This window comes from Pseudomonas sp. CG7, from assembly GCF_023701885.1.
Classification (GTDB): Bacteria; Pseudomonadota; Gammaproteobacteria; order Pseudomonadales; family Pseudomonadaceae; genus Aquipseudomonas; species Aquipseudomonas zanjanensis.
On record NZ_JABAEE010000035.1, the window covers coordinates 1 to 55527 of the forward strand.

Below are 55527 nucleotides of genomic sequence, written 5' to 3' on the forward strand. Positions count from 1 at the left end.
GTTCTGGGCGGGTTCGTCGACGGAGCGTTGTGGCAGCCGCCTGGAGAACCAGGTGTAGGTATCCCGGGTCTGGCTGAGTGAAAGGGCCTGGGGATTTTCGCTGACCCAGCGTGCGCCGGACCAGCCCAGGCCGATGGCTGCCAGGCAAGAGGCAATCGTGATCCAGGCGCGGCGTTGGAACAGCGAGTGGCCGTTGCGCAAGGGTGTTTCGACCCAATGGTAGGACGCCGCGGCAAGCGCCATGACGATCAGTGGGTAGGCCAACTGTACCGCCAGTTGCTCCAGGCCCGTGGTCCAGCGCAGGAACACCAGCACCGGCCAGTGCCACAGGTACAACGAGTAGGACAGTTTGCCAACATAGACGACGGGCGCCGATTGCAGCAGGCGCCGGGGCAGGAAGTGATCGTGGGTTTTCTGGACCAGGGCGGTGAGGATCAGCACAGTGCCGCAAACCGTCAGCAGCGCCCAAGGGAAGGGAAACTGGTTTTTATTGGCGAGGAACAGTCCGCCAGTGACCAGCGCGAAGCCCGCGAGCAGCACGACCCGGCTTGCGGCCGTTGAATGCAGCGTGAAACGCCCCGTAGCCATCAACTGGAAAAGCGTCGCGCCGGCGGCCAGTTCCCAGAACCGACTGGGTAACAGGTAGAACGCCTCGAGCGGATTTCCCCGGGTCTGCAGGGCGCTGAACGCCAGCGATGCCAGTGCCAGCAGGGGCAGCAAGGCCCAGGCGAGCCGGCTGTATTGCCGGTAGCGCAACCAGATGAAATAGAGGAATGGAAGGAGCAGGTAGAACTGCTCTTCCACCGCCAAGGTCCAGGTATGGGTATAGGGGTTGAGCAGGGTGGACGGGGCGAAGTAGGTGTCGGTGTTCCAGGCCAGCACAAAATTGCTCAGGCCGAAGAAGGCGGCCAGCCCGGTACGGTCATTCTGCTGGCTGAGCCAGGCTTGGGGCACGAACATCGCCGAAAGCAGGCTACAAACCAGAAGAACCAAGAGCAGCGCGGGCACGATACGCAGGAACCGGCGGCGATAAAAATCCATCAGGAAGGCGGGAAAGCTGCGGTGGGCATGAGCGGACAGCGACTGGCTGATCACGTAGCCGGAAATGACGAAAAAGATGTCGACGCCGGTAAATCCACCGGGCAGTACGTTCAGGAAGTCCGCGTGGAAAACGATCACGCTCAGGACCGCGACGGCGCGCAGGCCGTCGATGGCGGGGTTATTCGGCGTTGGATGGAGGTTGGACACAGGCTCCTCACACGCGTTATTCGATCAGGTCTAGCGCAAGGCAACGAATATAGGAGGCTTGGACGAGTGCTTGAACCCTGGAGTTGTTTCCGGATTGTTCCGGGCTTGCCGCCTGGCGGCTGGGCTGACCAGCAAGTCCATTTCATGACGAATGGCTTGGGTCGCCCAGACTGATCGGGCTAGAATGCCAGCCCCTAAAAATGATGGCGGCATCCGGCATGCGCATTCAGTTGAACGGCGACCCCCTTGAACTGCCCGACGGTGAAACCGTTGCGGCCCTGCTGACCCGTCTGGAACTCACCGGACGCCGCGTCGCGGTGGAACTCAATCTGGATATCGTCCCGCGCAGCCAGCATGCCGAAACCACGTTGAACGATGGCGACAGCGTCGAAGTGGTCCATGCCATCGGCGGCGGCTAGTCGCCTCGATTTCGCAGCCTTTCGCAAGAACCTCACCCCAACAGAGGATTTCCCATGAGCATCGTTCGTAGCGACAAGCCCTTCGTCCTGGCCGGTCGTACCTACCAGTCGCGCTTGCTGGTAGGCACCGGCAAATACCGCGACATGGAAGAAACCCGCCTGGCCATCGAGGCCTCGGGCGCCGAGATCGTGACCGTCGCCGTGCGCCGGACCACCATCGGCCAGAACCCGGGCGAACCGAACCTGCTGGATATCCTGCCGCCGGATCGCTACACCATCCTGCCGAACACCGCCGGCTGCTTCGACGCCATCGAGGCCGTGCGCACCTGCCGCCTGGCCCGTGAGCTGCTCGACGGCCACAACCTGGTGAAGCTGGAAGTGCTGGCGGACCAGAAGACCTTGTTCCCCAACGTGATCGAAACCCTCAAGGCCGCCGAGACCCTGGTCAAGGAAGGTTTCGACGTGATGGTCTACACCAGCGACGACCCGATCATCGCCCGTCAACTGGCGGAAATCGGCTGCATCGCGGTCATGCCACTGGCTGGCCTGATCGGCACTGGCCTGGGGATCTGCAACCCGTACAACCTGCAGATCATCCTGGAAGAAGCCAAGATCCCGGTGTTGGTGGATGCCGGTGTCGGTACCGCCTCCGACGCCACCATTGCCATGGAACTGGGTTGCGAAGCGGTGCTGATGAACTCGGCCATCGCCCACGCCCAGCAGCCGATCCTGATGGCCGAAGCCATGAAACACGCCATCGTCGCCGGTCGCCTGGCGTACCTGGCCGGGCGCATGCCGAAAAAACTTTACGCCAGCGCCTCCTCGCCGCTGGATGGTCTGATCAAGTAAGAGCCATTGATGACTGAATCGAACGACACGCCGGTCCTGCCGGAAGAAGGCGAAGAGCGCCAGCACCGCCGCATCAAGAGTTTCGTGATGCGCGCCGGGCGCATGACTGAAGGCCAGCAGCGTGGCCTGGAGCAAGGCGCGCCACTGTTTGTCCTGCCCCTGGCCGATGCGCCGGTGGATTTTGACCAGGTCTTCGGCCGCTCGGCCCCGCGCTCGCTGGAAATCGGCTTTGGCATGGGCCACTCGTTGTTGGAGATGGCCGCCGCTTCACCTGAGCAGGATTTCATTGGTGTGGAAGTCCACCGTCCAGGCGTCGGTGCGCTGCTCAATGGCGTGCTGACCCAAGGGTTGACCAACCTGCGGGTCTACGATTGCGACGCCATCGAAGTGCTCAACCGCTGCGTGGCCGATAACAGTCTCGATCGGCTGATGCTGTTCTTCCCGGATCCCTGGCACAAAAGCCGTCACCATAAGCGCCGGATCGTCCAGGCGTCGTTCGCTGAGCTGGTGCGTAGCAAGTTGAAGGTCGGCGGGGTGCTGCACATGGCCACCGACTGGGAGCCCTACGCCGAGTACATGCTGGAAGTGATGAACGTCGCCCCGGGTTATCGCAACCTGGCTGAAGACGGCAAGTGCGTGCCGCGTCCGGCCGAACGGCCGATCACCAAGTTCGAGCGCCGTGGCGAACGGCTTGGGCATGGGGTGTGGGATTTGAAGTTCGAGAAATTGGCGTAAACACCAAAAGACCCATGGTGAAATGGGATCCCCTGTGGGAGCGAGCTTGCTCGCGATGAGGGCATGACATTCAACATCAATGTTGACTGTTACACCGCCATCGCGAGCAAGCTCGCTCCCACAGTTGTTTTTGGTTGCGGCTGGATCAGCGGCGGGCAGCCACCACTCCGATCAACACCAGCACCACCAACAACACCGGCGCCAGGCTGTAGTTGTTGAACTGGCTCAAGCCCCTGACGATCCATGGTGTGGCATAGATCAGCGCCGCGCCGCTGCCGATCATGCACAGCAGGGCGATCAAGGGCACGCGCAAGGCGCCGGCGATGCTGCCCAGGCGCTGTTCGACCCAGCCCTTGATGTCGGCACCAAACAGCACCAGCAAACAGCCTACCAATGCCAGGGAGATTTCCGACAGGTTGCTGCGGCTCCAGCGGGACACGGTGGCCAGCAGGTCGAGTACCAGATCCATTCGATTTCCTTGTGTTGATCAGCTCAGAAATGTCTGCAGCAAGTCATTGAGAAACAGCTGTCCGCGCTCGGTGGCCGCCAGACGTGTCGGTTCGACCTGCAACAACCCGCTTTGTTCGGCCTCGCGCCGGCCTTCGGCCAGGCTTTCAAGTGGCAGCCCGGTGCGCTCCGGGTACAGCCGCGCTTCCACGCCTGCGGTCAGGCGCAGGGCGTTCATCAGGAACTCGAACGGCAGTTCTTCGTTGGCCAGGGTTTTCTCGCCGGCCTGGAAGCTTTTGGCCGGGTTGAGGTAGTCCTTGGGCAGGCGGGTCTTCCAGGTGCGCACGATGCGCCCGTCCGGATGGCTGAGCTTGCCGTGGGCGCCGGCACCGATGCCGATGAAGTCGCCGAAACTCCAGTAATTGAGGTTATGCCGCGCCGCCCGACCGGGCTGGGCGTAGGCCGAGACTTCGTATTGGGCGTAGCCGTGTTCGGCCAGCAAGGCCTGCCCGGCTTCCTGGATGTCCCACAGCGTGTCGTCTTCGGGCAAGGGCGGCGGCTGGTTCCAGAACACTGTGTTCGGCTCCAGCGTCAATTGGTACCAGGACAGGTGGGTCGGCTTCAAGGCGATGGCCTGGCGCAGGTCGCTCAAGGCGTCGTCGAGGGACTGGTCGGGCAGCCCATGCATCAGGTCCAGGGTGAAATTGTCGAACCCGGCCTGGCGGGCCATGCCGGCGGCGCGCACCGCCTCGTCACCGTTATGGATCCGGCCCAGGGCCTCGAGCTTGGCCTGCTGGAAGCTCTGGCTGCCAATGGAGAGACGATTGCTGCCCAGCGCCCGGTAAGCGACGAACTTTTCCTGCTCGAACGTGCCGGGATTGGCTTCCAGGGTGTTTTCAATGACCTGGGCGACCGGTATCCGCGCCTCGACACCCTTGAGCAACCGGCCTAGGGCCGGGGCACTGAACAGGCTCGGGGTGCCGCCACCGAATAAGATCGAGCTCAGCGGGCGACCGTAAACCGCGTGCAGGTCCTGGTCGAGGTCGGCCAGCAGGGCGTCGACATACTCTTCTTCCGGCAACTGCGGTCTGGCGGTGTGGGAGTTGAAGTCGCAATACGGGCATTTACGCACGCACCACGGGATGTGGACGTACAACGCCAGGGGCGGCAGCACCGGCAGCGGCGCCCGAGGCGTTTGGACACCGCCATGAATCAGCGGTGCGGGAGTGTCATCGATCATTGCAGGCCCAGGCGTTGACGCAGCAGGGCCATGGCGCGGGCGCGGTGGCTCAGTTGGTTTTTTTCCACCGGCCCCAGCTCGGCGCTGGAGCAATTGCGCTCCGGCACCCAGAACAACGGGTCGTAGCCAAAACCGTGCTCGCCGCTGGCCTCGGTGAGAATGCGCCCGTGCCACAGGCCCTCGCAGAGGATCGGCAACGGATCGTCGGCGTGGCGGACCAGGGCCAGCACACAGACGAACTGCGCGCCGCGCTCGGCTTCGGGCACGTCCTTGAGGGCGTCGAGCAGCTTGGCGTTGTTCGCCGCGTCACCTTTGCCGTCAGCGTAACGGGCCGAGTAAATGCCCGGCGCACCGCCGAGGAAATCCACGGCCAGCCCGGAATCGTCGGCCAGCGCCGGCAGACCGGAGATACGCGCGGCATTGCGGGCCTTGAGGATGGCGTTCTCGACGAACGACAGGCCAGTCTCCTCCGGTTCCACCTGGCTGAATTCGCCGATGGAGCGCAACTGCACCGACCCGCCGAGCATGGCCTGCAGTTCCTTGAGTTTGCCGGCGTTGTGGCTGGCCAGCACGAGTTGGGTAAGGTTGATCATTGGCCCGGGAACAGTTCCTGGTTGAAGTTGAGGGTGTTGATCTTGTCGCCGGTCTGCACCTTGATCTCGAAGATGCGGTTTTCCTGCTGGGGCACCGGATACTGGGCGATGTAGTAGATCGCGCCTTGCTCGATCACCTGCTTGAATTGCAGCTGGATGCTCTGGCTGGTGAGGTCTTTCACCGTGCCGCTGACTTGGGCCATCAAGGGCTTGCCATCCTTGATCACCGACACATTGATCACGCCCTGGTTCTTGCTGCGGATCAGCTCGGCGCCCTTGGCGATCTCGGGAGTCAAGAAGGTGGAGTTGAACGTGTTGTAGTGCACGGTGACGTCACCGAACACTTCCTTGCGCTCGGCCTTGATGGCGTCGGCGGCCATGGCGCCAACGCTCAGGCAAGCGGTGATCAAAAACAACGCTAGACGTTTCATGTCGTGCTCCTGGTGAGGCCGGGGCTCACACCGCGACCTGATGATCGGCCAGGCCTGGGCTGCTGACCCGATAGATGCCTATTTCCCCTAACAGATTAGGCCATAGCTTGCTGGCCCACCCGTGGCGGTGCTGCTGGTCCACGGCCAGGCGGTCGATGACCTTGGCTTCACGTTCGTGGCACAGCGCTTCGAAATCCTTGAAGGTGCAGAAGTGGATGTTCGGCGTGTTGTACCAGGTGTAGGGCAGGAAATCCGAGACCGGCATGCGGCCCTTGCTCGCCAGGTACCAGCGGCAGCGCCAGTGGCCGAAGTTGGGGAAGGTGATGATGCACTGGCGTCCGACCCGCAGCATTTCGTCGAGGATCTTGTCCGGGTAGTGCACCGCTTGCAGGGCCTGGGTCATGACCACGATGTCGAAGCTGTTGCTGGCGAAGTTGCCCAGGCCCTTGTCCAGGTCCTGCTCGATGACGTTGATGCCCTTGGCGACGCACTCGGCAATGTTGTCCGGGTCGTTTTCCAGGCCGTAGCCGGTGACTTGCTTGTTGTCCCGCAGCCAGGTCAGCAGTTCGCCATTGCCGCAGCCCAGGTCGAGCACGCGGCTGCCGGCGGGGATCCATTCCTGGATGATGTCCAGATCGGCTCTCATGGCGTCCTCACAGCGTTATACGGTTCATGTAGTTGCCGAACGCCTGCAGGTAGCGCGGGATCGGGATCAAAAAGGCGTCGTGGCCCTGGGGTGCGTCGATTTCCAGGTAGCAGACGTCCTTGCGCGCGGCCATCAGCGCGTCCACCAGCTCCCGCGAGCGCGCCGGGGAGAAGCGCCAGTCGGTGGTGAACGACATCACACAGAACTTGGCGGTGGCATTGGCGAAGGTTTTCGCCAGGTTATCGTCGAAGTTGGCCGCCGGATCGAAGTAGTCCAGCGCCTTGGTCATCAACAGGTAGGTGTTGGCGTCGAACCGCCCGGAGAACTCTTCGCCCTGGTAGCGCAGGTAGCTCTCGACCTGGAACTCGACGCTGTGGAAGTCGTAGTTGAGCTTCTCGCTCTTGAGACCACGGCCGAATTTCTCGCCCATGGAGTCGTCGGACAGGTAGGTGATGTGCCCGACCATGCGCGCCAGCATCAGCCCGCGCTTGGGGATCACACCGTGTTCCTGGAACGAACCGCCGTGGAATTCCGGGTCGGTGAGGATCGCCTGGCGCGCCACTTCGTTGAAGGCGATGTTCTGCGCCGACAGCTTGGGCGCCGAGGCGATTGCCAGGCAGTGGCGCACGCGGTCCGGATAGGTGATGGTCCATTGCAGGGCCTGCATGCCGCCCAGGCTGCCGCCGATCACTGCCGCCCACTGGCCGATGCCGAGGCGGTCGGCCAGGCGCGCCTGGCTGTGGACCCAATCTTCCACGGTCAGCACCGGGAAATCGGCGCCGAAGGGCGTGCCGGTGTCCGGGTTGAGGCGGCTGGGGCCGGTGGAGCCGTTGCAGCCGCCGAGGTTGTTCAGGCTGACCACGAAGAACCTGCTGGTGTCGATGGGCTTGCCCGGGCCAATGCAACTGTCCCACCAGCCGGGCTTGCGGTCGTCGATGCTGTGGTAGCCGGCGGCATGGTGATGCCCCGACAAGGCGTGGCAAATCAACACGGCATTGCTCGCCGTGGCGTTGAGGGTGCCGTAGGTTTCGTAGATCAGGTCATAGGCTGGCAACGAACGGCCGCAGGCCAGGGCCAGGGGCTCGCTGAAATGCGCCGTTTGCGGCGTCACCAGACCAACGGAATCGGGGGGAAAGGCAGCTGGCATCGACCCTGCTCGCGTTGAAATGAGGCGTAAGTCTAAAGACCGCTGGGGTTAGCGGCAAGCAAAGGCGCAACCGGGGAATCAACGGTGGCGAGGGGATTTATCTGTGGCGAGGGGATTTATCCCCGCTGGGCTGCGGAGCAGCCCCAAAGCCGACAATTCGGTCAGCCTGATACACCGCATGTTCAGGTTTCAGGGCCGCTTCGCGGCCCAGCGGGGCGGTGCGACGTTTCGCTAAATCCCCTCGCCACAGGTAATCCCCTAACCAAAGGTTGAATCCCTTGGCTTTAGGGAGCAGTGCAGGTCAGATCAGCAACCGCAGGATCTCCGGCATCATGGTCATCGCCGCCAGGTTATTGATCACCAGCATGTCGATCAGCTTGAGCACCATAAACGCCAGGATCGGCGAGATGTCCAGGCCCCCGAGGTTCGGCACGATGCGACGGAACGGTGCCAGGGCCGGTTCGCAGATCTGGTTCACCAGTTCGGCACCCGGGTTATGGCTGCCCGGCGCGACCCACGACAGGATCACGCTGATGATCATGGCGAAGAAGAAAATCTTCAGGAACAGCGCGGTCACGCCAATGATCGACCAGATCAGCAGTTGCAGCGGGTTGCCGGTGGTGCCGTAGGTCAGCAGCAAGGTCAGGGCCATCAGTGCCAATTGCACCAGGATCGCCAGGACCAGCGACGACATGTCCAGGCCGAACAGGCTCGGGATGATCCGGCGCAGCGGCTTGAGCAGCGGCTGGGTGGCCTTGACGATGAACTGGCACAGGGGGTTGTAGAAGTTGGCGCGCACCAGTTGCAGCACGAAGCGCAGCAGCACGATCAGCAGGTACAGGCTGCCGAGGGTTTGCAGCACGTAGACCGCTGCAGTGTTCAATCCAATCATGAATGGCTCCTTATTGGCCCAGTTGTTCGGCCATTTCGGCCGAGCGGTGCGCGGCGGCGCCGAGTGCTTTTTCCACCAGGGCTTCGAAGCCCCCGGCCTGGAACGATTTGATGGCCGCTTCGGTGGTGCCGGCCGGCGAAGTCACGCGGCGGCGCAGCTCGGCCGCATCGACGTCGCTGGAAACCGCCATGTGCGCGGCACCGAGGGCGGTCTGCAAGGTCAGCTGGGCGGCGGTTTCCCGGCTCAGGCCCAGCTTCTCGCCAGCGGCGGTCATGGCTTCGATCAGCAGGAAGAAGTACGCCGGGCCCGAGCCGGAGACGGCGGTGACGGCGTCCAATTGCTGTTCGGTGTCCAGCCACAGGGCCAGGCCCACCGCCGACAGCAGCGTTTCGGCCTGCTGGCGTTGCTCGGCGCTCACCTGTTCGGTGGCGAACAGGCCGCTGACACCCTGGCGCAGCAGCGCCGGGGTGTTGGGCATGCAACGTACGATCGGCTGCTCGCCGAGCCAGTTGTTCATGCTGGCGCAGGTGATACCCGCTGCAATCGACACCACCAGTTGATGGGGCTTGAGGCTTGTGCGCAGGGCTTCACAGACGGTTTTCATCGCTTGCGGCTTGACCGCCAGCACGATGACGTCCGCGCCGTCGATGGCCTGGGCGTTGTCGGCAAAGGTCTCGATGCCGTGCTCGGCGCTGACTCGGGTGCGGGTGTCTTCACCTGGATCGCTGGCGCGGATCAGAGAAGCGTCCAGACCCTTGGCCCGCAGGCCGCCGATCAGGCTGGCGGCCATGTTGCCGGCGCCGATGAAAGCAATACGCGTGTTGCTCATGACAGGTCCTTATAAAGAGATGAGTCGGCCATGGTTCAGGAGTGACCGTAGTCGCGGGCGCCAAACAGGGCAGTGCCGATGCGCACCCAGGTGGCGCCTTGGGCGATGGCCGACTCAAGGTCGTGGCTCATGCCCATGGAAAGTGTGTCCAGCGGCAGGGCCAGGCTGGCTTGCAGGCGTTGAACGGCTGCGAAGGCCGCATCCTGGGCGGTGCGGTCATCGGTGGGTTCGGGAATTGCCATCAGCCCACGCAGCTTCAGGCGCGGCAATGCGCTGATGGCACTCGCTAGGGCGGGCAGGTCCGCCGGGGTGCAGCCGGATTTGCTGGCTTCACCGCTGACATTGACCTGGATGCAGATGTTCAGCGGCGGCAATTCGGCCGGACGCTGCTCGGACAGGCGCTGTGCAATTTTCAAGCGATCCACGGAATGCACCCAATCGAAGTGTTCGGCGATAGCACGCGTCTTGTTCGATTGAATGGGGCCGATGAAGTGCCAGATCAAGGGCAGGTCGATCAATTCGACCTGTTTGCCCAAGGCCTCTTGCAGGTAGTTTTCGCCGAAGTCCCGCAGGCCGGCGGCATAGGCTTCACGCAGGGCCTGGGCGGGCTTGGTCTTGCTCACGGCCAGCAGTTGGACGCTGCCTTCGGCACGTTGGGCGGTCTGCTCCGCAGTGCGGATACGCGAACTAACCTGAGCAATGTTGTCTGCTATCGTGGACATAAAGGAGCGCCAGCGGTGAGGTTCGCGGCATTCTACTGGAATTGAGGAGCGCTATGGATATCACTGAACTGCTGGCCTTCAGCGCCAAACAGGGGGCGTCGGACCTGCACCTGTCCGCCGGGCTGCCGCCGATGATCCGCGTGGATGGTGACGTACGGCGGATCAACCTGCCGGCGCTGGACCACAAGCAGGTCCATGAATTGATCTACGACATCATGAACGACCGGCAGCGGGTGGATTACGAAAAGTTTCTGGAAACCGACTTTTCCTTCGACGTGCCGGGCGTCGCGCGGTTTCGGGTCAACGCCTTCAACCAGAATCGCGGCGCGGGGGCGGTGTTCCGGACCATTCCATCGAAAGTCCTGACCATGGAAGACCTGGGGATGGGCGATGTGTTTCGCAAAATCACCGAGGCGCCTCGCGGGCTGGTGCTGGTGACCGGGCCGACCGGCTCAGGCAAGTCCACTACCCTGGCGGCGATGATCGACCACCTCAACAGCCACAAGCACCATCACATCCTCACCATCGAAGACCCTATCGAATTCGTTCACGAACCGCGCAAATGCCTGATCAACCAGCGCGAGGTGCACCGCGACACCCAAGGCTTCTCCACGGCCCTGCGTTCAGCCTTGCGGGAGGACCCGGACGTGATCCTGGTGGGCGAGATGCGCGACCTGGAAACCATCCGCCTGGCGCTGACCGCCGCCGAAACCGGGCACCTGGTGTTCGGCACCCTGCACACCACGTCGGCGGCCAAGACCATCGACCGGGTGGTGGACGTGTTCCCCGGCGACGAGAAGTCCATGGTTCGCTCGATGTTGTCGGAGTCGTTGCAAGCGGTGATTTCCCAGACGCTGATCAAGAAGATCGGCGGCGGCCGGGTCGCGGCCCATGAAATCATGCTGGGGACCTCGGCCATTCGGAACCTGATCCGGGAAGACAAGGTGGCGCAGATGTACTCGTCCATCCAAACCGGCGGCTCGCTGGGGATGCAGACGCTGGACATGTGTTTGAAAGATTTGGTGAACAAGGGGCTGATCAGCCGCGAACATGCCCGGGAGCGGGCGCGTACGCCGGATAATTTCTAGGGTAGGAGGCAGTACCGCTTTTGTGGCGAGGGAGCTTGCTCCCGCTGGGTTGCGACCGTAGGAGCTATGTAGGAGCTGTCGAGTGAAACGAGGCTGCGATCTTTCCCCAGACACTTGAATCTCAAGCGAAAGATCAAAAGATCGCAGGCTTCGCCAGCTCCTACAGAGCCCAGCGGGAGCAAGCTCCCTCGCCACAAGGGCCATGCGAGCTCTTCAGCTCAGCGCTGAACCACGCGCATCGCGCCCGGTTCTTTCGGCAGCACTCGCTTGGCGACCACGTAATGGGTGTTCCAGTACGGCTTGTTCAGCGTGTCGATGGTCACCGACTTGCCACGGCGCGGGGCGTGGATGAAACGGTCGTTGCCCAGGTAGATGGCCACGTGGTTGACGCGGCGGCTCTTGAGCTTGAAGAAAATCAGGTCGCCGGGCTTGAGGTCCTTGCGCTCGACTTTCTCGCCATGACCGGCAGCCATGGCGTTGGAGGTGCGCGGCAGGTCGAACGTGGCGTCGTTGAACGCGTATTTCACCAAGCCACTGCAATCGAAACCTTTACTTGGGCTGCTGCCGCCCCAACGATAAGGTGTGCCGAGGACATTCACGGCGCGGCTCAGCACGTTGCTGGTCGTCTTGGTCGCCATGGGTGGCACCAGGCGACTGTGAGCGGTGCTCACGCGCTGGACGCCCTGCCTGTTCTTGCTCGAAGGCGCAGAAACATGGGATTTCGGGGTGTAGCCGTTGACGTTGGGAAGACGTTGCTCACGATTGGTGGCGTGGGCGGCCAGTGGCAATAATAGGCAAATGGTTAGCCATGTCTTGAAAAATGGACGCATTAGGCAGGGCTCATAAAGGTTAGCGCGCAACTTTATAACAGCTTTTTTTGCCATTCCGAGGCCGTTTGTCGATCCGAAACCCAGCGTAAACCCTGCACCACTGCGGCGATTTGACTTGATTGTCCGACAGAAGCCCGGTACCACGGGCGTTTCCTCGGTCCGAGTCGTTCAGGACCGCTTGTCGGCGAGACACAAAAAAGTCACAAAAAGTCAGAACAAATTTTTCTATCGAGGCAAAAGAGGCATTCATGAACAGCTATCAGCAGGACGCAATCCGCGATACCCACAGCAAAGTCATCGGGTATCTGCTGTGGATTTTCGGTTTTACCGGCGCTCACCGTTTCTATTACGGCAAGCCGGTCACGGGCACGATCTGGTTTTTCACCTTCGGCCTGCTGGGCATCGGTTGGTTGATCGACCTGTTCCTGATCCCGGCCATGGACCGCGAAGCGGACCTGCGTTTCACCCCCGGGCCCATCGAGTACAGCGTGGCTTGGATTCTGCTGACGTTCCTAGGGGTGCTGGGCGTACACCGGATGTATCAGGGCAAGTGGCTCAGCGGGATCCTCTACCTGCTCACCGGTGGGGTGTTTTTCCTTGGGGTGCTGTATGACTTCTGGACGCTGAACGATCAGGTGTCGATTCGGAATGCGCAGAAGCGTGGGGCTTTCCATTAAGACCGAGTCGCCTGCATCGCGAGCAAGCTCGCTCCCACATTGGATCGGAGGTGTTCACATATCCTGTGTTCACCGAAGATCCCCTGTGGGAGCGAGCTTGAACGCGATAGGAGCGGCGCGGTTTTTCAGGCCTGGTGAGTGATGCGCCCATCCATCAGCGTATAACGCACCACACCCGGCAGGCTGTGGCCGAGGAACGGGCAGTTGTCGCCCTTGGAACGCCAGGCTTCGCCGGCCACGGTGGAGGCGGCGGGGTCGAACAGCACCAGGTCCGCCGCGGCGCCCACCGCGAGTTTCCCCGCCGGCAGTTGCAGCGCCTGGGCCGGGCCGGCACTCAGGCGCGCCAGCAAGGTCGGCAAATCCAGCAACTCGTCTTCCACCAGCGTCAGGGCCAGCGGCAGCAGCAGTTCGACGCTGCTGATGCCCGGTTCGGTGGCGCCGAACGGAGCCAGCTTGGCATCGCGCTCGTGGGGTTGGTGATGGCTGGAGATGGCCGAGATCACCCCGGATTTCACCGCCTCGCGCAGGCCATCGCGGTCGGCGCGGGTGCGCAGCGGCGGCTGGACGTGGTACACGCTGTTGAAGTCGATCAGCGCTTCGTCGGTGAGGATCAACTGGTACAGCGCGACGTCGGCGGTCACCGGCAAGCCGCGGGCCTGGGCCTGAGCGATCAATGCGGCGCCGCGGGCACTGGTCAGTTGGCTGAAGTGGGCGCGCACGCCGCTTTGTTCCACCAACAGCAGGTCCCGAGCCAGGGCCACGGTCTCGGCGGTTTCCGGGATGCCCGGCAGGCCGAGGAAGCTGGCGGTCGGGCCTTCATGGGCGAGGCCACCTTCGGCCAGGTCGTGATCCTGGGAGTTGAAGATCACCGTCAGGCCGAAAGTCGCCGCGTATTCCAGGGCACGGCACAGGGTACGGGTGTTGCGGAAACTGTTCAGGCCATTGCCGAACGCCACGCACCCGGCGTCACGCAGGGCGATGAGCTCGGCCAGTTGCTCACCTTCCAGGCCTTTGCTCAGGGCCCCGATCGGGAAGACCTTGGTGTTGCCGGCTTCACGGGCGCGGTCGAGGATCAGTTCGGCCACGGCCGAGGTGTCCAGCACCGGTTTGGTCTGCGGCGGGCAGCACAGGCTGGTCACGCCACCGGCAGCGGCAGCGCGGGTTTCGCTGATGATGCTGCCTTTGCGGCTGTAGCCCGGTTCGCGCAGGGCAACGTTGAGGTCCACCAGGCCGGGCGCGGCCACCAGGCCTTGGGCGTCGAGGATTTCGGCGGCGACGAAACCTGTCGGCGCCGTGCCAAGGGCGACGATCTTGCAGGCATCGATATGAATGTCAGTCACTTGATCCAGGCCGCTGGCTGGATCGATCACGCGTGCGCCGAGAATGCTGAGCTTCACTGGGCGTTCTCCTGGTCGAATTGGCGCTGGGCCGTTTGTCCGCTCATGGCCATGGACAGCACGGCCATGCGGATGGCGATGCCGTAGGTCACCTGGTTGAGAATCACCGAGTGCGGCCCGTCGGCCACCGCCGACTCGATCTCCACGCCGCGGTTGATCGGCCCCGGGTGCATGACGATGGCGTCCGGCTTGGCCCCGGCCAGGCGCGCCGTGGTCAGGCCGAACAGGCGGTAGAACTCGCCTTCGCTGGGCAGCAGGCCGCCGGTCATGCGCTCGCGTTGCAGGCGCAGCATGATCACCACGTCCACATCCTTCAGGCCTTCGGTCATGTCGGTGTAGACCTTCACGCCGTATTGCTCGACGCCGATGGGCAGCAGGGTTTTCGGCGCGATCACGCGGATGTCCGGGCAACCGAGGGTCTTGAGGGCCAGCATGTTCGAGCGGGCCACCCGCGAGTGCAGGATGTCGCCGACGATCGCTACGGACAGGTTCTCGAAGCTGCCCTTGTGCCGACGGATGGTCAGCATGTCGAGCATGCCCTGGGTCGGGTGGGCGTGACGGCCGTCGCCGCCGTTGATGATCGCCACTTGCGGGCACACATGTTCGGCAATGAAGTGCGCCGCGCCGGAGTCGCCGTGGCGCACGACGAACATGTCGGCGGCCATGGCCTCGAGGTTGCGCAGGGTGTCGAGCAGGGTTTCGCCCTTGCTCGCCGAGGACGTGGACACGTTGAGGGTGATCACGTCCGCCGACAACCGCTGGGCCGCCAGTTCGAAGGTGGTGCGGGTGCGGGTGGAGTTTTCGAAGAACACGTTGCACACGGTCTTGCCGCGCAGCAACGGGACTTTTTTCACCGCCCGGGCGCCGACTTCGAGGAACGAGTCGGCGGTGTCGAGGATTTCCGTCAGCAGCTCGCGGCGCAGGCCGTCGAGGGACAGGAAGTGGCGCAGCTGGCCCTGATCGTTGAGCTGCAGCGGGCGCTTGGTTTCGAGAGGCGTCATCGCGATGGACTCTTACAAGGGCAGTTAAAGGGCAAGGTCTTGCAGTTCGAGTTGCAGCGGCGACGGCCCGGAGAGCTTGACCCGCTCGTGGGCGGCCAGCGTCAGCGTCGCGCCGACCACGTTCGGTCGGATCGGCAGCTCGGCGGCGTCCAGGTCCAGCAGGCACACCAACGTCACGCTGGCCGGGCGACCGTAGTCGAACAGTTCGTTCATGGCGGCGCGGATGGTCCGGCCGCTCATCAGCACGTCGTCGATCAGCACCAGGTGCTGGCCTTCGATCTCGAACGGCAGCGCCGAGGGGCGTACCTGCGGGTGCAGGCCGTTCTGGCTGAAGTCGTCACGGTAGAAGGACACATCGAGGGTGCCCAGCGGCGACTGGCTGCCCAGTGCTTGGAGCAAGGCCTGGGCGACCCAGACGCCACCGGTGCGAATGCCGATGTAGCGCGGTTCGCTGATGCCGCGTTGTTCCAGGTGTGCCGTGAGACGAATCGCCATCTGGCTGATCAGTTCGGCAGGATTGGGCAGGCTCATGCTGGCTCCTTCAGTTTCCGGGTCGGTGTTCGTGACTCGGTTTATCGCTAAAAGAAAGCGCCTTGGCGGCGCTTTCAAAAAATCAGGTTTCGAACAGGGCGGCGTTGGCGTCGAGCCCGCCTTGCAGCAGCAGGGCGGCGGCGATGGCGTCCACCGGGTTGTCGCGCTAACTGCCTTTCTGTCCGCCGCGCACCAGGCGCTCGCCCTTGGCCTCGAAGGTGGTCAGGCGCTCGTCATGGGTATAGAAGGGCAGGTTGTAGCGGCCGTTGAGCCGGCGGGCGAATTTTTCGGCCCGCAGGCACATGTCGCTGGGCGTGCCGTCCATGTTCAGGGGCAGGCCGACCACCACGGCATCGGGTTTCCACTCCTTGATCAGCGCTTCGACCTGGTTCCAGTCCGGCACGCCATTCTGCGCCTTCAAGGTGCACAACTCGCGGGCCTGGCCGGTAATGACCTGGCCGACCGCTACGCCGATCTGTTTGGTGCCGTAATCGAAGCCCAGCAGCAAGCGCAGGGCCATCAGGCGTGTCCTGCCTGGCTGGTGAGCAGGCTGAGGTTGACCCCCAACCGGCTGGCCGCCGCTTCCAGACGCAGTTCGCTGCTGGTGTTGAACAGGATGTCGGCGTCGAACGGGCAGGTCAGCCAGGCGTTATCCGCCAGTTCGGCTTCCAGTTGCCCGGGTTCCCAGCCGGCATAGCCGAGGGCGATCAGGCTTTTCGCCGGGCCGACGCCATCGGCGATGGCGAACAGCACGTCCTGGGAGGTGGACAGCGATAAACCGTCCAGGTCCACCGTCGCCTGGAATTTGGGGCCCGACGGATGGAGCACGAAACCGCGATCGGTCTGCACCGGGCCGCCGATAAAAATCGGCACGTGCTGGCACAAGAGTGGCGGTTCCACCTCGGGCCGCAACTGCTCGAGAATGTCCGCCAGGTTCAGCTCTTGCGGCCGATTGACCACCAGCCCCATGGCCCCATTGGCCGTGTGCTCGACGATATAGGTCAAGGTGTGGGCAAAGTTCGGATCGGCCATGTGCGGCATGGCAATCAGGAAGTGATGCTTGAGGTAGGTGGGGCTGACGTTTTTCATAGGCGCTAGTGTGGCGGCGCAGGGGCGAACTGACAAGCTGGGGATGTGCAGGAAATGCCTGAGAATGACCCAGATCTCCCCTGTGGGAATGAGTACAAATGGCCCGTTCACCAACGAAACCCTGTGGGAGCGAGCTTGCTCGCGATGGCGGACTGTCGGCCGACATCTATGTTGAATGATCCATGGCTATCGCGAGCAAGCTCGCTCCCACAAGGGATCTGCGGCGGGTTCAGGCATCGATCAGGCTCAGTTACTGGAAAGCCGGTCGCCCCGGGCGAACTTCCAGGTGCGGATGATTTCCAGCCGGTCGATGTCCGACAGGTCCCCGGTAAACGGTGCGAACGGTGCGGCCAGGCGCACGATCCGCTGGGCTGCCTGGTCCAGCAGCGGTTGGCCGGAGGATTCGAGCACCAGCACTTCATACAGCGAGCCGTCGCGGTTGATCGAGACCATGAGCCGCAGGTTGCCGTAGATCTGTTTGCGCCGGGCCTCGTCGGGGTAGTTGAGGTTGCCGATGCGCTCGACCTTCTTGCGCCACTCGTCCTTGTACCAGGCCCCCTTGTCGCGCATGGTCGAGGCGGCGCTCAGGCGGTGGATGCGCGGGCGCTTGGCGTAGAGCTGTTGCTCCTGGGCCAGTTCGGCTTCCAGGCTGGCGATGTCGCTGGACAGTTGGGAGCTGTCGAAGGTGGGCACCGGGGCCTGGGGCTTGGGATCGGGCTTGACCTCTTCCTTGACCGGGGCTTTTTTCGGCTTCGGCGCCACGGTGGTCACGGCTGCCTTGGGCGCCGTTTCCCGTACTTCGGGCTTGGCCGCCGGTGGCGGGGTGACTTTCTGTACCGTGCTGTCCTGGAACGGCGCGATTTCGGTGGTCTTGGGGGTCGCCTTTTTTTCCAGGGTGCCGCTGCCTTGCTGGTTTTCCTGGGCAAGGAAATCGGCCTTCTCGGGCTTGGCCTCGCTCTTGAAGGTGGCCAGAGTAATTTCCAGGGTCTGGCTGATCTGCTTGGGCTCGACCGTGGCAAACCCGACGCCCAGCAGCAGCGCCAGGTGGATCAACGCCGCCAGGAACAGGGTAAAACCGAGGCGATCAGCCGGGCGCACGCCACGATGGGCGAGCTCTTGGGGCAGATCGGACGGGAGTGTCATGACAAGGAAACCAACATCGCGTTTTTTTCAGGCCGGGCATGATAACGCAATGTGGGTTTCCTTCAGCAGATCTGGATCAACGAGCCTTGAGCTTCTGATCGATGGCATCCATCAACATGCCGCCGATGTCCGTTCCAAAGGCGTTGTCGATCTCGCGAATGCAGGTCGGGCTGGTGACGTTGATTTCCGTCAGGTGCTCGCCGATCACGTCCAGGCCCACGAACAGCAGGCCTTTTTCACGCAGGGTCGGGCCGACCTGGGCGGCGATCCAGCGGTCCTTCTCGGTCAGCGGTCGCGCCTCGCCACGGCCACCGGCCGCCAGGTTGCCGCGGGTTTCGCCGGCTGCCGGACTGCGCGCCAGGCAATAGTCCACCGGTTCGCCGTCAAGCATCAGGATGCGCTTGTCGCCATCGACGATGGCCGGCAGGTAGCCCTGGATCATGATCTGTTGCTGGCCGTGCAAGGTCAGGGTTTCCAGGATCACCGACAGGTTCGGGTGGCCGGCGGTGTGCCGGAAGATCGAGGAACCGCCCATGCCGTCCAGGGGCTTGAGGATCACGTCGCCGTGATGGTCGGCAAATGCGCGCAACACGTCCGGGCGACGGCTGACGAGGGTCGGCGGCGTGCATTGCGGGAACAGCGTGGCGGACAGCGTTTCGTTGCAGTCGCGCAGGCTCTGGGGCTTGTTGACCACCAGCACGCCGGCATTTTCAGCCTGTTCCAGCAGGTAGGTGGAGTACACGAACTCCATGTCGAACGGCGGATCCTTGCGCATCAGGATCACGTCCAGGTCGCTGAGCAGCGCGTCGCTCTCGGTGCCCAGCTCAAACCACTTCTCGGGGTTGGCGAAGACTTTCAGCGGTTTCATCCGCGCTCGCGCCTGGCCTTCGGCCTGGTAGAGGTCGCGCTGCTCCATGTAGAACAGCTCCCAGCCGCGCTTCTGAGCGGCCAGCAGCATGGCCAGCGAGCTATCCTTTTTATAGGAAATGCTGGCGATAGGGTCCATGACAATGCCGACGCGTACGCTCATGGCTTGGTTCCTCGAAATATGATGGGCACATAATGGCGTGAAAAAGTGGCGTCAGAGTGGCGCCCGGAAGATTGGCGGTCAAGGAAAAACCACCGCGCCGAGCGGCCGATAGATCGGCGATGGAGACTGTGCTAAAAAGGCTGCCATGTGACGTGCGGGCCTTGAACATCAAGGGTTTGCGCTGTCGTTCACGCTTACGCGTTAAAAATCGGTCCGCAGTGGCAATGGCAGAGCATCTCACGCAGCAGCAACCCAGCGCCTTGAAGGTCATGGTCATAGACGACTCGAAGACCATCCGCCGCACCGCCGAAACCTTGCTGCGCAACGTGGGCTGCGAGGTGATCACGGCCATCGACGGTTTCGATGCCCTGGCCAAGATCGCCGACCATCATCCGGGCATCATTTTTGTCGACATCATGATGCCGCGCCTCGATGGCTACCAGACCTGTGCCCTGATCAAGAACAACAGCGCGTTCAAGGCCACGCCGGTGATCATGCTGTCGTCCCGGGACGGGTTGTTCGACAAGGCCAAGGGGCGCATCGTCGGTTCCGATCAGTTTTTGACCAAGCCGTTCAGCAAGGAAGAACTGCTGGGGGCGATACAGGCCCATGTCCCGGGCTTTGCCGCTGTCCAGCCGCACCAGGCACATTAATGACACTCGGCCAACGGGCCCGGGGTCAACAAGAAAAATGGGGAACACCATGGCACGAGTTCTGATCGTCGATGATTCGCCGACTGAAATGTACAAACTGACCGGCATGCTGGAAAAGCACGGCCATGAGGTTCTGAAGGCCGAGAACGGCGCCGATGGCGTGGCCCTGGCCCGCCAGGAAAAACCCGATGCGGTGCTGATGGACATCGTCATGCCCGGCCTCAATGGTTTCCAGGCCACGCGCCAGTTGACCAAGGACCCGGACACCGGCCATATCCCCGTGATCATCATCACCACCAAGGATCAGGACACCGACAAGGTCTGGGGGACGCGCCAGGGCGCGAAGGACTACCAGACCAAGCCGGTGGACGAAGAAACCCTGATCGCGACCCTGAACAAAGTATTGGCGGGTTGACGGCGCGGCCATGAGCCAGTCCCTGACGGCCTTCGAACTGCTGCTGCAGATCGACCGGCGTTGCCGGCTGCTGGGGGCGGACCTGCCCTCCCAGCCGACCCACCGCGCCGGTTGGAGCGGCATCGGCTTTCGCCTGGGCGAGCACTGGTACGTGGCGCCGATGGGCGAAGTCAGCGAAGTGCTGCACGAGCCACGTCATACGCCTTTGCCCGGGGTCAAGCCGTGGGTGCGTGGCGTGGCCAACCTGCGTGGGCGCTTGTTGCCGTTGATGGACTTGTGCGGGTTTTTCGGCCACGAACTGTCCACCGTGCGCAAGCAGCGGCGCGTGCTGGTGGTGGACCACGACGAGGTGTTCGCCGGGTTGCTGGTGGACGAAGTCCTGGGGCTGCAGCACTTTGCCCAGGACAGCCTGGAATCGACGCTGGTGGACGACCACGACGGCCCGGAAGCGGCCTTCGTCAAGGGCCGGTTTGGCGGCGAGCGAGAGTGGCAGGTGTTCAGCCCGTTTGCCCTGGCGCGGTCGCCGGGGTTCATGGATGTGGCGATTTGACAAGCCGTAGTGCGGCCCCTGTGGGAGCGCGCGTGCTCGCGATAGCAGCGGGACAGCTTGCATCAATGTTGATTGTGCTGGCGCCATCGCGAGCAAGCTCGCTCCCACATTGGGACGGCGGCGGGTTGGGGGCTTGGGCAGGCGAAAATCGATGATCAAAGCAAAAACAGGCAAGCCACTGGAAGCGTCGCGCAGTCGTTCGCAGATCATCGTGCTGTTCGTCGCGCTGATCGGCTTCATCATGCTGCTGTTCGCCAACTTCGCTTATCTCAACACTCAATCCACCTATGACAAACAGTACATCGGCCATGCCGGTGAGCTGCGGGTGCTGTCCCAGCGCATCGCCAAGAACGCCACCGAGGCGGCCGCCGGCAAGCCCGCGGCGTTCAAGCTGCTGAGCGATGCGCGCAATGATTTCGCCCAGCGCTGGGGCTACCTGAAGCAGGGCGATCCGGTGACCGGCCTGCCGCCTGCGCCCGCCACCCTGCGCCCGCAGATGCGCGCCGTGCAGCTGGATTGGGAGCGCCTGCTCAAGAACACCGATGCCATCCTCTCCAGCGAGCAGACCGTGCTGTCGCTGCACCAAGTAGCGGCCACCCTGGCCGAAACCGTGCCGCAGTTGCAGGTCGAGTACGAAAAAGTCGTCGAGATCCTGCTGCAACGCGGCGCGCCGGCTGCCCAGGTGGCCATGGCCCAGCGCCAATCGCTGCTGGCCGAGCGGATTCTCGGCGCGGTGAATACCGTGCTGGCGGGGGACGAAAATGCCAGCCAGGCGGCCGATACTTTTGGTCGCGACGCAGCGCGTTTTGGCCAGGTGCTCAATGGCATGTTGCAAGGCGATCCGGCCTTGAAGATCTCCCAGGTCCAGGACCGCGATGCCCGGGCACGCCTGAGTGAAATCAGCGAGCTGTTCGAGTTTGTCTCCGGCTCGGTGGATGAAATCCTCGAGACCTCGCCGGAGCTGTTCAAGGTCCGCGAGTCGGCCGGCAACATCTTCAACCTGTCGCAGACCCTGCTCGACGAGGCTTCGCACCTGGCCACGGCCTTCGAAAACCTGGCCGGCGGGCGCTCCGTCAACACCATTGGCGGTTATGTGCTGGGGCTGATGGCGCTGATGTCGATCATCCTGATCGGGCTGGTGATGGTCCGCGAGACCAACCGTCAGCTCCACGAAACCGCGGAAAAGAACGAGCGCAACCAGAACGCGATCATGCGGCTGCTGGATGAAATCGAAGACCTGGCCGACGGCGACCTGACCGTCACGGCCTCGGTCACCGAGGACTTCACCGGCACCATCGCCGACTCCATCAACTACTCGGTGGACCAACTGCGCGACCTGGTGGCGACCATCAACCTCACGGCCGGCCAGGTTGCCGCCGCCGTGCAGGAAACCCAGGCCACGGCGATGCACCTGGCCCAGGCTTCCGAACACCAGGCCCAGCAAATTTCCGAAGCTTCGACTTCAATTAATGAAATGGCCCAATCCATCGACCAAGTGTCAGCCAATGCCGCCGAATCGTCGGCGGTGGCCGAGCGCTCGGTGGAAATCGCCAACAAGGGCAACGAGGTGGTGCACAACACCATTCATGGCATGGACAACATTCGCGAACAGATCCAGGACACCGCCAAGCGCATCAAGCGCCTAGGGGAGTCGTCCCAGGAAATCGGCGACATTGTCAGCCTGATCGACGACATCGCCGACCAGACCAACATCCTCGCCCTCAACGCCGCCATCCAGGCGTCCATGGCCGGCGATGCCGGGCGCGGGTTCGCGGTGGTGGCCGATGAAGTGCAGCGCCTGGCCGAGCGTTCTTCGGCGGCGACCCGGCAAATCGAGACCCTGGTGCGAGCGATCCAGGCCGACACCAACGAAGCGGTGATTTCCATGGAGCAGACCACCACCGAAGTGGTGCGCGGCGCGCGACTGGCCCAGGATGCCGGCGTCGCCCTGGAAGAAATCGAAGGCGTGTCCAAGACCCTGGCGGCGCTGATCCAGAGCATCTCCAACGCGGCGCAGCAACAGACCACCTCGGCGGGGCAGATTTCCTTGACCATGAACGTGATCCAGCAGATCACCACGCAGACTTCGTCGGGCTCCACCGCCACTGCCGAAAGCATCGGCAACCTGGCGAAAATGGCCAGCCAACTGCGCCGTTCGGTGTCGGGGTTTACCTTGCCGGCGACGCCTGTGGCGGATGAGGACAAGGTGTGACTGGCCGGATCTGCATATTGAGAAGGGGCATGTGGCGAGGAAGCTTTTGTGGCGAGGGCGCTTTCTCCCGCTGGGGGGCGCAGCCGCCCCAAAGATTTTGTGAGCGCTGCGCACTCAAGCGGGAGCAAGCTCCCTCGCCACAGGGTTTTATTTTTGCCCTCGGCATATGACTGTTGATTTGGAGTGGTTATGGGTGATCGGCACGACTACGTGGCCCTGGAATGGGTCAAGGGCGAGATTGCCGAAACGCTGAAGCAGGCTCATCTGGCCCTCAACCGCCTGGTGGACGATCCCCAGGCGGCGGATGCCCTCGGGCAGTGCCTGGCCTGCATTCACCAGGTCCACGGCGGCCTGCAGATGGTCGAGTTCTATGGCGCGGCGCTGCTGGCCGAGGAGATGGAGCAGCTGTGCGCCGCCCTCGAGGACAACCGCGTCACCCATCGCGACGAAGCCATCAGCCTGTTGAGCCAGGCCCTGGGGCAGTTGCCGATCTACCTTGAGCGCGTACAAGGTGCCCGCCGTGACCTGCCGTTGGTGGTACTGCCCTTGCTCAACGACCTGCGCAGTGCCCGGGGCGAGAGCCTGCTGTCGGAAACCAGCCTGTTCAGCCCTGAACTGCCCGATATTGCGCCGCTTGACGACGAGGCCTTGCAGCGCCTTGAGCCCGCCGACCTGCCAAACACCTTGCGCAAATGGCGCCAGACCCTGCAAATGGCCCTGGTGGGCCTGCTGCGCGAACAGGACGACGCGACCCACCTCGGTTACCTGGCCAAGGTCTTCCAGCGCCTGGAAACCTTGTGCGCCGGCGCGCCGCTCAATGCGTTATGGCAGGTGGCCTCGGCGCTGGTCGAAGGCATGCGTGACGGGCGCATCGCCAACAGCCCAGCGCTGCGCAGCCTGTTCAAGGAAGCCGACAAGGAACTCAAGCGCCTGCTGGACCAAGGCATGCCCGGCATCAATCAGCCGGCACCGCCGCACCTGCTCAAGAGCTTGTTGTTCTATATTGCCAAGGCCGAACATCCCAGCGGGCAGATGCAGATCATGAAAGAACGCTACTCACTGGACGACGCGCTGCCCGACAGCGCCATGGTCGACGAAGAACGCGCGCGCCTGGCCGGGCCCGACCGCGATGCCATGCGCTCGGTGCTCACCGCGCTGTGCGAGGAGTTGGTGCGGGTCAAGGAGCGCCTGGACTTGTTCGTACGCAGCGACCGCCAGCACGCCTCGGAACTGGACAGCCTGCTGGCGCCGCTGCGGCAGATCGCCGACACCCTGGCGGTGCTGGGCTTCGGCCAGCCGCGCAAGGTCATCATCGATCAACTGGCGGTGGTCCTGAGCCTTGCCCAAGGCCAGCGCGCGCCGGATGACGCGACCCTCATGGACGTTGCCGGGGCCTTGCTCTACGTCGAGGCGACCCTGGCCGGCATGGTCGGCACCGTCGAGCCCGAGAGCCGCGAAGACACGCACCTGCCCACCACCGACCTGACCCAGATCCACCAGATCGTCATCAAGGAAGCCCACACCTGCCTGCAACAGGCCAAGGACATGATCGTCGACTACATCGACGCGGACTGGAACAGCGAGCAACTTCAGCCCTTGCCGGCACTGCTGACCCAGGTGCGCGGCGCGCTGGCGATGATCCCCCTGGGCCGCGCCGCCAGCCTGGTGGAGGCCTGCAACGCGTTCATCCGCGACCACCTGCTGCTGGAGCAGGCCCAGCCGGGGTGGGAAGAACTCGACCACCTGGCCGACGTGATCACCGGCCTGGAATACTACCTGGAGCGCTTGAGCGAAGACCCGGAAACCCCTGGCGAGCCGTTGCTCGATGGGGTCGAGCGGAGCCTGGCCGCGCTCGGCTATTACCCTGACGAAGCGCGGGTGCCGGTGCTCGATGATGTGTTGAGCCCCAACGAAGCCCAGGTCATGCAGGATTTGCAGGAGCTGGACGACCCGCAGACCGTGCAGTCCTTGGCCGAGGTGCTGGCCAGCCCGGTCTCGGCGGTCAATCCGCCGGCCCGGAGCACCCCGGGCAGCCTGTTGCCGCCACCACTGGACGAAAGCCCGGTGGACGACGAATTGCGCGAGGTCTTCCTCGAGGAAACCGCCGAGGTGCTCGACGTTCTGCGTGAGTACCTGCCGCGCTGGGGCGCGCATCCCGACGATGCTGTTGCCCTGGGCGAACTGCGCCGGGCGTTCCATACCTTGAAAGGCAGCGGCCGGATGGTGCGGGCGCTGGTGCTGGGCGAGCTGGCCTGGGCCGTGGAAAACCTGCTCAACCGGGTGCTGGAGCGCAGCGTCGAGCCGGGGGCGTCGGTCCGTCAGTTGATCGAAGATACCGTGCAGTTGTTGCCGGACCTGGTGGCCGAATTCGCCGCCAATCGCCAGCGCCAGCGTGACGACGTCGACCGCCTGGCCGCCCGCGCCCATGGCCTGGCCAAGGGCGGCGATGAAGACGATGACGACGAGCAGGATGTAGCCGCTCTCGATCCGCTGCTGTTGAAGATCTTCGACAACGAAGCCCAGGGCCACCTCGCCAGTCTCAATCGTTTTCTCGACCAGGCGGCCGACCACCTGCCGTTGCAGGCCAGCGATGAATTGCAGCGGGCCTTGCACACCCTCAAGGGCAGTGCGTCCATGGCCGGCGTGCTGCCCATCGCCGAGCTGGCCGGTGCGATGGATGAGCTGGCCCGGGAATACCGGGCGCACCTGATCGCCCTCGACCTGGATGAGGTGGAGTTGCTGCTGGAGGCAGAGGGACTGCTGCGCCTGGGCCTGCGCCGGTTGCACAGCGAACCGCTGACGCCGATCCCCGGCGCCGGGGACCTGATCCAGCGCGCCCAGGCGCTGCTGGCCGAGCGCCTGCACGCCGCCAACAGTGCGCCGGGCAAAGCCCTGAGGACCAAGCGCGACCCACAATTGATCAATAATTTCCTTGCCCAGGGCATGGACATCTTGCTGGACGCCGAGAGCCTCTTGCAGCGCTGGCAGCAGCACCCTGGCGAAGGCCAGGAATTGAGTGCGCTGCTGGATGAACTGACCACCCTCGGCGAAGGCGCGCACCTGGCCGACCTGCACCCGGTGGACGAACTCTGCGAAGCTCTGCTGGACCTCTACGGCGCGGTGGAAGAAAGCAGCCTGGCGGTCAGCGATGAATTTTTCCAGCAAGCGCAGCGCGCCCATGAAGCGCTGATCGACATGCTTGATGAGCTGGCGGCCGGGCAGCACGTGCGTCCGCAACCCGAGCGGGTGCAGGCCTTGCGTCGCTTGCTTCAGGAGAGCCTCGACCCTTCGGCTACCGGCCTGATCCGCAGCGACGGCAGCCGCACCTTGAGCATCCGCGAGCTGGGCCACGCGACGGCGGAAATGGAACGTGACGCGCCCGCCGAGACCTCGATGGAAGATGACCTTGCGTCGATTTTCCTCGAAGAAGCCCAGGACATTCTCGAAAGCGCCGCCCAGGCCTTGCAACGCTGGTTGGCCGATCCGGACAATGGCGCGCCGTTGTCCTCGCTGCAACGTGACTTGCACACACTCAAGGGTGGCGCGCGGAGGGCCGACATCCGGCCGGTGAGCGACCTGGCCCAGGAGCTGGAAAGCCTTTACGAAGGGCTGGTGGACCGGCGCTACAGCTACAGCGAGGAACTGGCGCAGTTGCTCGATAACAGCCACGAACGCCTCGACCTGTTGCTTGGGCAGTTGCAACAGGGCCAGCCGTTGGGCGATCCCGTTGCGCTGATCGACGCCATCCGCAGGTTTCGCCAGTACAAGCCGAACGCCATCGAGACGAGCGCCGCGGCCCAGGCCGACGGCACCGGCCATGATCCCGAGTTGCTGGAAATCTTCCTTGAAGAAGGCTTCGACATCCTCGACAGCTCAGGCGCGGCGCTGCTGCGCTGGCAGGAAGAACCGTCGAACCGCCAGGCCGTGGAAACCCTGCTGCGGGATTTGCACACCCTCAAGGGCGGCGCGCGGATGGTGGAAATCGGGCCCATCGGCGACCTCGCCCACGAGCTGGAAAACCTCTACGAAGGCCTGTCGGCGGGCCTGCTCCCGCCGACCCTGGCGCTGTTTGCCTTGTTGCAAAGCAGCCATGACCGACTGGCGCAGATGCGCGATGCGGTGCGCGCCGGTCACCCGTGCCCACTGGCCGACCGGCTGATCGCGCAGATCCAGGCGGTGAATCATCCCCAGGAAAGCGCGGCGCCACAGGCTGTTTCGGCACCGGAGCCGGTCCCCACCGCTAGCGTAAGTCTTCCCACGGCGCCGGCAAGACCGGACCCTGGCGCAGCGGGCGACGGTGCGGACATGGTCAAGGTCTCTGCCGAACTGCTCGACGACCTGGTGAACCTGGCGGGCGAAACGTCGATTTTCCGTGGGCGCATCGAACAGCAAGTCAACGACGCGCGCGTGGCCCTGGGCGAAATGGAAACCACCATCGAGCGCATGCGCGACCAGTTGCGGCGCCTGGACACCGAGACCCAGGGGCGGATTCTCAGCCGCCAGCAGGTGGAGGCCGAGCGCCTGGGCTACGAAGAATTCGACCCGCTGGAAATGGACCGGCATTCCCAGTTGCAGCAACTGTCCCGGGCGCTGTTCGAGTCCGCGTCGGACTTGCTCGAACTCAAGGAAACCCTGGATCGCAGCAACCACGACGCCGAAGTCCTGCTGCAACAGCAGGGGCGGATCAACACCGAGCTCCAGGAAGGCCTGATGCGCACGCGCATGGTGCCGTTCGAGCGCATGTTGCCGCGGCTCAAGCGCATCGTCCGGCAAGTGGCGCAGGAATTGGGCAAGGACGTTGAATTCGTGGTCGGCAATGCCGACGGTGAGATGGACCGTAATGTCCTGGAACGTATGGCCGCGCCGCTGGAACACATGCTGCGCAACGCCGTCGACCACGGCCTGGAGTCGGCCGACGTGCGCATCGCCGCCGGCAAGCCCGCGCGGGGGCGCATCAGCCTCGACCTGTCCCGGGAAGGCGGCGACATCATTTTCGACATCCGCGACGACGGCGCCGGCGTGCCGCTGGAAGCGGTGCGGCGCAAGGCGATCAAGCGTGGCCTGCTGGCGCCGGACAGCGACATCAGTGACCGCGACGTGCTGCAGTTCATCCTGCAACCGGGATTTTCCACCGCGGAAAAAATCACCCAGATCTCCGGGCGTGGCGTGGGCATGGACGTGGTCCACGAAGAGGTGCGGCAACTGGGTGGCAGCATGACGATTGATTCCACGCCGGGGCAGGGCGTGCACTTCCGCATTCGCCTGCCGTTTACCGTGGCGGTGAACCGGGCGTTGATGGTGCATTGTCACGACGACCAGTACGCGATCCCACTGAACGCCATCGACAGCATGGTCCGGGTGTTGCCGGCCGAACTGGACGGCTATTACCAGCTCGATCCGCCGACCTACACCTACGCCGGGCAACGCTATGAGCTGTGCTATCTCGGCGAGTTGCGGAAAACCGGCGGTCGCCCGAAATTGCTGGGCCAGAGCCAACCCTTGCCGGTGCTGCTGGTGCAATGCAACGAGCGGCACGTCGCCGTGCAGGTGGACGCCATCGCCGGGACCCGGGAGATCGTGGGCAAGAGCCTGGGGCCGCAATTCGCGACGGTGCAGGGCTTGTCCGGGGCGACGATCCTGGGGGATGGCCGGGTGGTGTTGATCCTCGACCTGCTGGCGCCGATCCGCGCCTTGCCCCATCAGGTTCCACGCCGCCCGATGCCGGCCGACGGCGAGGGCGAGCCGCAACGGCCGTTGCTGGTGCTGGTGGTGGATGATTCGGTGACGGTGCGCAAGGTCACCAGCCGCCTGCTGGAACGCCACGGCATGCACGTCCTGACCGCCAAGGACGGCGTGGATGCCATGGCGTTGCTGGGCGAACACGCGCCGGACCTGATGCTGCTGGACATCGAAATGCCGCGCATGGACGGTTTCGAAGTGGCCACCCAAGTGCGCAACGACCCGCGCCTGGCGCACCTGCCGATCATCATGATCACCTCCCGTACCGGCCAGAAACCCCGCGACCGCGCCATGGCCATTGGCGTCAACGACTACCTGGGCAAGCCGTACCAGGAGTCGGTGCTGCTCGACAGCATCGCCTACTGGAGCAAAACCCATGCATGAACATCGCACCAGCCACCTCACCGGGTTACTGCTGCCCTTGGCCGACCGACACCTGATCCTGCCCAACGTGGCGGTGGCCGAATTGATCGATTACCAAAGCAGCGCCTTCGATCTGGCCACCCCGCCGTGGTTCCTGGGCTGGGTAAGCTGGCGCGAACGGCAAATCCCGCTGCTGAGCTTCGAGTCGGCCTGCGGCCAGAAAACCGTGATGGGCGCGCGTCTGCGCATCGTCGTGCTCAATGCCCTGGGCGGCCGGCCGGAGCTGCGCTTCATCGCGCTACTGGTGCAAGGCATCCCCCGCTCCTGCAAGCTCGACAGCCAGTTGAGCTACGTCGACGTGCCGCTGTGCGGGCTGGAACAGGCGGCGGTGCAAGTGGGGGAACATGTGGCGAAAGTGCCGGATCTGTTGGCGTTGGAAGAGTTGGTGGTTGCAGCGGGGCTGGTCAGCAACTGAACCCCTGTATAAACGCTTCAGGACTTGTAAAGTCCCAATAAGGGACCTATCGTTCCCTTTTTGGGACTACAGACTGCTTCCATGAATCATCTCTCTCTCGGCGATGCTTTGTTCACCGCCACCCAGCAGCGGATCTTGGGTTTGCTATTCGGTAAGCCAGATCAAAGTTTCTACACCAATGAAATTGCCCGCTGGGCTCAAATAGGCAAGGGCAGCCTCATGCGCGAGCTGGAGCGCCTGCAACGATCAGGCGTGCTCACCATGACTCGTCTGGGCAATCAAACCCATTATCAAGCCAACCCCCTCTGTCCGATTTACGCTGAACTGTTGGGTATCGTGCAGAAGACCATCGGCATCGCCGAACCGTTGCGCCAGGCATTGGCGCCGTTTTCAGAACGACTGCGCTGGGCGTTCGTCTATGGCTCCATCGCGAAAGGCCAAGCGAACACATCCAGTGACATAGACCTCATGCTGATCGGCGAAGGCCTGCACTACAGTGAAGTCATGGAGCAGCTCCTGCCTCTGGAAGAACAACTGGGCCGCCCGCTAAACCCAACGCTCTACACCCCCCAGGACTGGCTCGCGAAATTTGCCGCTGGCAACAGTTTCGTGGTGCGTGTAGCGCAACAGGACAAGATCAATTTGCTGGGTGAGAACCCTTTGGAAGCCAAGGATGGGCAAGCAAGAAAACCTGGAAAACCTGTTACGTAGCGGCGGCCTGAAAGCCGAACCACCGGATCGTCAGGAATGTGAGGGCCTGATGCGTTCGGCGACGGATCGCTTGAAGGATGCACAGACAACGTCCCTTTCTTTCGCCAGCCGGTTCGACCTGGCATACAACGCCGCCCATGCCTTGGCGCTCACGGCGCTACGCTTGAATGGTTACCGCTCGGACAAGCGCTATCTGGTCTTCCAATGCCTGACTCACACGGCGGACGTCAGCAAAGTACAGGTTCGGTTATTCGTGTTGTGCCATGAGCGGCGCAACCTTGCCGAGTACGAGGGGTATATGGATGAAGATGATGCGCTGCTTACTCAACTGATTGAGAGCGCTGCGGAACTGCTCAAACGGGTCCGGCAATTGATGGCCAAGACTTGATATCCGTGGCGAGGGAGCTTGCTCCCGCTGGGCCGCGAAGCGGCCCCAAAAGCGACGACTGCTGCGCAGCCGAGCGGGAGCAAGCTCCCTCGCCACAGAAGCTTTGTCCGCTGCGGCATTCAACCATTACTCCCACCGTAATGATCCGCCGCTGAGCTTGATTGATGCCCACGCCACAACACTTCTAAGGTGAGCTCCACGACAGCGAACCCGTGGAGTGGTCATGACAACAACAATATCCCCCGACTCGCGCTGGACGCGGCGGCGCAGCGAGAAGCAGCGGCGTCTCGGGCTGGTGAAGGGGCTTGCCGACGGTGTGGTGCTGCCCACCGACAAGATCGTCGCGGCGCTGGAGGCGTTGATCCTGCCCGGCGACCGTGTGGTGCTGGAAGGGAACAACCAGAAGCAGGCGGACTTCCTGTCCCGCTCCCTGGCGAAAGTCGACCCTTCGAAGCTGCATGACCTGCACATGATCATGCCCAGCGTCGGTCGTTCCGAGCACTTGGACCTGTTCGAACGCGGCATCGCCCGCAAGCTCGATTTTTCTTTCGCCGGTACCCAGAGCCTGCGCATCAGCCAGTTGCTGGAAGATGGCCTGCTGGAAATCGGTGCGATCCACACCTACATCGAATTGTATGCCCGGCTGGTGGTGGACCTGATTCCCAACGTCGTGCTCTCGGCCGGTTTCATGGCCGACCGCGCCGGCAATATCTACACCGGCCCCAGCACCGAAGACACACCGGCGCTGATCGAACCGGCGGCCTTCAGCGACGGCATCGTTATCGTCCAGGTCAATCAGTTGGTAGACGATGTCAGCGATTTGCCGCGAGTCGATATCCCGGCGTCCTGGGTGGATTTCGTGGTGGTGGCCGTCAAACCGATCTACATCGAACCGTTGTTCACTCGCGACCCTCGCCATATCAAGCCTGTGCATGTGCTGATGGCGATGATGGCGATCCGTGGGATCTACGAAAAACACAACGTCCAGTCCCTCAATCACGGCATTGGTTTCAACACCGCCGCCATCGAATTGATCTTGCCGACCTACGGCGAATCCCTTGGTTTGAAAGGCAAGATCTGCCGCAACTGGACCCTCAATCCGCACCCGACGCTGATCCCGGCCATCGAGAGCGGCTGGGTCGAAAGCGTGCATTGCTTCGGCACCGAGTTGGGCATGGAAAATTACATCGCCGCGCGCCCCGACGTGTTCTTCACCGGCCATGACGGTTCGCTGCGCTCCAACCGCATGGTCTGCCAACTGGCGGGGCAGTACGCGGTGGACCTGTTCATCGGCGCCACCCTGCAAGTGGACGGCGACGGCCACTCCTCCACGGTGACCCGCGGTCGACTGGCCGGCTTCGGCGGTGCGCCGAACATGGGCCATGACCCCCGCGGTCGCCGTCATGGCACGCCGGCCTGGCTCGACATGCGCCACGGCGATGGCGAGGCACCGTTGCTCGAACGCGGCAAGAAGCTGGTGGTGCAGATGGTCGAGACGTTCCAGGAGGGCGGCAAGCCCACCTTCGTCGACACCCTCGACGCGGTGGACGTGGCGAAGAAAGCCGGCATGCCCCTGGCGCCGATCATGATCTACGGCGATGACGTCACCCACCTGCTCACCGAAGAGGGCATCGCCTATCTGTATAAGGCCCGCTCCCTGGAAGAGCGCCAGGCGATGATCGCCGCCGTGGCCGGCGTCACTGCCATCGGCCTGCGCCATGACCCGAAAGACACCGCACGCATGCGCCGCGAAGGGCTGATCGCCTTGCCCGAAGACCTCGGCATCCGCCGCACCGACGCCACTCGCGAGCTGCTCGCGGCCAAGAGCGTGGCCGATCTGGTGGAATGGTCTGGTGGCCTCTACAACCCGCCCGCCAAGTTCAGGAGCTGGTAAATGCGCGCCCTTAATCTGCAACCCAAGACGTTATCCCTGGCTGAACGTTTGGCCGATCTGGCGGAGGACGCGCTGATCGACGAAGCCGACCTCTCACCCAAACCGGCCCTGGTGGACCGGCGCGGCAGCGGCGCCCACACCGACCTGCACCTGGGCCTGATGCACGCCTCGGCACTGTCGCTGTGGCCGGCCTTCAAGGAAATGGCCGAGGCCGCCCTCGACTGCGGCAAGATCGGTTTGCCATTGCGCGAGGCCCTCGGCCGGATCGGCCGAGAAGGTGAAGCCGCGATGCTTGTTACCACGGGCGGCGTCAATACGCATCGTGGTGCGATCTGGGCCTTGGGCTTGCTCGTCGCGGCGGCGGCGCTGGAGCCTGAATCCAACGTCGCGGGCGCCGTCCCGCTACGTGCCGCCCGGCTGGCCTTGCTCACCGACCGTTATGCGCCCCAGCCCTTGAGCCCCGGCGCCCAGGTCGCCCAGCGCTACGGCGTGCGCGGCGCCCGGGAAGAAGCGCAACTGGCGTTCCCGGCGGTGACGGGCCTGGGCTTGCCGCAACTCAAGCGCAGCCGCGCGGCGGGGGAGGGCGAGCAGAACGCTCGCCTGGATGCCTTGCTGGCGATCATGACAACACTGGCCGACACCTGCGTGCTTTACCGCGCCGGCGAAGCGGGTCTGCAAGCCATGCAGCAGGGTGCCAAAGCGGTGCTCGACGTCGGTGGCAGTGCGAGCCTGGGCGGCCGTCGCCAATTGCATGCGCTGGACCAACAACTGATTGCCTTGAACGCCTCGCCCGGCGGCGCTGCCGACCTGCTCGCCGCCTGCCTGTTCCTCGATCGCATCGAGCGCGGCGATGGCTTCTTCCCAGGAGTGTGCTGATGGAAACCTTATCCTTTGAATTCCCCGCCGGGCAGCCGCCACGGGGCCGGGCGCTGGTGGGCTGTGTCGGCTCGGGCGATCTGGAAGTGCTCATCGAGCCTGGCCTGGCGGGCACGCTGACCATCCAGGTGCAGACCTCGGTCAATGGCAGCGAGCAGCGCTGGCGGCATCTGTTTGCCCGGATGTTCGACGGTCAGACACCGGCCGCGATGAGCATCGACATCCATGAATTCGGCGCCACCCCCGGCGTGGTGCGCCTGCGTCTGGAACAAGGCTTCGAGGAGATCGGCCATGACTGACAGCGCAGCGTTGCTCAACAAGCACAGCTTCGTCGAACTCGGCGCCCGGCAACGGGCCAAGGCCTTGCTCGATGCTGGTACGTTCCGCGAATTGCTCGACCCGTTCCAGCGGATCATGTCACCGTGGCTGTTGCGCCAAGGCGTGGTGCCGCAAAGCGACGACGGCGTAGTGATCGCCAAGGGCATGCTCGATGGCCTGCCCGTGGTGATCGCCGCTATCGAAGGGGCGTTCCAGGGGGGCAGCCTCGGCGAAGTCGGCGGGGCGAAAATTGCCGGTGCGTTGGAATTGGCGGCGCAGGACAACCGCAAAGGCATTCCGACCCGCGCCGTGTTGCTGCTGGAAACCGGCGGCGTGCGGTTGCAGGAAGCCAACCTCGGGCTTGCGGCGATTGCCGAGATTCACTCGGCGATAGTCGATCTGCGCCAGTACCAGCCAGTGGTGGGTGTGGTCGCCGGCAGCGTCGGTTGCTTTGGCGGCATGTCCATTGCCGCCGGGCTGTGCAGCTATCTGCTGGGGACCCGGGAAGCACGGCTGGGCCTGAACGGTCCGCAAGTGATCGAACAGGAAGCCGGCCTCGACGAATACGACTCCCGCGACCGGCCCTTCATCTGGAGCCTGACCGGCGGTGAGCAGCGTTTCGCCACCGGACTGGTGGACCGTTACGCGGCCGACGATGTAACGCAGATCCGTCAGCAGGTCAGCCAGTTGCTGCACCTGGGCGTGCCCGCGCAGCACCGCAGTGGCCAGGCCGAACTGTTCCTGCAACGCCTGGCCCGCTTGGACACTGACGTGCAAATCGAACCGCAAGCGGTTCGCCAGCTGTACCAGGGAGAACGCCCATGAGTGCTTATTCGTTGAGAGGCTTGCGCTGGTTCGAGGCCTTGAGTGGTGGTGCCAGGACGGTGCAAGGTTTACCCGCTTCGTTGAAAGTCGCCGATGTCAGCCTGGGCGAACAAACCGTGCGCCTGCTGGCGGTGGTGGCCGATCCCGATAACCGTTTTCCTCGGGCGCGCAATGGCGAAGTCGGCTTGCTGGAAGGGTGGGGCCTGGCCAAGGCGGTGGATGACGCCATCGACGCCGACCGCGATGCGGTCAACAAGCGTGCGCTGATCGCCATTGTCGACGTACCGAGCCAGGCCTATGGCCGGCGCGAAGAAGCGCTGGGCATTCACCAGGCCCTGGCCGGCGCCGCCGACAGTTACGCCCGCGCCCGGTTGGCCGGGCATCCGGTGATTGGCTTGCTGGTGGGCAAGGCGATGTCGGGGGCGTTCCTGGCCCACGGCTACCAGGCCAACCGGTTGATTGCCCTGCGCGACCCGGGCGTGATGGTCCACGCCATGGGCAAGGCTTCGGCGGCGCGGGTGACCTTGCGCAGTGTCGAGGAGCTTGAAGCGCTGGCTGCCAGCGTGCCGCCGATGGCCTATGACATCGACAGCTTTGCCAGCCTGGGATTGCTGTGGGAAACCTTGTCGGTGGAGCAGATCGAACAGCCCTCGGCGAGTGATCTGGCCCGAGTCACCGCTTGCCTGAAACATGCGATCAATGATGTCGCCGCGGCGCCCCGCGACTTGAGCAGCCGCCTCGGTGCGACCCATCGGGCGGCCTCCAGCACGGTTCGCCAATTGTTGAGCGCGCAGTGGTGAATACGTACATGGCCCATGACCTGCTCTGGGGGATGACCCCGGAGCAAGTGCCTGCGGATGCGCCGGCATGGGTGGTTGAATCGATGGCCGCCGGTCAACCGGTGGTGGTTCGGCGCTCGCTGACGGCACCGGATCGAATCGCGATCGGCGTGCGCGGGCGCTTGCGCGAGCAGCGTTATGCAACGTCGATGTCGGTCGCGGCGATTTCCCGTTGCGTCAGGCCGGAAGACCTCTGCCACGTCGAGTCGACTCGCGACCTGCCGGCCCTGCACACGCTGGCCCGCCTGCGCCCGCTGCTCGATGCCAGCGGCTGGGCCTGGGGTGTCAGCGGCAGCGCCGGGTTCGAACTCGCCACCGGCGTCGAGGCACTGCATGAACGCAGCGACCTGGATCTGATTCTGCGCACACCGCAGTTCCTGGATCGTCTCCAGGCCAAGGAGTTGCTGGCGCTACTGGATGCTTCGGTATGCGCCGTGGACATGCAGTTGCAAACCCCTTGCGGCGCCGTGGCCTTGCGCGAATGGGCGGGCTCGTCCCGTCGGGTCTTGCTCAAGGATGATGTTCAGGCCCGGCTGGTGAGCGATCCCTGGCAGCCTTCGTTGGAGCAGGTCGCGTGAGCAGCCTCTTCGTCTTTCCCGGCCAGGGTGCGCAGCGCGTGGGCATGCTCCATGGGGTGGCGCCGTGGATCTTGGACGAGGCAGGTGCTGTGCTCGGTGAAGACGTCTTGCGGCTGGACAGCGCTGAAGCCTTGCAATCGACCCGCGCCGTGCAGCTGTGCTTGCTGATCGCTGGCGTGGCGGCGGCCCGTCGCTTGCTGGAACAGGCACCTGCGCCGGACTACGTCGCGGGATTGTCCATCGGTGCGTATCCGGCGGCGGTCGTTGCCGGGGCGCTGGACTTCGAGGATGCGCTGCGGCTGGTCAGCCTGCGCGGCGAATTGATGCAACAGGCGTATCCCCAAGGCTACGGCATGACCGCGATCATCGGCCTGGATCTCGCGGCAGTGGAAGCCTTGCTGGCCCAGGTGCACAGTGAAACAACGCCGGTCTACCTGGCCAATATCAATGCCGATAACCAAGTGGTCATTGCCGGCAGCGATGAAGCCATGGACCTCGTCGCTGAGCAAGCCCGTCGCCAAGGTGCTGGCAAGGCCTGCCGGCTGGCGGTAAGCGTGCCGTCCCATTGCCCGTTGCTGGAGGCTCCGGCACGGACGTTGGCCGAGGCGTTTGCCGAGGTGCCGTTGAAAGCGCCTGTCCTGGGCTATCTCAGCGGCAGCCGCGCCCGGCCGGTGATCAAGATCGATGCCCTGCGCGACGACCTGGCCTTCAACATGTGCCGTGTCGTCGATTGGCGCGGCACGGTGCAAAGCGCCTACGAGCGAGGCGTGCGGCTGCAGATCGAACTGCCGCCCGGTGCGGTGCTCACCGCCCTGGCGCGCCGGGTGTTCGAGCAGGGCTCCGTCATGGCCTTCGACGGTGCTCGGCTCGATACCTTGCAAGCGCTGTTGCGTGAGGAGGGAAGCCGCCAACCCTAGACCACCGACTCAAGCTGGCGAAGCACAAAAACAACAACTTCGACGATGCACTTTGAGGACTACGAATGATTATTTACGGTGTGGCGTTCCTGGCCTTTTGTACCCTGGCGGGTATTTTCATCGGCGAGCTGCTGGGCAAGCTGATTGGCGTGCCGGCCAACGTCGGCGGCGTCGGCATTGCGATGCTGCTGTTGATCGGCCTGGGCAGTTACCTGAACAAACGCGGCCTGTTCACGGGCAAATCCGAGGCCGGCGTGGAATTCTGGAGCGCGGTCTACATCCCCATCGTGGTCGCGATGGCGGCACAGCAAAACGTCTACGGTGCGCTCAAGGGCGGGCCGATGGCGATCCTGGCCGGGACCCTGGCGGTGGTGATTGCCTTTGCGTTGGTACCGGTGCTGGTGCGCATTGGCAACAAAGGGCCTCAGGCCGACATCTCCGTCAAGACGGTCGGGTGATTGCCATGTACGAATCCATGATGAAAGTCATCACCGGCTACGGCCTGATCAGCGGTTTTGCCATTGTCGGCATCACCATGTGGGTGTCCTACTGGATCAGCAATACCTTCACCAAGGGACGCCTGCATGGCTCGGCGATCGCTATCCTGCTGGGACTGGTGCTCTCCTACATCGGCGGGGCAATGACCGGTGGGCAGAAGGGCGTGGTGGACATTCCGCTGCTGTCCGGGATTGGCTTGCTGGGCGGCGCCATGCTGCGGGACTTCGCCATCGTCGCCACGGCATTCGGCGTGAGTGTCGAGGAACTCAAGCGCGCCGGTTTCGTTGGAGTGCTGGCCTTGTTCGTCGGGGTCGGTACGTCGTTCATTGCCGGGGTTGGCGTGGCGATGGCCTTTGGTTATACCGATTCGGTGAGCCTGACCACCATCGGTGCGGGAGCCGTGACCTACATCGTCGGGCCGGTGACCGGGGCGGCGATTGGGGCCACTTCCGAGGTGATGGCCCTGTCCATTGCCGCCGGGTTGATCAAGGCGATCCTGGTGATGGTGGCGACACCGTTCGTGGCGCCGTACATCGGCCTCAACAACCCGCGTAGCGCGGTGATCTTCGGCGGGCTCATGGGTACTTCCAGTGGCGTGGCCGGTGGCCTGGCGGCGACCGATCCGAAGCTGGTGCCTTATGGCTGTCTGACGGCGGCGTTCTATACCGCCCTTGGGTGCTTGCTCGGGCCTTCGCTGTTGTTCCTGATTATGCGGGGGTTGATGGGGTAGGGCTTGAATACTTATTGAAAGGACTGTCGCCATCGCGAGCAAGCTCGCTCCCACAGTTGACCGCATGTCCCTGTGGGAGCGAGCTTGCTCGCGATTGGGGGCAACCGGGTTTCAAGCCTGACGATTGGCATACATCCGGCACTCCGCCAGCAACGCCAGCAGGTTCGGATCGCGCTCCTTGGCCTTGAGGAACACCACGCCAATGTGCTGCTGCAACCGGTACTTTTCCTGCAACGGGATCAGCTTCACCCGGTTTTCATACACCGCCGCAATCCGGCCTGGCAGCAAAGCGTAGCCCACCCCGGAACTGACCATGCTCAGCAGGGTGAAGATGTCGTTGACCTGCATCGCCACCTTCGGCTCGAAGCCCGCCTGCTTGAACACCCGTACACCGTCCTGATGCGTGGCGAAGCCCTGGGTCAGGGTGATGAACGTCTCGTCGCGGACCTCGGCCAAGTCGACTTCGCTGCGCTGGGCAAAGGGCGAGTCGGCCGGCGTGGCGAGGAAGATGTCATCGGAAAACAGCGCGATCTGCTCGCAATCCGGGTCGTTGACGCTGTCGTCCAGGGACACCAGGATCGCATCGACTTCCATGTTCTTGAGCTTGTACAGCAGGTCGATGTTGGAGCCCATGAACAGGTCGATATTGAGTTCGCTGCGGCGGATCTTCAGGCCCATGATCAATTGCGGCACGGTCTTGACCGTCAGCGAATACAGCGAGCCGAGCTTGAAGCGCTCGGCGGAGAAGCCGGCGGCTTCGCGGGTCAGGCGCACGCTTTCGACCACGTCCTGGATCAGCTTCTGCGCCCGTTCCTCCAGTATATAGGCGCTTTCCAGCGGCGTGAGGTTGCGGCCTTCGTGCTTGAACAACGGGCAGCGCAGGGCGCTTTCCAGCGAATGGATGGCCCGGTGCACGCTGACGTTGCTGGTCTGCAACTCGGCCGCCGCCCGCGCCAGGTTGCCGGTGCGCATGAAGGCCAGGAACACCTCGAGTTTCTTCAGGGTCAATTCTTCGTCGATCAGCATGGGGCGGACTCTTATTCGTATGGCCCGATTGTGCCCCATGTCTTCCTGGCGACGCGATTTATGTGGCCAAGGGAGCTGTTGTGGCGAGGGAGCTTGCTCCCGCTGGGTGGCGAAGTCGCCCCAAGAATCTTGTGAGCGCTGCGCACTGGAGCGCCAGCCCGGCCAAGCGGGAGCAAGCTCCCTCGCCACAGGTGCGGTATCGCAAGTTAAAAGCAAACCATTGCACTTTGACGCGCCAGGCCTGAGCCTTGGCCCCTGTTTCTAAATGCGAGGTGGTAGTGGATGTATCACGGGGAACGACTCAACGCCTGGACGCACCTGGTGGGGGCGGTCGCGGCGTTTATCGGCGCGGTGTGGTTGCTGGTGATCGCCGGGATGGCGGGCGATCCCTGGAAGATCGTCAGCGTGGCGATCTACGGGTTCACCTTGCTGGTGCTGTACAGCGCTTCGACGGTCTACCACAGCGTGCGCGGGCGCAAAAAAGAAATCATGCAGAAGGTCGATCACTTTTCGATCTACCTGTTGATTGCCGGCAGCTACACCCCGTTCTGCCTGGTGACCCTGCGCGGGCCGTGGGGCTGGACGTTGTTCGGGATCGTCTGGGGGCTGGCCGTGATTGGGATCCTGCAGGAAATCAAGCCGCGTTCCGAAGCGCGGATCCTGTCGATCGTGATCTACGCCGTGATGGGCTGGATCGTGCTGGTGGCGGTCAAACCCCTGCTGGCGGCCCTGGGCGGCAGCGGGTTCGCCTGGTTGGCCTCGGGCGGCGTGCTGTACACCGTTGGCATCATCTTTTTCGCCCTCGACCACCGGCTGCGCCACGCCCATGGCATCTGGCACTTGTTTGTCATGGCCGGCAGTCTGCTGCACTTCGTGGCGATTCTGTTCTACGTGCTCTGAGCGGCGGCGAACAGGCGATCCAGTTGCGCCTGGGCCTGGCTGGCAACAATCTCCAGCAACGCGCCGAGGGTATGCACCGGGGCCTCGTCGGCTCGGGTCACGGCGTACACCGAAATGGGCAGCGGTGGCGACAATGGCCGGATGGCCGTGCGGGTGCGCGACGCGCCGCGCGCCGTGAACGGATCGCTCACCGCCAGCCCGGCGCCGGCCTCGACCCTGGCCCGGGCCAGTGAATAGGTCTGTACGGCGATGCTGATGCGCGGCGGCGGTTCCACGGCCTTGAGATAGCCGTCCAGTTTGGCGGAAAGCGGGTCGGCACTGGACAGGCCGATCAACGGTGCGCCGGCCAGGGCCTGCAACGGCATCGGCTGGCCCACCTGCGCTTCGGGCCAATGACCGCTCGGCGCCAGGGCGACCAATACGCCGCTGGCCAGGGCCTGGGCCTTGAGTCCTGGATGATCGGGCGGTTGCAGGGTCAGGGCCACATCGATTTCGCGCATCAGCAGGTTTTGCGTCAGTTCGCGGCTGTGGGCGCTGGACAATTCGCAGACGATGTCCGGGTAGCGTCGGGTGCATTGATGGATCGCCGCCGGCAATAGCGACAAGGCCAGGGCCGGTGTCGCGCCGATCCGCAGGCTGTGGCCCGGCTCGCGGCGCAGGCTCTGGGCGAGACGCCGGACACCTTGCAGGCTCTCGCTGACCTTGTCGACTTCGCGCTCCAGCTCCAACGCTTCGGGGGTGGCCTGCAACTTGCCGCGCACCCGCAGGAATAACGCAAACCCCAATTGCTGCTCGGCATGCTGCAGTACTTTGGTCACCGCCGGTTGCGAAACGTGCAGCAGTTGGGCCGCACCACTGATGGAGCCGGTCTGGCGGATGGCCTGGAAAATCTCGATATGACGAAGGCGCATGGCAAGCCCATAACCTTTGTTTATAGGGGCCCCATCTTTATTCATTGTTCGCGGCCTGTCACCTGGCCCTAACCTGAAGCCATTCAAAACAGATGTGAGACGGACATGGCTCAGCGGGTTTGCATCATCGGCGGTGGCGTGGTGGGGCTGGCGACGGCTTATGCGCTGGTGCGCGACGGCATCGACGTGACGGTGGTGGAGGCCCGGGAGACCTTGGGCAGCGAAACCAGGTTCGCCAACGGTGGCCAGCTGTCCTATCGCTATGTCGCTCCGCTGGCGGATGCCGGCGTGCCCTGGCAGGCCTTGGGCTGGATGCTGCGCGGTGACTCGCCGCTCAAGCTGCGGCCACGCCTGGACCCGGCGCAGTGGCGCTGGATGGCTGCGTTCATTGGCGCGTGCCGGACTTCGGTCAATCGGCGCAACGGCGCCCACCTGCTGCGCCTGGCGCTGTTGAGCCAGGCGACCTTGCAGGGCTGGCGCGAGCAGGACCACCTCGACGGCTTCGAGTGGCGGCGCAACGGCAAGCTGGTGACGTTTCGCGACGCCGGGCATTTCCGGCGCGCGCGGCAGGGGTTGGCGGACAGTGCCTCTCAGCAGATGCTTGGCCCCGCCGAGTGCGCGATCCTGGAACCGGCCCTGGCCGGCGTGCCGTATGTAGGCGGGATCTACACACCGGATGAGGAGGTCGCCGATTGCCATGGGTTCTGCCAGCAATTGGCGGCACGTTTGCGCGCTTCGGGGCGCTGCGAGTTCGTGTTGGGGCAGCCGGTCAGCGCCATCGAACACGCCAATGGCGCGGTGCAGGCCATCGTGCTGGACGGGCAGCGGCTGCCGGTGGAGCACCTGGTGATCGCTGCCGGCCACCGCAGCGCCGCGCTCGCCTTGCCCGGCGTGCGGATGCCGCTGTATCCGCTCAAGGGCTACAGCTTGACCGTGCCCATTGGTCCCGAGCATCAGGCGCCGGAGTTGAGCATCACCGACTACGACCGCAAGGTTGTCTATGCGCGGATCGGCGAACAATTGCGAATCGCGGCGATGGTCGACATCGTCGGCTTCGACCCGACACCGGACCCCAAGCGCCTGGCCTTGATCAAGCGCCAGGCCCTGGAAACTTTTCCCCAGGCTGGGGATTATTCCCGTGCCATCGAATGGGCCGGCATGCGCCCGGCCACCCCCAGCGGCGTGCCGCTGATCGGCGCCACCGGCTACCGTAACCTGTGGCTCAACCTGGGCCATGGGGCCCTGGGTTTTACCCTGGCGTGTGGCAGCGCTCGCGTGCTCAGCGAGCTGATCCGCCAGCACACACCTTCCATCGACTTGCAGGGCCTGACGCCCCGCGCCGCCTGACTTACCCAACGGAGAATAACAATGCAAAAAATCACGTTGATCGGCTGCACTCTGAGCCTGCTATTGAGCGCCCCGGCTTTTGCCAATGAGGCGCCAGCGGCGGGCACGCTGGGCAAGATCGCTAGCAGCGAGACCATCACCCTGGGCTATCGCGACGCCTCGGTGCCGTTTTCCTATGTCGCGGATAACAGCGGCAAACCGATGGGTTATTCGGTGGAACTGGCGGGCAAGATCGTCGAGCGCATCAAGCAGCAACTGGCATTGCCGCAACTGAACGTGAAGTACAACCTGGTCACCTCCCAGACCCGCATTCCACTGGTGCAGAACGGCACCGTGGACCTGGAGTGCGGCTCCACCGGGGTGACAGCCGAGCGGCAGAAGCAAGTGGCGTTTTCCTATGGTTTTATCTACGTGAAGGGCCAGTTGCTGACGGCCAGGGACAGCGGCATTCGCAGTTTCGCCGACCTGCGTGGCAAGAACGTGGTGACCACCGCCGGCACCACCAATGAACGCTTCCTGAAAAGCTACAACCAGGACAACAAGGCCGACATGTTCATCATCAGCGCCAAGGACCACGGCGAGTCCTTCCAGATGCTCGAGACCGGCCGGGCGGCGGCGTTCTACATGGACGATGCGCTGCTCTACGGCGAACGGGCCAAGGCCCGCGACCCGCACAAGTGGGTGGTGGTGGGGCAGGAGCAATCGCGGGTGATCTACAGCTGCATGGTGCGCAAGGACGATCCGCAATTCCTGGCGCTGGTCAACGCGACCCTGGCCGATTTGTACAAGTCGGGGGAGATCAACGAGATCTACGATCGCTGGTTCCAGAAACCGATTCCACCCAAGGGCCTGAACCTGGAATTTCCGATGACCAGCGAGTTGAAGGCGATCATTGCCAAGCCGACGAGTGAGCCGGTGCAATAGGCCGTCCAGACATCCACGATGCCCTGTGGGAGTGAGCTTGCTCGCGATAGCGCCGGATCAGTCGGCATCGATATTGACTGACCCACCGCCATCGCGAGCAAGCTCGCTCCCACAGGAGATGTATCTGATTTCAGAAATCCCCCCACAACTGCTGCGCCACCGCCAACGCCACTACCGGCGCGGTTTCGGTGCGCAGCACGCGGGGGCCGAGGCGGGCGGCGTGGTAGCCGGCGGCTTTGGCCTGCTCGACCTCGGCATCCGACAAGCCGCCCTCGGGGCCGATCAGGAAGGCCAGTGTGGACGGTTTGTCATGGCCGACCAGCGGCTCGGCCACCGGGTGCAGTACCAGTTTCAGTTCGGCCTCGGCCTGCTTCAACCAGTCCGCCAGCAACAGCGGCGGGTGGATCACCGGCACGGTCGATCGCCCGCACTGTTCGCAGGCGCTGATCGCCACCTGGCGCCAGTGCAGCAAGCGCTTGTCGGCGCGCTCGTCCTTGAGGCGCACTTCGCAGCGCTCGCTGAAAATCGGCGTGATCTCGCTGACCCCCAGCTCCGTGGCCTTCTGGATCGCCCAGTCCATGCGCTCGCCCCGGGACAGGCCCTGGCCGAGGTGAATACGCAGCGGCGATTCAGACTGTCCGGCGAACTGCTCGTCCAGTTGCACCCGCACGCGTTTCTTGCCGACTTCGGCCAGGGTGCCGCGAAACTCCTGGCCGGAGCCGTCGAACACCTGCACCGCATCGGCCTCGGCCATGCGCAGCACCCGGCCTATGTAGTGGGCCTGGGCCTCAGGCAGCTCGTGATCGCCGAGGCTCAGGGGGGCATCGATGAAGAAGCGGGACAGTCTCATGTTTTGTTCTCTATTGAATCTGAATTCGACATTGCTGCGAGGGAGCTTTTGTGGCGAGGGAGCTTGCTCCCGCTCGATTGCGCAGCAATCGCCAGGAGGGGCCGCTGCGCAGCCAGCGGGAGCAAGCTCCCTCGCCACAGAGAAATTTGTCGTCAGCCCGGATCGCGATAACCCGGGTGAAAGTCCTTCGGCACCGCCACGCTGACCTTGTCCCGGGTGGCGATGTCGATGCCTTCGCTGGCCACTTCGGCGAGGAAGTCGATCTGCTCCGGGGTGATGACATACGGCGGCAGGAAATACACCACGCGGCCCAGCGGTCGCAACAATGCACCGCGCTCCAGGGCATGCTGGAACACGGCCAGGCCGCGGCGTTCCTGCCATGGATAAGCGGTCTTGCTGGCCTTGTCCTTGACCATCTCGATGGCCAGCACCATGCCGGTCTGGCGCACCTCGGCGACGTTCGGATGGTCGGCCAGGTGGGCGGTCGCGCTGGCCATGCGTTGGGCCAGGGCTCGGTTGTTTTCGATGACGTTGTCTTCTTCGAAGATATCCAGCGTCGCCAGGGCTGCCGCGCAGGCCAGCGGGTTGCCCGTGTAGCTGTGGGAGTGCAGGAAGGCGCGCAAGGTCGGGTAGTCGTCGTAGAACGCGCTGTAGACCTCGTCGGTGGTCACGCACGCCGCCAGCGGCAGGTAACCGCCGGTCAGGGCCTTGGACAGGCAGAGGAAATCCGGGGTGATGCCGGCCTGTTCACAGGCAAACATCGTCCCGGTGCGGCCAAAGCCAACGGCGATTTCGTCGTGGATCAGGTGCACCCCATAGCGGTCGCAGGCCTCGCGCAGCAGTTTCAGGTACACCGGGTGGTACATGCGCATGCCGCCAGCGCCCTGGATCAGCGGCTCGACGATCACCGCCGCCACCGTGTCGTGGTGCTCGGCCAGGGTCTGCTCCATGGCGGCGAACATATTCCGCGAATGCTCCTCCCAACCCATGCCTTCGGGGCGGTGGTAGCAGTCGGGGCTCGGCACCTTGATCGTGTCCAGCAGCAACGCCTTGTAGGTTTCCGTGAACAACGGCACATCGCCCACCGACATCGCCGCGATGGTTTCGCCGTGGTAACTGTTGCTCAGGGTGACGAAGCGCTTCTTGTCCGGCTGGCCGCGAGTGATCCAGTAGTGGAAGCTCATCTTCATCGCCACTTCGATGCAGGACGAACCGTTATCGGCGTAGAAGCACCGGGGCAGGCCCTTGGGCGTCATCTTCACCAGGCGCTCGGACAGCTCGATCACCGGCTGGTGGCTGAAACCAGCGAGAATCACATGCTCCAGCTGATCGACCTGGTCCTTGATGCGCTGGTTGATGCGCGGGTTGGCGTGGCCGAACACGTTGACCCACCAGGAACTGACGGCATCGAGGTAGCGCTTGCCTTCGAAATCCTCCAGCCACACGCCTTCACCGCGCTTGATGGGGATCAGGGGCAGCTGTTCGTGGTCTTTCATCTGGGTGCAGGGAGGCCACAGCACCGCGAGGTCGCGTTGCATCCACTGGTTATTCAGGCCCATGTACAGTCTCCTCGAGGCGGCTCGCGGCGGGCGCGGGCAAAACAATCGCGCAAGCCTATGCAATGGCGGCCGTGGGGACAACCCATTGTGTCATTCGCGCTACTTTGAGCCAGGCGATAGACGTCGCTGGCGGCGTTTTGATGGCTGACGTATTCTTCGCCGTTCCCTGGGCCGACTGGCTCGAAAAATCGCGAGCCGCCTGGCTCGAAGCTGAAATTTCCTAGGTTTTAATCCGGAGTTCGTTGAATGTCTGCTGGTTGGCTGCGCGCCTGTGCGCTGGTGATGATAGGGCTGTTCAGCGTTTCGGCGCTGGCCAAGGACAAGCAACCGACGGCCATCGTCATCGGCGGCGGTTTGGCCGGACTGACGGCGGCCTACGAGCTGCAAAACAAGGGCTGGGCCGTGACCCTGCTGGAAGCCAAGCCGAGCCTGGGTGGCCGCTCGGGCATGGCCACCAGCGAGTGGATCGGCAACGAAAAGACCCAGCCGGTGCTGAACAAGTACGTCTCCACCTTCAAGCTGAGCACCACGCCGGCCCCGGAATTCGTGCGGACCCCCAGCTACCTGATCGACGGTACGTATTTCACCGCCGCAGACCTGGCGACCAAGCAGCCGGCCACCGCCGAAGCCCTCAAGCGCTACGAAACCACCCTGGACGACTTGGCGCGCTCCATCGATGACCCGCAGAACCCAGCGGCCACCAACACCTTGCATGCGCTGGACCAGATCACTGTGTCCAACTGGCTCGACCGTCTGCAACTGCCGGCCACGGCGCGGCAGTTGGTGAACCAGGAAATCCGCACCCGTTATGACGAGCCATCGCGCCTGTCGCTGCTGTACTTCGCCCAGCAGAACCGCGTCTATCGCGGCGTGTCCGACCGCGACCTGCGGGCCTCGCGCTTGCTCGGTGGCAGTCCGGTCCTGGCCCAGGCGTTCGTCAAGCAACTGAAAACCATCAAGACCAACTCGCCCGTGTCGGCCATCTCCCAGGACAAGGACGGCGTGACCGTCAAGGTCGGCAGCGTCGGCTACCAGGCTGACTACGTGGTGCTGGCGGTGCCATTGCGGGCCCTGAACAAGATCCAGCTGACCCCGGCCCTGGATGCCCAGCATCAAGGCGCGATCAAAGGCACCAACTACGGCTGGCGCGACCAGATCATGCTCAAGTTCAAGACCCCGGTCTGGGACAGCAAGGCGCGCATGTCGGGTGAGATCTACAGCAACACCGGCCTGGGCATGATGTGGATCGAGCCGGCCATGAAGGGCGGCGCCAACGTGGTCATCAACCTGTCCGGCGACAACGCCCGGGTGATGCAGGCCTTCGGCGACAAGCAGATGGTCGACCAGGTGCTGATCCGCCTGCACGCATTTTATCCACAGGCCCGTGGCGCGTTCACCGGCTATGAGATCCGCCGCTACAGCACCGACCCGTCCATGGGCGGCGCCTACCTGGCCTTTGGCCCCGGTCAGATCAGCAAGTACTGGCGCCTGTGGGAAAAACCGTTGCAGCGCGTAGCCTTTGCCGGTGAACACACCGACACCTTGTACCCAGGCACCCTGGAAGGCGCGTTGCGCAGCGGCGAGCGGGCAGCCAGCCAGGTCCAAGATCTGGCGGCCGGCAAGTCGTTCGAACCGGCCAAGGTAGCACCAGTTGCCGCAGCGGCGGCCGGTGCGGTGGCGGCGAAGAAGGGCAACTTCTTCAGCAACCTGTTTGGCGGTTCGGATGACGACAAGAAACCCGAGCCGGTGAAGGCGCCAGAGCCGGTAGCACCGCCGCCAGCTCCAACGCCTGCCCCAGCACCGGCCCCGGTGGAACCTCCCGCGCCGGCCCCGGCGAAGGTTGAGCCCGCCAAGAAAGCAGCGGCCAAACCTGCGGCGAAACAACCAGCCGCCAAGGCCCCGGCTAAAAAAGCCCCGGCCAAGGCTCCGGTGAAAAAGGCCGAGCCGGTGAAGAAGCCAGCCGTCAAACCGGCGACGGCTACTGAGACCAAGGCTCAGTAACGGTCAGGTGGAAAGAGCGCGGCACAAAGGCCGAATGCTGTTCACTTAAGGCAGTCGACAAACCTGTGGCGAGGGAGCTTGCTCCCGCTGGGTCGCGAAGCGTCCCTGTTTTGGGGCTGCTGCGCAGCCCAGCGGGAGCAAGCTCTCTCGCCACGGCTTGCTGACGTCCTACACGCCTCGGTGATATATCGGAAACTTCCCACCCTTTAACCGGAAGCAGGCGATAGAGCGCGGCAAGCCGGGAATCTAGGCTCTTCTGAACACAGGAGCGCGCGTATGAAAATACTCATGGCATGGTCGTATTGGTTTCGATGTATGGGTGTGTGTATGGAGAATACCGGGATCCTCTGATGACTCCGATGATTCCAAAACGAGACCCTCAGTTGGCGTACAGGTGCACGTTTGACCCCTACAAGCCTGAATGCTCGGTGAACTGATAATTCAAAGCTTTAAGCTCATAAAAGCTGGAGCGAACATGAAATTGATAACGGCTTTAATTTTATTGGCAGTGTTTGGTGTCGTTGGCTGCACTAACGGCCGTATGGTGCTGAAAAAGCACGACCCTCAATTAACTTATAGATGTGACATGGATCCTTACAGGCCTGAGTGCGTCAATAAGTAAGCAAACTCGCTACCAAACGATTGCAAGGTGTCAGATGCTGCCCCACGCTGGCTCGCAAGCCCGCTCGCGATGACGGCTTCCAGCCGAGCTGATCTTCTGGTTCCCCCTCGCCATTACGCAGCGCATTCGCTTTAATCTTTCCTTAACCCACCGCCTCCAGACTGATGATCGTATTTCTCGATATTTCAAAGCGAAATTTTCCGCTTTAAATCGATAGATAAGTCGCTAGTCTTGAGCGCAGTTTTTACAGGATATGAGCAATGCAGCTTCGCAACTCTTCTTCTCGTTATGGCTGGGTCAGCATCGTTTCCCACTGGGCCGTTGCCCGGGCGGTGTACGGGTTGTTCGCCCTGGGCCTGTGGATGGTTGGCCTGGATTACTACAGCACCTGGCGCAAAGACGCGCCGGACCTGCACAAGAGCATCGGCCTGGTGCTGCTGGCGGTCATGCTGCTGCGAGTGATCTGGCGTTTTGTCAGCCCGCCGCCACCGACCCTGGAAACCTACGGACGCCTGACTCGCGTCAGTGCCAAGCTTGGCCATGGCGCACTGTATCTCGGGCTGTTCGCCGTGATGATTGCCGGTTACCTGATTTCCACCGCAGACGGTGTCGGGATTCCGGTGTTTGGCCTGTTTGAAGTACCCGCGCTGGTGTCCGGACTGCCCGATCAGGCAGACGTCGCCGGCCAGATCCATTTTTACCTGGCATGGGCGTTGGTAATTTTTTCCGGCCTTCATGCGTTGGCAGCATTGAAACACCACTTTATCGACCGTGACGCGACCCTCAAGCGAATGCTGGGGCGCGAAGCCTGATGTTCAACCTTGACTCCAAAGGAATAGAAAGCATGTTGAAAAAGACGCTCGCCGCCCTGGCAATCGGTTCTGCCCTGCTGTCCGCCGGCCAGGCCATGGCTGCCGACTACGTGGGCGACAAGGAAGGCCAGCACGCCTTCGTCGACTTCAAGATCAGCCACCTGGGCTATAGCTACATCACGGGTACCTTCAAGGACATCGACGGCAAGTTCAGTTTCGATGCCGCCAAGCCTGAAGCCAGCAAGATCGAGTTCAACGTCAACACCGCCAGCGTGTTCACCAATCACGCCGAGCGTGACAAGCACATCGCCAGCGCTGACTTCTTGAATGCCAGCAAATTCGGCAAGGCCACGTTCGTGTCCACCAGCGTCAAGTCCACCGGCGAAAACACGGCCGATGTGACCGGTGACCTGACCCTGCTGGGCGTGACCAAGCCGGTTGTGGTCAAGGCGACTTTCCTGGGTGAAGGCAAGGATCCATGGGGCGGCTACCGTGCCGGCTTCGAAGGCACCACTACCATCAAGCGTTCCGACTTCGGCAAGCAGAAAGACCTGGGGCCAAAATCCGACGCGGTCGAACTGTACGTCTCGTTCGAAGGTGTCAAAGCGAAGTAACTTTCGCGCCTGACAAAAAAACGCCCCTGGTCTTGCGATCAGGGGCGTTTTTTATTTGCCGACAGCAGAGGATGCAGGGAACACACATAGACCCTGTGGGAGCGAGCCTGCTCGCGAAGAGGCCAACACATGCTAGAGACCAGCGACTGACCCACTGCTTTCGCGAGCAGGCTCGCTCCCACATTTGAATTTCGGACCCACCAATAAAAAATGCCCCGGGTCGCAAGACCCGGGGCATTTTTTCAAGGCTTGGAAAAACTCAGCGATTGCGTGTCAGCAAGGCCGGTTTTTCGCCCCGTGGACGGCTTGGCAGCTGATCCAATTGCTCAGGCGTCGGGAAACGATCGGCTTTCGATTCCTTGTGCATGATCTTCGGCTGGTTGCTGCGCGGGTTCTGCACGGCGGGTTCCTGGCGAGGCTGGTCGTCACGGGCCGGGCGGCGCGGGCGGGTGTCGTCGCGGCGGGCCTGGCCGTCACGGGGGGCACCGTTGCGTGGACCGTTGCGCTTGGCCGGTGGTGTGCCGGTGGACGAGCCGTTGCTGTTGCGCGGACCGTTCTGGCGACCTTGTGGCTGGCCGGTGCGCGGAGCGCCTGCGCCTGCACCGGCGCCCTGTGCCGGGGCACCAGGGCGGCGACCGCGGCCTTGGGCCGGTTTCTGCTGCGGCACGTAGTCGACGCGGTTACCGAAGTTATCCACATCGTCATCGAGGAACTCGTCCGGAGCACGATCGGCTGCGGCACGCGGTGCTGGGCGCTGCTGTTCACGGGCCGGAGTGCCTTCGCGAGGCTTTTGCTCGCGGGCAGGGCGTTCGCCGCGGCCATTGCTGTTGCTGGCCGATTTTTCCTTGCCCTTGTCCTTGCCTTTGTCTTTGCGACCGCCGCCGCCACCGCCGCCATTCGGACCGTCGCCGCGTGGGCCACGGGCGTTGCGCGGATTGCGCACGTCCGGACGTTCGCGCACTTCAGGCTTCTCGGCCTCGATGGTGCTGGCATCGAAGCCCATCAGGTCGCCGTCGGCGATTTTCTGCTTGGTCATGCGTTCGATGCTTTTGAGCAGTTTTTCTTCGTCCGGCGCGACCAGGGAAATCGCTTCGCCCGAACGACCGGCCCGGCCAGTACGGCCGATACGGTGCACGTAATCTTCATCGACGTTCGGCAGCTCGAAGTTGACCACGTGGGGCAACTGGTCGATGTCCAGGCCACGGGCCGCGATGTCGGTGGCCACGAGGATGCGCACTTCGCCGGCCTTGAAATCGGCCAGGGCCTTGGTGCGAGCGTTCTGGCTCTTGTTGCCATGGATCGCCACGGCCGGCAGGCCATGTTTGTCCAGGTACTCGGCCAGGCGGTTGGCGCCGTGCTTGGTGCGGGTGAAGACCAGGACCTGTTCCCAGGCACCGGCGGTAATCAGGTGCGCCAGCAGGGCACGCTTGTGGCTGGCCGCCAGGCGGAACACGCGTTGCTCGATCCGCTCGACCGTGGTGTTCGGCGGCGTGACTTCGATGCGCTCCGGGTTGTGCAGCAGCTTGCCGGCCAGGTCGGTGATGTCCTTGGAGAACGTCGCCGAAAACAGCAGGTTCTGGCGCTTGGCAGGCAGGCGGGCGAGGACTTTCTTCACGTCATGGACAAAGCCCATGTCGAGCATGCGGTCGGCTTCGTCCAGCACGAGGATTTCGACGTGGGACAAATCGCCGCTGCCCTGGCCGGCCAGGTCCAGCAGGCGACCGGGGCAGGCCACCAGTACATCGACGCCACGGGACATGGCCTGGACCTGGGGGTTCATGCCAACGCCGCCAAAAATGCAGGCGCTGACGAACTTCAGGTCGCGAGCGTAGATCTTGAAGCTCTCGTGTACCTGGGCCGCCAGTTCGCGGGTGGGGGTCAGGACCAGTACGCGCGGTTGGCGCGGGCCATGACGCTGGGATTTGTCTGGGTGACCGTTGGGAAACAACCGCTCCAGGATCGGAAGGGCGAAACCGCCGGTTTTGCCAGTACCTGTCTGCGCCGCGACCATCAAGTCGCGACCTTGCAACACGGCGGGAATGGCCCGCTGTTGCACCGGGGTAGGCTGGGTATAGCCGGCGGCTTCGATGGCGCCGACTAAAGCCTCGGAGAGACCGAGGGAAGCAAAGGACATGAGTAATCCTGTTTTAGTGAGGGCCTGGCCCAATGGGATAGTCTTGCCGGGCGCGAATGACGTTCAAAAAAAAGACGTCATCCCGTCCGGTCCTGCCGGGCCTCGAAGGCGGGTCCGGACAAGGCTCGCGCGGGCTGTAGGCTGCGCTGTAGCGGTGTCGGGATGCCTTTTGCAAGACCGGGCGTCCGGGCGTGAGCCTGGCGGGAAGGCCGGAGTATAACAGAGCAAACGCCGCGCGCCGCTTTCCTGCTGCTCAACGGTTTATTTCAGCACTGGACTGGCTGGGTGAGTGGTGTTCGCCAGGGGGCCGGCGCCATAGCGGGCGCTCAGTTCGGCATAGGCCGGTTCGCGCTTGAAACGCTTGAGTTCGGCACCGAAGCGTTGCACCAGCAAATCCATGCCGGCGTTGCGCCGCACCGCCAGGTATTGGCTTTGACGGCTCACTACCATAGGGTTTTCGGTGATCTGGTCGCCCAGTTGCATTTGTTCGAGCACATGGCGGCCGACCCTGCGGTCGGTGATAAGCAGGTCGATCCGGCCCAGTTGCAACTTGCCGAAGTTGGCTTCGTGGGTGGGCGCCGCTTCACGTCTGAACCGGGGCGACTCACTGAAGGCCTGGCTGTACAGGTAGCCGGGCGAGGTACCAACCGTCAGGCCAGCCAGGTCATCGAGCGTGCGAAATGGGTGGGGCCGGGCGTTGGCGTAGAACATCACGAATTCCACGTCCGACAGCGGTTCGCTGGGATAAAGCAGCGTCGCATCGCGCTCATTGCTGTGGAAAATGTCCAGCGCGCCGTCCGCCAACCCCTGTTCGAGCATCGCCAGGCAACGCTTCCAAGGCAGGAACTGCCATTCCACGTCGATGCCCAGGCGCTTGAACACAATGGCCGTGGTTTCGTAGTCCAGGCCGAGCATCTTGCCGTTCTCTTCGTAGACATACGGAGCCCAGGGCTCGGTGACAATGCGCAACTTCTCGGCCTGAGCGGTCATGCTCAGGCACAAGAGGAAAAAGGAGGTCAGCAGCTGGACAATGACGGGCATGGCCTGAGGTTACGACGAGAACTCATCAAATAGCTAGAGCGCTCTGGCCTGCGCCTTGATTGCCTTTTGCTTGCCTTTGGTGCTCATTGAGGCCTCGTGGCATTCATCCGATGCGAACGCATTTGCTTGAGGCTGAGGAGCGCTGAATGGAAAAGGCCTTGGTTTTTGCCAAGGCCTCTTTGTACAACCGCATCAAGTCATTCAACGCGGCAGCTTGAGGTTGTTCCATACCGCGAGGCTGGGCTCGGCCTGGTTAAGGGTATAGAAATGCAGCCCCGGTGCGCCGCCTTGCAACAAACGTTCGCACATCTGCGTAATGACGTCCTCGCCGATGCGTTGGATGCTCGAGGAATCGTCGCCATAGGCTTCCAGCTGCTTGCGGATCCAGCGTGGGATTTCTGCACCGCATGCGTCGGAGAAACGCGCCAGCTTGCTGTAGTTGGTGATCGGCATGATGCCCGGCACGACCGGAATATCGACGCCCAACTTGCGGATACGTTCGACAAAGTAGAAGTAACTGTCGGCGTTAAAGAAGTACTGGGTAATCGCGCTGTTGGCGCCGGCATTGGCCTTGCGGACGAAATTGTTGAGATCGTCTTCAAAGTTACGCGCTTGAGGGTGCATCTCCGGGTACGCAGCCACTTCAATGTGGAAGTGATCGCCGGTTTCTTCGCGGATGAAGTTCACCAATTCGTTGGCGTGGCGCAACTCGCCGCTGGCCATGCCCATGCCCGACGGCAGGTCGCCACGCAGGGCAACGATGCGCTTGATGCCAGCGGCCTTGTACTGGGTCAACAGGCTGCGCAGGTCGTCCTTGCTGTCGCCGACGCAGGACAGGTGCGGAGCGGCCGGGACTTTGACTTCACTTTCGAGCTGCAACACGGTGTTCAGGGTGCGGTCACGGGTCGAGCCGCCGGCGCCATAGGTGCAGGAGAAGAAGTCGGGGTTGTAGCGGGCCAACTGACGGGCAGGGGCGATCAGTTTTTCATGCCCAGCATCGGTCTTCGTCGGGAAGAACTCGAAGCTGTAGCGACGGTCTTGGGACATGGTCATATCCTTGGAAACTCGTAGGCCGGAGAGGCTTGCAGAGCCCCCTGTGGAGGCGGGCCAGTGTGGGAGCGAGCCTGCTCGCGATGCAGACACCTCGATCGGACTGTCAGGCCGAGGTGACGCCAATCGCGAGCAGGCTCGCTCCCACAAAAGCGCATGCCCCGCAAAGGGCAGTGCCGATCAGTAGCGGTAAGCGTGCGGCTTGAACGGGCCTTCGACGGTGACGCCGATGTAGTCAGCCTGTTGCTTGGTCAGCTTGGTGACCACACCGCCGACGCCGCGGACCATTTCCAGGGCCACTTCTTCGTCGAGTTTCTTCGGCAACACTTCCGCGGTCAGGCGCTCGGCTTTCTGGGCTGGCGACAGGTCGGCGTATTTCTGGCCGAACAGGCAGATCTGGGCCAGGACCTGGGGGGCGACCGAGCCGTCCATGATGCGGCTGGGGGGACCGGGGGCATTGCCCAGGTTCACCAGGCGGCCTTCGGCCAGCAGGATCAGGTAGTCATCGTTCTGTGGGTCGAAGCTGCCAGTGCCGGTGCGGTGCACCTTGTGGACCTGCGGCTTGACTTCTTCCCATGCCCAGTTCTTGCGCATGAAGGCGGTGTCGATTTCATTGTCGAAGTGGCCGATGTTGCAGACCACGGCGCGCTTCTTCAGGGCCTTGAGCATGTTGGCGTCGCAGACGTTGACGTTACCGGTGGTGGTCACGATCAGGTCGATCTTGCCCAGCAGCGCCTTGTCGATGCTGCCCTCGGTGCCGTCGTTGATCCCGTCGATGAACGGCGAAACCAGCTCGAAGCCGTCCATGCAGGCCTGCATGGCGCAGATCGGGTCGACTTCGGACACCTTGACGATCATGCCTTCCTGGCGCAGGGACTGGGACGAACCCTTGCCCACGTCACCGTAGCCGATCACCAGGGCCTGCTTGCCCGACAACAGATGGTCGGTGCCGCGCTTGATGGCGTCGTTGAGGCTGTGACGGCAGCCGTACTTGTTGTCGTTCTTGCTCTTGGTCACCGAGTCGTTGACGTTGATGGCCGGGATCTTCAGCTCGCCCTTGGCCAGCATGTCCAGCAGGCGGTGCACGCCGGTGGTGGTTTCTTCGGTCACGCCGTGGACCTTGTCCAGCACGGCTGGGTATTTCATGTGCAGCAGCTCGGTCAGGTCGCCGCCGTCGTCGAGGATCATGTTGGTGTTCCACGGCTGGCCATCCTTGAGGATGGTCTGCTCCAGGCACCACTCGTACTCTTGCTCGGTCTCGCCTTTCCAGGCGAATACCGGGATGCCGGCGGCGGCGATGGCGGCAGCGGCCTGGTCCTGGGTCGAGAAGATGTTGCAGGACGACCAGCGCACTTCGGCACCCAGGGCAACCAGGGTTTCGATCAGCACGGCGGTCTGGATGGTCATGTGGATGCAGCCGAGGATTTTTGCGCCCTTCAATGGCTGTTCGCCAGAGTACTTGCGGCGCAGACCCATCAGGGCTGGCATTTCGGATTCGGCGATGATGATTTCGCGACGGCCCCAGGCAGCCAGGGACATGTCGGAGACTTTGTAGTCGGTAAAAGCAGCAGGCGTGATGACAGCGCTCATGAAGAGCCTCCATTCGTAATGTATGCGAATGGGCGCCGTTGTGCGTTTAGTGTCCGTGCGGGTAGCCCCGTACAAACAACGCCCCATCCGAGCCTGACAGGTCGAGCCTGCTGCAGCGCCCCTCGGACAGGTGGCGGGAACGGTCCAAAGGGTGGACCGGTAAAGCGGAGGCGATTATAAC

General features: G+C 63.3%; 53 protein-coding genes, 1 pseudogene and 1 riboswitch. Of the genes and pseudogenes, 28 read left to right on the forward strand and 26 right to left on the reverse strand.

Annotated features, from left to right (window positions below):
• A partial coding sequence (locus HGO40_RS15720; protein ID WP_250963755.1) for an acyltransferase family protein occupies nt 1–1248 on the reverse strand: 1248 nt, incomplete at its 3' end.
• A 218-nt stretch (nt 1249–1466) separates the two neighbouring features.
• Here HGO40_RS15720 and thiS point away from each other — a divergent pair.
• Genes thiS through trmB form a run of 3 tightly spaced genes read left to right on the forward strand, consistent with a single transcriptional unit; the run spans nt 1467 to nt 3251 of the window.
• Nucleotides 1467–1667, forward strand: coding sequence for a sulfur carrier protein ThiS (gene thiS, locus HGO40_RS15725; RefSeq protein ID WP_250963756.1), 201 nt, complete (start codon nt 1467–1469; stop codon nt 1665–1667).
• 54 nt (nt 1668–1721) lie between these two features.
• The gene (locus tag HGO40_RS15730) at nt 1722–2516 is read left to right on the forward strand and encodes a thiazole synthase (RefSeq protein WP_250963757.1); all 795 of its coding nucleotides are present in this window, start codon (nt 1722–1724) and stop codon (nt 2514–2516) included.
• A gap of 9 nt (nt 2517–2525) precedes the next feature.
• Nucleotides 2526–3251 (forward strand): tRNA (guanosine(46)-N7)-methyltransferase TrmB, encoded by a 726-nt coding sequence (gene trmB / locus HGO40_RS15735; protein ID WP_018609495.1) that lies wholly within the window; start codon nt 2526–2528, stop codon nt 3249–3251.
• Nucleotides 3252–3396: 145 nt separating this feature from the next.
• On the opposite strand, the gene HGO40_RS15740 is transcribed toward trmB, so the two are convergent.
• The 9 genes from HGO40_RS15740 to HGO40_RS15780 form a co-directional block, all read right to left on the reverse strand.
• Nucleotides 3397–3720: a DUF3392 domain-containing protein gene (locus HGO40_RS15740; protein WP_250963758.1), complete on the reverse strand. Its 324-nt coding sequence runs from the start codon at nt 3718–3720 to the stop codon at nt 3397–3399.
• 18 nt (nt 3721–3738) lie between these two features.
• Nucleotides 3739–4938 carry a radical SAM family heme chaperone HemW gene (gene hemW, locus HGO40_RS15745; protein ID WP_250963759.1) on the reverse strand — a complete coding sequence of 400 codons (1200 nt, stop codon included), beginning with the start codon at nt 4936–4938 and terminating at the stop codon, nt 3739–3741.
• Nucleotides 4935–5531, reverse strand: a complete 597-nt coding sequence (rdgB, locus tag HGO40_RS15750; RefSeq protein ID WP_250963760.1) for an RdgB/HAM1 family non-canonical purine NTP pyrophosphatase — start codon at nt 5529–5531, stop codon at nt 4935–4937. The genes hemW and rdgB overlap by 4 nt, the downstream gene beginning before the upstream one ends.
• Entirely contained in the window at nt 5528–5962 is a 435-nt protein-coding gene (locus HGO40_RS15755) for a DUF4426 domain-containing protein (RefSeq protein WP_250963761.1), read from the reverse strand. Before HGO40_RS15755 ends, rdgB begins: the two co-directional genes overlap by 4 nt.
• 25 nt (nt 5963–5987) lie before the next feature.
• Nucleotides 5988–6608 carry a methionine biosynthesis protein MetW gene (gene metW, locus HGO40_RS15760; protein ID WP_053126236.1) on the reverse strand — a complete coding sequence of 207 codons (621 nt, stop codon included), beginning with the start codon at nt 6606–6608 and terminating at the stop codon, nt 5988–5990.
• Nucleotides 6609–6615: 7 nt separating this feature from the next.
• A complete protein-coding gene (metX, locus tag HGO40_RS15765; protein ID WP_250963762.1) occupies nt 6616–7755 on the reverse strand; it encodes a homoserine O-succinyltransferase MetX in 1140 nt (379 codons plus the stop codon).
• A 301-nt stretch (nt 7756–8056) separates the two neighbouring features.
• Nucleotides 8057–8647, reverse strand: a complete 591-nt coding sequence (locus HGO40_RS15770; protein ID WP_072405911.1) for a YggT family protein — start codon at nt 8645–8647, stop codon at nt 8057–8059.
• Between the two features lie 10 nt (nt 8648–8657).
• Entirely contained in the window at nt 8658–9476 is an 819-nt protein-coding gene (proC, locus tag HGO40_RS15775; protein WP_250963763.1) for a pyrroline-5-carboxylate reductase, read from the reverse strand.
• A 35-nt stretch (nt 9477–9511) separates the two neighbouring features.
• Entirely contained in the window at nt 9512–10198 is a 687-nt protein-coding gene (locus tag HGO40_RS15780) for a YggS family pyridoxal phosphate-dependent enzyme (RefSeq protein WP_250963764.1), read from the reverse strand.
• Nucleotides 10199–10251: 53 nt separating this feature from the next.
• Between HGO40_RS15780 and HGO40_RS15785 the strand changes: the two genes are divergently transcribed.
• Nucleotides 10252–11286, forward strand: coding sequence for a type IV pilus twitching motility protein PilT (locus HGO40_RS15785; protein WP_250963765.1), 1035 nt, complete (start codon nt 10252–10254; stop codon nt 11284–11286).
• 218 nt (nt 11287–11504) lie between these two features.
• On the opposite strand, the gene HGO40_RS15790 is transcribed toward HGO40_RS15785, so the two are convergent.
• Nucleotides 11505–12116 carry a C40 family peptidase gene (locus HGO40_RS15790; RefSeq protein WP_250963766.1) on the reverse strand — a complete coding sequence of 204 codons (612 nt, stop codon included), beginning with the start codon at nt 12114–12116 and terminating at the stop codon, nt 11505–11507.
• Nucleotides 12117–12364: 248 nt separating this feature from the next.
• Between HGO40_RS15790 and HGO40_RS15795 the strand changes: the two genes are divergently transcribed.
• Complete coding sequence (locus HGO40_RS15795; RefSeq protein ID WP_057449544.1) at nt 12365–12793, forward strand: NINE protein; 429 nt, start codon at nt 12365–12367, stop codon at nt 12791–12793.
• A 125-nt stretch (nt 12794–12918) separates the two neighbouring features.
• On the opposite strand, the gene HGO40_RS15800 is transcribed toward HGO40_RS15795, so the two are convergent.
• From HGO40_RS15800 to gshB, 7 genes and pseudogenes are all read right to left on the reverse strand, one after another.
• Entirely contained in the window at nt 12919–14190 is a 1272-nt protein-coding gene (locus HGO40_RS15800) for a dihydroorotase (RefSeq protein WP_250963767.1), read from the reverse strand.
• Nucleotides 14187–15191, reverse strand: coding sequence for an aspartate carbamoyltransferase catalytic subunit (locus HGO40_RS15805; protein WP_003177495.1), 1005 nt, complete (start codon nt 15189–15191; stop codon nt 14187–14189). The genes HGO40_RS15800 and HGO40_RS15805 overlap by 4 nt, the downstream gene beginning before the upstream one ends.
• 24 nt (nt 15192–15215) lie before the next feature.
• Nucleotides 15216–15722, reverse strand: coding sequence for a bifunctional pyr operon transcriptional regulator/uracil phosphoribosyltransferase PyrR (pyrR, locus tag HGO40_RS15810; RefSeq protein ID WP_250963768.1), 507 nt, complete (start codon nt 15720–15722; stop codon nt 15216–15218).
• Nucleotides 15723–15891: 169 nt separating this feature from the next.
• Nucleotides 15892–16242 (reverse strand): annotated as a pseudogene (ruvX, locus tag HGO40_RS15815) (Holliday junction resolvase RuvX); the annotation flags it as partial.
• Nucleotides 16242–16811, reverse strand: coding sequence for a YqgE/AlgH family protein (locus HGO40_RS15820; protein ID WP_186710357.1), 570 nt, complete (start codon nt 16809–16811; stop codon nt 16242–16244). The pseudogene ruvX and the gene HGO40_RS15820, both read right to left, overlap by 1 nt.
• A gap of 246 nt (nt 16812–17057) precedes the next feature.
• Nucleotides 17058–17954, reverse strand: a complete 897-nt coding sequence (locus HGO40_RS15825; RefSeq protein ID WP_186710359.1) for an energy transducer TonB — start codon at nt 17952–17954, stop codon at nt 17058–17060.
• 76 nt (nt 17955–18030) lie between these two features.
• Nucleotides 18031–18984, reverse strand: a complete 954-nt coding sequence (gene gshB, locus HGO40_RS15830; RefSeq protein ID WP_250963769.1) for a glutathione synthase — start codon at nt 18982–18984, stop codon at nt 18031–18033.
• A gap of 224 nt (nt 18985–19208) precedes the next feature.
• On the opposite strand from gshB, the gene HGO40_RS15835 reads away from it, so the two are divergent.
• From HGO40_RS15835 to madM, 17 genes are all read left to right on the forward strand, one after another.
• A complete protein-coding gene (locus tag HGO40_RS15835) occupies nt 19209–19637 on the forward strand; it encodes a response regulator (protein ID WP_092170757.1) in 429 nt (142 codons plus the stop codon).
• Between the two features lie 49 nt (nt 19638–19686).
• The gene (pilH, locus tag HGO40_RS15840) at nt 19687–20052 is read left to right on the forward strand and encodes a twitching motility response regulator PilH (protein WP_250963770.1); all 366 of its coding nucleotides are present in this window, start codon (nt 19687–19689) and stop codon (nt 20050–20052) included.
• Between the two features lie 10 nt (nt 20053–20062).
• The gene (locus tag HGO40_RS15845; RefSeq protein ID WP_250963771.1) at nt 20063–20602 is read left to right on the forward strand and encodes a chemotaxis protein CheW; all 540 of its coding nucleotides are present in this window, start codon (nt 20063–20065) and stop codon (nt 20600–20602) included.
• Nucleotides 20603–20753: 151 nt separating this feature from the next.
• Nucleotides 20754–22814 carry a methyl-accepting chemotaxis protein gene (locus HGO40_RS15850; protein WP_250963772.1) on the forward strand — a complete coding sequence of 687 codons (2061 nt, stop codon included), beginning with the start codon at nt 20754–20756 and terminating at the stop codon, nt 22812–22814.
• Nucleotides 22815–23003: 189 nt separating this feature from the next.
• Nucleotides 23004–28937, forward strand: a complete 5934-nt coding sequence (locus HGO40_RS15855) for an Hpt domain-containing protein (protein WP_250963773.1) — start codon at nt 23004–23006, stop codon at nt 28935–28937.
• On the forward strand, nt 28930–29391 hold the full coding sequence (locus HGO40_RS15860; RefSeq protein WP_250963774.1) for a chemotaxis protein CheW: 462 nt from the start codon (nt 28930–28932) through the stop codon (nt 29389–29391). The genes HGO40_RS15855 and HGO40_RS15860 overlap by 8 nt, the downstream gene beginning before the upstream one ends.
• 81 nt (nt 29392–29472) lie before the next feature.
• Nucleotides 29473–30102 carry a nucleotidyltransferase domain-containing protein gene (locus HGO40_RS15865; protein WP_053188905.1) on the forward strand — a complete coding sequence of 210 codons (630 nt, stop codon included), beginning with the start codon at nt 29473–29475 and terminating at the stop codon, nt 30100–30102.
• Nucleotides 30065–30490, forward strand: a complete 426-nt coding sequence (locus HGO40_RS15870; protein ID WP_053188902.1) for a hypothetical protein — start codon at nt 30065–30067, stop codon at nt 30488–30490. Before HGO40_RS15865 ends, HGO40_RS15870 begins: the two co-directional genes overlap by 38 nt.
• A gap of 223 nt (nt 30491–30713) precedes the next feature.
• Nucleotides 30714–32384, forward strand: a complete 1671-nt coding sequence (gene mdcA, locus HGO40_RS15875; RefSeq protein ID WP_250963775.1) for a malonate decarboxylase subunit alpha — start codon at nt 30714–30716, stop codon at nt 32382–32384.
• Entirely contained in the window at nt 32385–33260 is an 876-nt protein-coding gene (locus tag HGO40_RS15880; protein WP_250963776.1) for a triphosphoribosyl-dephospho-CoA synthase, read from the forward strand.
• Entirely contained in the window at nt 33260–33559 is a 300-nt protein-coding gene (locus HGO40_RS15885; RefSeq protein WP_250963777.1) for a malonate decarboxylase subunit delta, read from the forward strand. Before HGO40_RS15880 ends, HGO40_RS15885 begins: the two co-directional genes overlap by 1 nt.
• A complete protein-coding gene (locus HGO40_RS15890) occupies nt 33552–34403 on the forward strand; it encodes a biotin-independent malonate decarboxylase subunit beta (protein ID WP_250963778.1) in 852 nt (283 codons plus the stop codon). The genes HGO40_RS15885 and HGO40_RS15890 overlap by 8 nt, the downstream gene beginning before the upstream one ends.
• Complete coding sequence (gene mdcE / locus HGO40_RS15895) at nt 34400–35203, forward strand: biotin-independent malonate decarboxylase subunit gamma (protein ID WP_250963779.1); 804 nt, start codon at nt 34400–34402, stop codon at nt 35201–35203. Before HGO40_RS15890 ends, mdcE begins: the two co-directional genes overlap by 4 nt.
• Nucleotides 35200–35820 (forward strand): malonate decarboxylase holo-ACP synthase, encoded by a 621-nt coding sequence (locus HGO40_RS15900; protein WP_250963780.1) that lies wholly within the window; start codon nt 35200–35202, stop codon nt 35818–35820. The genes mdcE and HGO40_RS15900 overlap by 4 nt, the downstream gene beginning before the upstream one ends.
• Entirely contained in the window at nt 35817–36737 is a 921-nt protein-coding gene (gene mdcH / locus HGO40_RS15905) for a malonate decarboxylase subunit epsilon (RefSeq protein WP_250963781.1), read from the forward strand. Before HGO40_RS15900 ends, mdcH begins: the two co-directional genes overlap by 4 nt.
• Before the next feature lie 65 nt (nt 36738–36802).
• Complete coding sequence (gene madL / locus HGO40_RS15910; RefSeq protein WP_250963782.1) at nt 36803–37195, forward strand: malonate transporter subunit MadL; 393 nt, start codon at nt 36803–36805, stop codon at nt 37193–37195.
• 5 nt (nt 37196–37200) lie between these two features.
• Nucleotides 37201–37965 carry a malonate transporter subunit MadM gene (gene madM, locus HGO40_RS15915; RefSeq protein WP_186729218.1) on the forward strand — a complete coding sequence of 255 codons (765 nt, stop codon included), beginning with the start codon at nt 37201–37203 and terminating at the stop codon, nt 37963–37965.
• A 111-nt stretch (nt 37966–38076) separates the two neighbouring features.
• Here the strand turns inward: madM and HGO40_RS15920 are convergent, their stop codons facing one another.
• A complete protein-coding gene (locus HGO40_RS15920; protein ID WP_250963783.1) occupies nt 38077–38991 on the reverse strand; it encodes a LysR family transcriptional regulator in 915 nt (304 codons plus the stop codon).
• Between the two features lie 282 nt (nt 38992–39273).
• On the opposite strand from HGO40_RS15920, the gene trhA reads away from it, so the two are divergent.
• On the forward strand, nt 39274–39891 hold the full coding sequence (gene trhA, locus HGO40_RS15925; protein WP_250963784.1) for a PAQR family membrane homeostasis protein TrhA: 618 nt from the start codon (nt 39274–39276) through the stop codon (nt 39889–39891).
• On the opposite strand, the gene HGO40_RS15930 is transcribed toward trhA, so the two are convergent.
• Entirely contained in the window at nt 39879–40802 is a 924-nt protein-coding gene (locus tag HGO40_RS15930; protein WP_250963785.1) for a LysR family transcriptional regulator, read from the reverse strand. The genes trhA and HGO40_RS15930 overlap by 13 nt on opposite strands.
• 105 nt (nt 40803–40907) lie before the next feature.
• Here HGO40_RS15930 and HGO40_RS15935 point away from each other — a divergent pair, with 105 nt between their 5' ends.
• Together HGO40_RS15935 and HGO40_RS15940 are read left to right on the forward strand one after the other, a co-directional pair.
• Entirely contained in the window at nt 40908–42149 is a 1242-nt protein-coding gene (locus tag HGO40_RS15935; protein WP_250963786.1) for a D-amino acid dehydrogenase, read from the forward strand.
• A gap of 21 nt (nt 42150–42170) precedes the next feature.
• Nucleotides 42171–43073: a transporter substrate-binding domain-containing protein gene (locus HGO40_RS15940; protein WP_250963787.1), complete on the forward strand. Its 903-nt coding sequence runs from the start codon at nt 42171–42173 to the stop codon at nt 43071–43073.
• Between the two features lie 130 nt (nt 43074–43203).
• Here HGO40_RS15940 and HGO40_RS15945 read toward each other — a convergent pair whose 3' ends face one another.
• Nucleotides 43204–43923 carry a 16S rRNA (uracil(1498)-N(3))-methyltransferase gene (locus tag HGO40_RS15945; RefSeq protein WP_250963788.1) on the reverse strand — a complete coding sequence of 240 codons (720 nt, stop codon included), beginning with the start codon at nt 43921–43923 and terminating at the stop codon, nt 43204–43206.
• Between the two features lie 152 nt (nt 43924–44075).
• Complete coding sequence (locus tag HGO40_RS15950; protein ID WP_250963789.1) at nt 44076–45482, reverse strand: adenosylmethionine--8-amino-7-oxononanoate transaminase; 1407 nt, start codon at nt 45480–45482, stop codon at nt 44076–44078.
• 246 nt (nt 45483–45728) lie between these two features.
• Here HGO40_RS15950 and HGO40_RS15955 point away from each other — a divergent pair, with 246 nt between their 5' ends.
• The 3 genes from HGO40_RS15955 to HGO40_RS15965 all read left to right on the forward strand — a co-directional run bounded on the left by HGO40_RS15955 (nt 45729) and on the right by HGO40_RS15965 (nt 49531).
• On the forward strand, nt 45729–47483 hold the full coding sequence (locus HGO40_RS15955; protein ID WP_250963790.1) for a flavin monoamine oxidase family protein: 1755 nt from the start codon (nt 45729–45731) through the stop codon (nt 47481–47483).
• 882 nt (nt 47484–48365) lie between these two features.
• Complete coding sequence (locus HGO40_RS15960; protein WP_250963791.1) at nt 48366–48917, forward strand: cytochrome b; 552 nt, start codon at nt 48366–48368, stop codon at nt 48915–48917.
• A 32-nt stretch (nt 48918–48949) separates the two neighbouring features.
• Complete coding sequence (locus HGO40_RS15965; protein WP_250963792.1) at nt 48950–49531, forward strand: YceI family protein; 582 nt, start codon at nt 48950–48952, stop codon at nt 49529–49531.
• A 259-nt stretch (nt 49532–49790) separates the two neighbouring features.
• On the opposite strand, the gene rhlE2 is transcribed toward HGO40_RS15965, so the two are convergent.
• The 4 genes from rhlE2 to HGO40_RS15985 all read right to left on the reverse strand — a co-directional run bounded on the left by rhlE2 (nt 49791) and on the right by HGO40_RS15985 (nt 55346).
• Nucleotides 49791–51665 (reverse strand): RNA helicase RhlE2, encoded by a 1875-nt coding sequence (rhlE2, locus tag HGO40_RS15970; protein ID WP_250963793.1) that lies wholly within the window; start codon nt 51663–51665, stop codon nt 49791–49793.
• Between the two features lie 261 nt (nt 51666–51926).
• Nucleotides 51927–52706: a substrate-binding periplasmic protein gene (locus tag HGO40_RS15975; RefSeq protein WP_250963794.1), complete on the reverse strand. Its 780-nt coding sequence runs from the start codon at nt 52704–52706 to the stop codon at nt 51927–51929.
• Between the two features lie 201 nt (nt 52707–52907).
• Nucleotides 52908–53753: a methylenetetrahydrofolate reductase [NAD(P)H] gene (metF, locus tag HGO40_RS15980; RefSeq protein WP_250963795.1), complete on the reverse strand. Its 846-nt coding sequence runs from the start codon at nt 53751–53753 to the stop codon at nt 52908–52910.
• A gap of 183 nt (nt 53754–53936) precedes the next feature.
• Entirely contained in the window at nt 53937–55346 is a 1410-nt protein-coding gene (locus HGO40_RS15985; protein WP_250963796.1) for an adenosylhomocysteinase, read from the reverse strand.
• Between the two features lie 23 nt (nt 55347–55369).
• A riboswitch (S-adenosyl-L-homocysteine riboswitch) is annotated at nt 55370–55476 on the reverse strand.
• Nucleotides 55477–55527 lie beyond the last annotated feature (51 nt).

Excerpts from the sequence above, each read along its gene's own strand:
- thiS (WP_250963756.1), top strand. The coding sequence starts at position 1,467 with ATGCGCATTCAGTTGAACGGCGACCCCCTTGAACTGCCCGACGGTGAA.
- HGO40_RS15730 (WP_250963757.1), top strand. The coding sequence starts at position 1,722 with ATGAGCATCGTTCGTAGCGACAAGCCCTTCGTCCTGGCCGGTCGTACC.
- trmB (WP_018609495.1), top strand. The coding sequence starts at position 2,526 with ATGACTGAATCGAACGACACGCCGGTCCTGCCGGAAGAAGGCGAAGAG.
- HGO40_RS15740 (WP_250963758.1), bottom strand. The coding sequence starts at position 3,720 with ATGGATCTGGTACTCGACCTGCTGGCCACCGTGTCCCGCTGGAGCCGC.
- hemW (WP_250963759.1), bottom strand. The coding sequence starts at position 4,938 with ATGATCGATGACACTCCCGCACCGCTGATTCATGGCGGTGTCCAAACG.
- rdgB (WP_250963760.1), bottom strand. The coding sequence starts at position 5,531 with ATGATCAACCTTACCCAACTCGTGCTGGCCAGCCACAACGCCGGCAAA.
- HGO40_RS15755 (WP_250963761.1), bottom strand. The coding sequence starts at position 5,962 with ATGAAACGTCTAGCGTTGTTTTTGATCACCGCTTGCCTGAGCGTTGGC.
- metW (WP_053126236.1), bottom strand. The coding sequence starts at position 6,608 with ATGAGAGCCGATCTGGACATCATCCAGGAATGGATCCCCGCCGGCAGC.
- metX (WP_250963762.1), bottom strand. The coding sequence starts at position 7,755 with ATGCCAGCTGCCTTTCCCCCCGATTCCGTTGGTCTGGTGACGCCGCAA.
- HGO40_RS15770 (WP_072405911.1), bottom strand. The coding sequence starts at position 8,647 with ATGATTGGATTGAACACTGCAGCGGTCTACGTGCTGCAAACCCTCGGC.
- proC (WP_250963763.1), bottom strand. The coding sequence starts at position 9,476 with ATGAGCAACACGCGTATTGCTTTCATCGGCGCCGGCAACATGGCCGCC.
- HGO40_RS15780 (WP_250963764.1), bottom strand. The coding sequence starts at position 10,198 with ATGTCCACGATAGCAGACAACATTGCTCAGGTTAGTTCGCGTATCCGC.
- HGO40_RS15785 (WP_250963765.1), top strand. The coding sequence starts at position 10,252 with ATGGATATCACTGAACTGCTGGCCTTCAGCGCCAAACAGGGGGCGTCG.
- HGO40_RS15790 (WP_250963766.1), bottom strand. The coding sequence starts at position 12,116 with ATGCGTCCATTTTTCAAGACATGGCTAACCATTTGCCTATTATTGCCA.
- HGO40_RS15795 (WP_057449544.1), top strand. The coding sequence starts at position 12,365 with ATGAACAGCTATCAGCAGGACGCAATCCGCGATACCCACAGCAAAGTC.
- HGO40_RS15805 (WP_003177495.1), bottom strand. The coding sequence starts at position 15,191 with ATGACGCCTCTCGAAACCAAGCGCCCGCTGCAGCTCAACGATCAGGGC.
- pyrR (WP_250963768.1), bottom strand. The coding sequence starts at position 15,722 with ATGAGCCTGCCCAATCCTGCCGAACTGATCAGCCAGATGGCGATTCGT.
- HGO40_RS15820 (WP_186710357.1), bottom strand. The coding sequence starts at position 16,811 with ATGAAAAACGTCAGCCCCACCTACCTCAAGCATCACTTCCTGATTGCC.
- HGO40_RS15825 (WP_186710359.1), bottom strand. The coding sequence starts at position 17,954 with ATGACACTCCCGTCCGATCTGCCCCAAGAGCTCGCCCATCGTGGCGTG.
- gshB (WP_250963769.1), bottom strand. The coding sequence starts at position 18,984 with ATGAGCGTACGCGTCGGCATTGTCATGGACCCTATCGCCAGCATTTCC.
- HGO40_RS15835 (WP_092170757.1), top strand. The coding sequence starts at position 19,209 with ATGGCAGAGCATCTCACGCAGCAGCAACCCAGCGCCTTGAAGGTCATG.
- pilH (WP_250963770.1), top strand. The coding sequence starts at position 19,687 with ATGGCACGAGTTCTGATCGTCGATGATTCGCCGACTGAAATGTACAAA.
- HGO40_RS15845 (WP_250963771.1), top strand. The coding sequence starts at position 20,063 with ATGAGCCAGTCCCTGACGGCCTTCGAACTGCTGCTGCAGATCGACCGG.
- HGO40_RS15850 (WP_250963772.1), top strand. The coding sequence starts at position 20,754 with ATGATCAAAGCAAAAACAGGCAAGCCACTGGAAGCGTCGCGCAGTCGT.
- HGO40_RS15855 (WP_250963773.1), top strand. The coding sequence starts at position 23,004 with ATGGGTGATCGGCACGACTACGTGGCCCTGGAATGGGTCAAGGGCGAG.
- HGO40_RS15860 (WP_250963774.1), top strand. The coding sequence starts at position 28,930 with ATGCATGAACATCGCACCAGCCACCTCACCGGGTTACTGCTGCCCTTG.
- HGO40_RS15865 (WP_053188905.1), top strand. The coding sequence starts at position 29,473 with ATGAATCATCTCTCTCTCGGCGATGCTTTGTTCACCGCCACCCAGCAG.
- HGO40_RS15870 (WP_053188902.1), top strand. The coding sequence starts at position 30,065 with ATGGGCAAGCAAGAAAACCTGGAAAACCTGTTACGTAGCGGCGGCCTG.
- mdcA (WP_250963775.1), top strand. The coding sequence starts at position 30,714 with ATGACAACAACAATATCCCCCGACTCGCGCTGGACGCGGCGGCGCAGC.
- HGO40_RS15880 (WP_250963776.1), top strand. The coding sequence starts at position 32,385 with ATGCGCGCCCTTAATCTGCAACCCAAGACGTTATCCCTGGCTGAACGT.
- HGO40_RS15885 (WP_250963777.1), top strand. The coding sequence starts at position 33,260 with ATGGAAACCTTATCCTTTGAATTCCCCGCCGGGCAGCCGCCACGGGGC.
- HGO40_RS15890 (WP_250963778.1), top strand. The coding sequence starts at position 33,552 with ATGACTGACAGCGCAGCGTTGCTCAACAAGCACAGCTTCGTCGAACTC.
- mdcE (WP_250963779.1), top strand. The coding sequence starts at position 34,400 with ATGAGTGCTTATTCGTTGAGAGGCTTGCGCTGGTTCGAGGCCTTGAGT.
- madL (WP_250963782.1), top strand. The coding sequence starts at position 36,803 with ATGATTATTTACGGTGTGGCGTTCCTGGCCTTTTGTACCCTGGCGGGT.
- madM (WP_186729218.1), top strand. The coding sequence starts at position 37,201 with ATGTACGAATCCATGATGAAAGTCATCACCGGCTACGGCCTGATCAGC.
- HGO40_RS15920 (WP_250963783.1), bottom strand. The coding sequence starts at position 38,991 with ATGCTGATCGACGAAGAATTGACCCTGAAGAAACTCGAGGTGTTCCTG.
- trhA (WP_250963784.1), top strand. The coding sequence starts at position 39,274 with ATGTATCACGGGGAACGACTCAACGCCTGGACGCACCTGGTGGGGGCG.
- HGO40_RS15930 (WP_250963785.1), bottom strand. The coding sequence starts at position 40,802 with ATGCGCCTTCGTCATATCGAGATTTTCCAGGCCATCCGCCAGACCGGC.
- HGO40_RS15935 (WP_250963786.1), top strand. The coding sequence starts at position 40,908 with ATGGCTCAGCGGGTTTGCATCATCGGCGGTGGCGTGGTGGGGCTGGCG.
- HGO40_RS15940 (WP_250963787.1), top strand. The coding sequence starts at position 42,171 with ATGCAAAAAATCACGTTGATCGGCTGCACTCTGAGCCTGCTATTGAGC.
- HGO40_RS15945 (WP_250963788.1), bottom strand. The coding sequence starts at position 43,923 with ATGAGACTGTCCCGCTTCTTCATCGATGCCCCCCTGAGCCTCGGCGAT.
- HGO40_RS15950 (WP_250963789.1), bottom strand. The coding sequence starts at position 45,482 with ATGGGCCTGAATAACCAGTGGATGCAACGCGACCTCGCGGTGCTGTGG.
- HGO40_RS15955 (WP_250963790.1), top strand. The coding sequence starts at position 45,729 with ATGTCTGCTGGTTGGCTGCGCGCCTGTGCGCTGGTGATGATAGGGCTG.
- HGO40_RS15960 (WP_250963791.1), top strand. The coding sequence starts at position 48,366 with ATGCAGCTTCGCAACTCTTCTTCTCGTTATGGCTGGGTCAGCATCGTT.
- HGO40_RS15965 (WP_250963792.1), top strand. The coding sequence starts at position 48,950 with ATGTTGAAAAAGACGCTCGCCGCCCTGGCAATCGGTTCTGCCCTGCTG.
- rhlE2 (WP_250963793.1), bottom strand. The coding sequence starts at position 51,665 with ATGTCCTTTGCTTCCCTCGGTCTCTCCGAGGCTTTAGTCGGCGCCATC.
- HGO40_RS15975 (WP_250963794.1), bottom strand. The coding sequence starts at position 52,706 with ATGCCCGTCATTGTCCAGCTGCTGACCTCCTTTTTCCTCTTGTGCCTG.
- metF (WP_250963795.1), bottom strand. The coding sequence starts at position 53,753 with ATGTCCCAAGACCGTCGCTACAGCTTCGAGTTCTTCCCGACGAAGACC.
- HGO40_RS15985 (WP_250963796.1), bottom strand. The coding sequence starts at position 55,346 with ATGAGCGCTGTCATCACGCCTGCTGCTTTTACCGACTACAAAGTCTCC.